Annotated in this window: 37 protein-coding genes and 1 rRNA gene (1 of these 38 cut by a window edge); 30 read left to right on the plus strand and 8 right to left on the minus strand. The window is 37.6% G+C overall.

Translation table 11 applies throughout. From position 1 onward, the window contains the following. The 3 genes from I580_RS16550 to I580_RS14390 all read left to right on the plus strand — a co-directional run. Positions 1–975: the 3' portion of an MSCRAMM family protein gene (locus I580_RS16550; RefSeq protein ID WP_010772246.1), read on the plus strand. It extends 3,231 nt beyond the left edge of the window; only the last 975 of its 4,206 coding nucleotides appear in the window; its start codon lies off the left edge, out of view; it ends in the stop codon at positions 973–975. A gap of 403 nt (positions 976–1,378) precedes the next feature. Beyond that, positions 1,379–1,942 carry an elongation factor P gene (efp, locus tag I580_RS14385; protein WP_010772247.1) on the plus strand — a complete coding sequence of 188 codons (564 nt, stop codon included), beginning with the start codon at positions 1,379–1,381 and terminating at the stop codon, positions 1,940–1,942. A 144-nt stretch (positions 1,943–2,086) separates the two neighbouring features. Then, positions 2,087–3,250 carry a cation:proton antiporter gene (locus I580_RS14390; RefSeq protein ID WP_010772248.1) on the plus strand — a complete coding sequence of 388 codons (1,164 nt, stop codon included), beginning with the start codon at positions 2,087–2,089 and terminating at the stop codon, positions 3,248–3,250. A gap of 56 nt (positions 3,251–3,306) precedes the next feature. Here the strand turns inward: I580_RS14390 and I580_RS14395 are convergent, their stop codons facing one another. Next, entirely contained in the window at positions 3,307–4,776 is a 1,470-nt protein-coding gene (locus tag I580_RS14395) for a peptide MFS transporter (RefSeq protein WP_010772249.1), read from the minus strand. 188 nt (positions 4,777–4,964) lie between these two features. Between I580_RS14395 and I580_RS14400 the strand changes: the two genes are divergently transcribed. The 7 genes from I580_RS14400 (at position 4,965) to I580_RS14430 (ending at position 12,424) form a co-directional block, all read left to right on the plus strand. Then, a complete protein-coding gene (locus I580_RS14400) occupies positions 4,965–5,360 on the plus strand; it encodes a YbgA family protein (RefSeq protein ID WP_010772250.1) in 396 nt (131 codons plus the stop codon). Positions 5,361–5,557: 197 nt separating this feature from the next. Further along, the gene (locus I580_RS14405; RefSeq protein ID WP_010772251.1) at positions 5,558–6,394 is read left to right on the plus strand and encodes an ABC transporter permease; all 837 of its coding nucleotides are present in this window, start codon (positions 5,558–5,560) and stop codon (positions 6,392–6,394) included. Continuing rightward, positions 6,387–7,166 (plus strand): ABC transporter permease, encoded by a 780-nt coding sequence (locus I580_RS14410; RefSeq protein WP_010772252.1) that lies wholly within the window; start codon positions 6,387–6,389, stop codon positions 7,164–7,166. The genes I580_RS14405 and I580_RS14410 overlap by 8 nt, the downstream gene beginning before the upstream one ends. Positions 7,167–7,224: 58 nt before the next feature. Continuing rightward, positions 7,225–8,265: an ABC transporter ATP-binding protein gene (locus tag I580_RS14415; RefSeq protein WP_010772253.1), complete on the plus strand. Its 1,041-nt coding sequence runs from the start codon at positions 7,225–7,227 to the stop codon at positions 8,263–8,265. Positions 8,266–8,292: 27 nt separating this feature from the next. Then, positions 8,293–9,357: an ABC transporter substrate-binding protein gene (locus tag I580_RS14420; RefSeq protein WP_010772254.1), complete on the plus strand. Its 1,065-nt coding sequence runs from the start codon at positions 8,293–8,295 to the stop codon at positions 9,355–9,357. A 21-nt stretch (positions 9,358–9,378) separates the two neighbouring features. Beyond that, a complete protein-coding gene (locus I580_RS14425; protein WP_010772255.1) occupies positions 9,379–11,118 on the plus strand; it encodes an adenine deaminase in 1,740 nt (579 codons plus the stop codon). Further along, positions 11,102–12,424, plus strand: a complete 1,323-nt coding sequence (locus I580_RS14430; RefSeq protein WP_010772256.1) for an amidohydrolase — start codon at positions 11,102–11,104, stop codon at positions 12,422–12,424. Before I580_RS14425 ends, I580_RS14430 begins: the two co-directional genes overlap by 17 nt. Positions 12,425–12,509: 85 nt before the next feature. Here I580_RS14430 and I580_RS14435 read toward each other — a convergent pair whose 3' ends face one another. Next, on the minus strand, positions 12,510–13,613 hold the full coding sequence (locus tag I580_RS14435; RefSeq protein WP_010772257.1) for an NAD(P)/FAD-dependent oxidoreductase: 1,104 nt from the start codon (positions 13,611–13,613) through the stop codon (positions 12,510–12,512). A 222-nt stretch (positions 13,614–13,835) separates the two neighbouring features. On the opposite strand from I580_RS14435, the gene I580_RS14440 reads away from it, so the two are divergent. Next, on the plus strand, positions 13,836–15,485 hold the full coding sequence (locus I580_RS14440; protein ID WP_010772258.1) for a peptide ABC transporter substrate-binding protein: 1,650 nt from the start codon (positions 13,836–13,838) through the stop codon (positions 15,483–15,485). Between the two features lie 27 nt (positions 15,486–15,512). Next, positions 15,513–16,574 carry a C45 family autoproteolytic acyltransferase/hydrolase gene (locus I580_RS14445; protein ID WP_010772259.1) on the plus strand — a complete coding sequence of 354 codons (1,062 nt, stop codon included), beginning with the start codon at positions 15,513–15,515 and terminating at the stop codon, positions 16,572–16,574. Positions 16,575–16,661: 87 nt separating this feature from the next. Here the strand turns inward: I580_RS14445 and I580_RS14450 are convergent, their stop codons facing one another. From I580_RS14450 to I580_RS14460, 3 genes are read right to left on the minus strand one after another with little or no spacing between them, the layout of a single operon-like run. After that, the gene (locus tag I580_RS14450) at positions 16,662–18,830 is read right to left on the minus strand and encodes a DUF4129 domain-containing transglutaminase family protein (protein WP_010772260.1); all 2,169 of its coding nucleotides are present in this window, start codon (positions 18,828–18,830) and stop codon (positions 16,662–16,664) included. After that, positions 18,820–19,896 carry a DUF58 domain-containing protein gene (locus I580_RS14455; protein WP_010772261.1) on the minus strand — a complete coding sequence of 359 codons (1,077 nt, stop codon included), beginning with the start codon at positions 19,894–19,896 and terminating at the stop codon, positions 18,820–18,822. The genes I580_RS14450 and I580_RS14455 overlap by 11 nt, the downstream gene beginning before the upstream one ends. A gap of 2 nt (positions 19,897–19,898) precedes the next feature. Further along, positions 19,899–20,840 (minus strand): AAA family ATPase, encoded by a 942-nt coding sequence (locus I580_RS14460; RefSeq protein ID WP_010772262.1) that lies wholly within the window; start codon positions 20,838–20,840, stop codon positions 19,899–19,901. Between the two features lie 222 nt (positions 20,841–21,062). On the opposite strand from I580_RS14460, the gene I580_RS14465 reads away from it, so the two are divergent. After that, positions 21,063–22,118: a zinc-binding alcohol dehydrogenase family protein gene (locus I580_RS14465; RefSeq protein ID WP_010772263.1), complete on the plus strand. Its 1,056-nt coding sequence runs from the start codon at positions 21,063–21,065 to the stop codon at positions 22,116–22,118. Between the two features lie 170 nt (positions 22,119–22,288). On the opposite strand, the gene I580_RS14470 is transcribed toward I580_RS14465, so the two are convergent. Then, complete coding sequence (locus tag I580_RS14470; RefSeq protein ID WP_010772264.1) at positions 22,289–24,235, minus strand: MucBP domain-containing protein; 1,947 nt, start codon at positions 24,233–24,235, stop codon at positions 22,289–22,291. 394 nt (positions 24,236–24,629) lie between these two features. On the opposite strand from I580_RS14470, the gene queG reads away from it, so the two are divergent. Further along, entirely contained in the window at positions 24,630–25,775 is a 1,146-nt protein-coding gene (gene queG / locus I580_RS14475; RefSeq protein WP_010772265.1) for a tRNA epoxyqueuosine(34) reductase QueG, read from the plus strand. 88 nt (positions 25,776–25,863) lie between these two features. Here the strand turns inward: queG and I580_RS14480 are convergent, their stop codons facing one another. Continuing rightward, complete coding sequence (locus tag I580_RS14480; protein ID WP_010762485.1) at positions 25,864–26,163, minus strand: hypothetical protein; 300 nt, start codon at positions 26,161–26,163, stop codon at positions 25,864–25,866. A gap of 228 nt (positions 26,164–26,391) precedes the next feature. On the opposite strand from I580_RS14480, the gene I580_RS14485 reads away from it, so the two are divergent. The 3 genes from I580_RS14485 to I580_RS14495 are packed head-to-tail and all read left to right on the plus strand — an operon-like array spanning position 26,392 to position 28,493. Beyond that, positions 26,392–27,108 carry an NAD-dependent protein deacylase gene (locus tag I580_RS14485; RefSeq protein ID WP_010772266.1) on the plus strand — a complete coding sequence of 239 codons (717 nt, stop codon included), beginning with the start codon at positions 26,392–26,394 and terminating at the stop codon, positions 27,106–27,108. 1 nt (position 27,109) lies between these two features. Further along, positions 27,110–27,952 (plus strand): chorismate mutase, encoded by an 843-nt coding sequence (locus tag I580_RS14490; RefSeq protein WP_010772267.1) that lies wholly within the window; start codon positions 27,110–27,112, stop codon positions 27,950–27,952. 22 nt (positions 27,953–27,974) lie between these two features. Beyond that, positions 27,975–28,493 carry a transcription repressor NadR gene (locus tag I580_RS14495; protein ID WP_010772268.1) on the plus strand — a complete coding sequence of 173 codons (519 nt, stop codon included), beginning with the start codon at positions 27,975–27,977 and terminating at the stop codon, positions 28,491–28,493. Between the two features lie 526 nt (positions 28,494–29,019). Here I580_RS14495 and I580_RS14500 read toward each other — a convergent pair. Next, on the minus strand, positions 29,020–30,000 hold the full coding sequence (locus I580_RS14500) for an L-lactate dehydrogenase (RefSeq protein WP_010772269.1): 981 nt from the start codon (positions 29,998–30,000) through the stop codon (positions 29,020–29,022). A 336-nt stretch (positions 30,001–30,336) separates the two neighbouring features. Here I580_RS14500 and pth point away from each other — a divergent pair, with 336 nt between their 5' ends. From pth to I580_RS14570, 13 genes are all read left to right on the plus strand, one after another. Beyond that, positions 30,337–30,903: an aminoacyl-tRNA hydrolase gene (pth, locus tag I580_RS14505; protein ID WP_010772270.1), complete on the plus strand. Its 567-nt coding sequence runs from the start codon at positions 30,337–30,339 to the stop codon at positions 30,901–30,903. 171 nt (positions 30,904–31,074) lie between these two features. Next, on the plus strand, positions 31,075–34,608 hold the full coding sequence (gene mfd / locus I580_RS14515; protein WP_010772271.1) for a transcription-repair coupling factor: 3,534 nt from the start codon (positions 31,075–31,077) through the stop codon (positions 34,606–34,608). A 127-nt stretch (positions 34,609–34,735) separates the two neighbouring features. After that, positions 34,736–36,319, plus strand: coding sequence for a putative polysaccharide biosynthesis protein (locus I580_RS14520; RefSeq protein WP_010772272.1), 1,584 nt, complete (start codon positions 34,736–34,738; stop codon positions 36,317–36,319). Between the two features lie 4 nt (positions 36,320–36,323). Next, complete coding sequence (locus tag I580_RS14525; RefSeq protein WP_010772273.1) at positions 36,324–36,599, plus strand: RNA-binding S4 domain-containing protein; 276 nt, start codon at positions 36,324–36,326, stop codon at positions 36,597–36,599. A gap of 63 nt (positions 36,600–36,662) precedes the next feature. Further along, positions 36,663–37,130 (plus strand): FtsB family cell division protein, encoded by a 468-nt coding sequence (locus I580_RS14530; RefSeq protein WP_010772274.1) that lies wholly within the window; start codon positions 36,663–36,665, stop codon positions 37,128–37,130. Between the two features lie 43 nt (positions 37,131–37,173). Further along, on the plus strand, positions 37,174–37,650 hold the full coding sequence (locus tag I580_RS14535) for a S1 domain-containing RNA-binding protein (protein ID WP_010772275.1): 477 nt from the start codon (positions 37,174–37,176) through the stop codon (positions 37,648–37,650). A 93-nt stretch (positions 37,651–37,743) separates the two neighbouring features. Further along, positions 37,744–39,126, plus strand: a complete 1,383-nt coding sequence (tilS, locus tag I580_RS14540; RefSeq protein ID WP_010772276.1) for a tRNA lysidine(34) synthetase TilS — start codon at positions 37,744–37,746, stop codon at positions 39,124–39,126. 205 nt (positions 39,127–39,331) lie between these two features. Further along, positions 39,332–39,877 carry a hypoxanthine phosphoribosyltransferase gene (gene hpt / locus I580_RS14545; RefSeq protein WP_010772277.1) on the plus strand — a complete coding sequence of 182 codons (546 nt, stop codon included), beginning with the start codon at positions 39,332–39,334 and terminating at the stop codon, positions 39,875–39,877. Positions 39,878–39,977: 100 nt separating this feature from the next. Beyond that, the gene (gene ftsH / locus I580_RS14550) at positions 39,978–42,140 is read left to right on the plus strand and encodes an ATP-dependent zinc metalloprotease FtsH (protein ID WP_010772278.1); all 2,163 of its coding nucleotides are present in this window, start codon (positions 39,978–39,980) and stop codon (positions 42,138–42,140) included. A gap of 132 nt (positions 42,141–42,272) precedes the next feature. Continuing rightward, positions 42,273–43,169, plus strand: a complete 897-nt coding sequence (gene hslO, locus I580_RS14555) for an Hsp33 family molecular chaperone HslO (protein ID WP_010772279.1) — start codon at positions 42,273–42,275, stop codon at positions 43,167–43,169. A 12-nt stretch (positions 43,170–43,181) separates the two neighbouring features. Further along, positions 43,182–44,186: a tRNA dihydrouridine synthase DusB gene (gene dusB / locus I580_RS14560; RefSeq protein ID WP_010772280.1), complete on the plus strand. Its 1,005-nt coding sequence runs from the start codon at positions 43,182–43,184 to the stop codon at positions 44,184–44,186. A gap of 94 nt (positions 44,187–44,280) precedes the next feature. Next, positions 44,281–45,777 carry a lysine--tRNA ligase gene (gene lysS / locus I580_RS14565; protein WP_010772281.1) on the plus strand — a complete coding sequence of 499 codons (1,497 nt, stop codon included), beginning with the start codon at positions 44,281–44,283 and terminating at the stop codon, positions 45,775–45,777. A gap of 719 nt (positions 45,778–46,496) precedes the next feature. Further along, a 16S ribosomal RNA gene (locus I580_RS14570) occupies positions 46,497–46,779 on the plus strand; the annotation flags it as partial.

Raw genomic sequence — 46,779 nt, forward strand, 5'->3', positions numbered from 1 at the left:
GAAGATGGCAGTATAATTGAAACAGAGCTGGTAACGGATGCAAAAGGTAAAATACTATTAGAAAATTTCCCATTAGGCAATTATCAGTTTGTAGAAACGAAAGCACCGCTAGGTTATGAATTAGATAATACCCCTGTCCCATTTGAATTAACAGATACAACAATCGTAAGAGTCACCAAGGAAAATACACCACTACTTGTTCCGCCAGTTATTGTAGGATCTATTGAACTGACAAAAGTAGACACAGTGACAAAACAAGTATTGGCAAATGCAATTTTCCAACTTGAAAAAGAAGATGGTACAGTCGTACAAAAATATTTAAAAACAAATACGGCAGGGAAATTCGTCGTAGAACATTTACCAGTAGGCAACTATCAGATCATAGAAATTGCGGCACCATCAGGGTATGTATTAGATCAAACACCGATAAAAGTTGAACTGGTGGATGCAACAAGAGTAAAGGTTACAAAAGAAAATCTAGCTATTACCGATTTGCCAACACTAGGATCAGTTGAATTAACGAAAGTTGATCGTATAACGAAGCAAACATTATCAGGAGCTGAATTCTGTTTAGAAAAAGCTGACGGAACGATTCTAAAAACAAAAATGATGACCGATTCAAACGGAAAAATAGCGACAAGTTTACCAGTGGGCAGCTATCGTTTTGTTGAAACAGCGGCACCAACTCACTATGAAATCGATACAACGCCAGTAACATTTGAGATTACAACAGCTCATGAAATTGTTCAGGTCACAAAAGAAAACAGTAAAAAAACTGAATTAAAGACAAATACACAAAACATGAGAGATAAAGAAGTTGGAAATCATACGACAAAAAGAAAATTACCTGCAACAGGTAGCCATGAAGTTATGAGGTTGTTTAATTTTGGTTACGCAATGCTCTTCTTGTTTTTACTATTGTTATTTTCAAAACAAGTCTATAGACGATACAATAATGATTCTCTGAAGTACTGAGGTAATTCAGAGATAACGAATTACGAAAGAGGCTAGGTCAGAAGTGTTTAACCCCGAGAGCCAAGTAGGTACTGTGCAACATCAACTTCAGCTTATTTCCGAAGGGGTTACTTCTGATCCCGCCGTTTATTCGGATTTAGAGCCTGGACAAAACTGATTTTTAGTTTTGTCCCAGGCTCTTTTGGTGATAAAAATCGATTTTTCTGTTACTTCAATAGAAAAAATGAGTCCAAACAGTAGGTATTCTCTAGAATATCGACTTGTAATCTGCTACAATGGGTGAGAAGAATTTTTTTAAGAAGTCTCTCTACTATAGAATCAATGTAATCTAGATATAGAGGCACTACACTAACGTTTCGACCAAGCGTTTCGGTCGGACCTTAAAGAAAGAGGAGAAAACAACATGATAGCAGTAAGCGATCTTAAAGCAGGTATGACTTTTGAACAAGACGGTAAATTAATCCGTGTAATGGATGCTAGTCACCACAAACCTGGTAAAGGAAATACCGTTATGCGTATGAAATTAAAAGATGTTCGTACAGGAACAACAACGGATACTACAATGCGTCCAGATGACAAAGTAAAAAAAGCGTTTATCGAAAATAAACCTGTACAATACCTATACAGCCAAGATGATACAGCCAATTTTATGGATCTAGAAACATATGAGCAATACGAAATCCCAACTTCTGTGATCGAAGAAGAACTAAAATATCTTCTAGAAAATATGGAAGTAAAAATTCAATTTTACGGATCAGAAGTAATCGGAATCACATTGCCAACAACGGTTGTCTTAAAAGTAAAAGAAACACAACCATCAATCAAAGGTGCAACAGTTTCTGGTTCTGGCAAGCCAGCAATCATGGAAACAGGCCTAGTAGTCAATGTTCCTGATTTTATTGAAGCGGATGAATCATTAGAAATCAATACACAAGAAGGTACGTATTTAAAACGTGCTTCAAAATAATTAAAGTGAATGAGCTGGCAGGTAGTAAACGACCTGTCAGTTTTTTTATTATGCTCATAGTATACGAATCTTTTGGTCGCTACTAAAACGAGTTACCGTGGTACAATGAGATATATGTTTTTTATAGTAGAAAGGGAGAGAAAGATGGGGTTTTTATTAACATTATGTCTAGTCTTGCTATTCACCAAACTTGCTGGACATTTTTGTAATCGAGTGGGCATTCCTTCTGTGATTGGAGAATTATTAGTCGGAATCTTAATTGGTCCAGCTATTCTAGGTTGGATCAAACCAGATGATTTTATGCATTATTTTTCTGAAATCGGCGTTATTATTTTAATGTTTATTGCAGGTTTGGAAAGTGATTTGGAGTTGTTGAAAAAATATTGGCGGCCAGCCTTGTCAGTCGCACTTTTGGGGATTATTTTTCCTGCTGCGATGGGGTTTGGTGTGGGGGAAGCTTTTCAGTTTTCCGTACAGAACTCCATTTTTCTAGGGGTGCTTTTTAGTGCAACCTCTGTGAGTATCTCTGTACAAGTATTAAAGGATCTAAAGAAGATAGACAGTGAAGAAGGTGCGACGATCCTAGGGGCAGCGGTTGTGGATGATATCGTGGTGGTTTTGATCTTAGGGGTCATGTTGAGTTTGATGAATCGCTCTACACCAGGTGGAAGTTTGCCGATGTGGGAAGTTTTACTGCTGAAGGTATTCTTCTTTATTGTAATCTTTGCAGCTAGCAAGTGGTTGGTCCCTTGGTTATTGAATTTGAGTAAAAAATTGATCGCGATTGAAGCTGTTTCAGCAGTCTCTTTAGTTATTTGTTTAGGCTTTGCTTATTTTGCAGAAATGCTGGATATGGGTGCGATCATCGGGGCATTTTTTGCAGGTGTAGCAATTGCACAGACAGATTATCGTAAGCGAGTAGATGAAAAATTAGAGACGATCGGGTATACCGTGTTTATTCCGATGTTTTTTGTTTCTATTGGTCTAAACATGACGTTTGCCGGTATGTCAAAGCATTTTTTGTTTATTATTGTTTTAACGATAGTTGCAGTTTTATCGAAATTGTTAGGCGGTGCTTTAGGTGCACGCGTAACGGGTTTCAAAGGTGTTTCTACGATGATCATTGGGTCAGGTATGGTTTCCAGAGGTGAAATGGCTTTGATCATCGCTCAAGTGGGCTTGACTTCAAGTTTCCTTTCAGAGGAATATTATTCTTCTGTGATCATTGTGATTATTGCGACAACGATCATTGCGCCGTTATTGCTAAAAGCAACGATCATGAAACAAGAAAAACAACTTAATTACTAGAATAAAAACAGTTCCCGCCAAAGCCTTATGAAACATGCTTTGACGGAAACTGTTTTTTAGTGGATAGATCCCATTAATTTTTTGATAGGATTTTTAGAAAGAATCAAGATAATACCGGCAATCACAGCTACGAATCCTACAATTCCAAAATACGCCGATTCAGTTTGAGGTGTATAAAAACGAGCGATTTGAGCATTGATTGCTTGTGAAGCAGCGTCAGCCAACAGCCAAATTGCGACAGTTTGCGATTCAAAAGCTTTAGGTGCAAGCTTTGTTGTAATCGACAACCCAACTGGAGAAATACACATCTCCCCTACGATCATAATGAAGAAACTAAAGAACAACCATAACGGACTAACTCTTGTATCAGTGCCATAAAGCAATCCTGACAGCATCAAAAGAACAAAAGACAGACCAGCAAAAACCAATCCCAATGAAAATTTGACCACTGTTGAAGGTTGCTTTTTCCCTAATCTTGTCCATAAAGTCACAAATACGGGAGTTAAAACAACAACAAAAATTGGATTTAACGATTGGAACCAACTAGGTGCAATGGAAAAACCGAATAAGGTATCATTTGTCCGTTCATTCGCAAATAATGCTAAAATTGAAGAACCTTGTTCTTCTAGTGACCAAAAAATGATTCCTGCTAAAAATAATGGAATGTAACCAAGTACTTTTGGTTTTTCTTCAGCGGTCACATTTTTTGAAGTCAACATCTTAATAAAATAATAGACAGGCAACAAAATTCCCAGCACACTAACACTATTAATAAAGAATCCAATCGTTAACTGTTCCAGAATAAAGGCACCGCCAAAAAGAACGATGACAAAAACAAGAGCAAGTAATAAAGAGCGTATGAACTTTTTCCGTTCTTCTGTACCGATTGGATTCGTTGGTTTTAAACCAATACCGTCTAGTGATTTCTTCCCTTGTAAATAATATTGTAACAAGCCGAAAAACATACCGAAAGCAGCTACTGAGAAACCAACATGATAGTTATACGTTTGACCTAATGTTCCAACGACAAACGGTGCCAGTAACGCACCAATATTGATTCCCATATAGAAAATAGAAAAACCAGCATCACGACGTGTGTCTGTTTTTGAATAAAGATGTCCGACCATGCCAGAGACATTAGGTTTTAGCATTCCTGTACCGATCACAATCAGAAGAATGGAGAGGAATAATGCAGCAATTCCAAACGGTGTCGCTAGAACAATGTGACCGACCATGATGAATACGCCGCCGAAGAAAACCGTTTTTCTAGCACCTAACACTCGGTCAGAGATCCAGCCACCAACGATACTGGACATAAAAACAAGCGATCCATAAATCGACATAATTGCCAAAGCTGTTTCTTTTGGTAAACCTAACCCACCATTTGCGACCGTATCATAAATATAATACAGTAAAATTGCCCTCATACCATAGTAACTAAATCTCTCCCACATCTCAGTAAAGAAGAGTGTAGACAATCCTTTGGGCTGTCCCAAAAACGACTTGTCTAACTGCTGATCGTCCATAAATAATAACCTCAATTCTTTTTAATATTCAGAAAATTCATTTAACCTAGTGTTTCTGAAAAAAGTACATAGAGTAATTGTAAACTGTTACTCTTTTAAATATCATAAATTTTCATGGATAAACTATAAGAATAATAGTGTTTTTATTCATTTTATTTTCATATAAAAAAGAGAAAGGAAGGGAAATTTTGAAAATAATAACGCAAAGACAGCAAGAATGGGCTTCGCTCAAGTATTTGGTTTTGTCAAAATCTCAACAAGATTATAGAGCGATAAGAAAGTTATTCGCAGATAATAAGTGGGATGAAGAAAAAGAACAAGTATTTCGAAGTTATCTACAGCATGCATTAACCGAGCCGCAAAAAAAAGGTGATTTGCTAAATGCTTATCAGCATGTTTGGGGGTATTTTAAAAACAAAGCAACAGAGACAGAGCGACAAAAATATGAAGAACTGATTGAAACATTTTCTATAGAGCAGGATGAATTACGCTCTTTTTTAAAAGAACTCACGTTAAAATACCAAGAGCCATATCTACTACAGTCAAAGCTCCTCTTTTCCACAATAGGACAAATAACTAAATAATCAGAAAAAAGTGATTCAAATGGCGAAATTCAATTTTAAGTTCGTTATAAATGTTCGGATTCGCTTTTTTTGTATGTATAAGTGTAATTATTTATCAATACACGAATATTTATTGTTTGAATTGAAAAAAACATATTGAAATCGTCTCGGAAAATGAGTATACTAAATCAGTGGAAAAACGAACGAGGAGTGTGTAGATGAACAAGAATGTTCCGTATTTTATCGTAGCACCTGGAATAATTTTATTATTATTTTTCTTAATGATTCCTTTAGCTACAAGTGTTTTACCAACTATTTTTTCAGATCAAGGGGTGACATTGAGTAACTACCTCGATTTTTTTAAAGACGAATATAATCTATCGATCTTTTGGCGCACAATTAAGGTTTCGCTGATTGTTACGCTCATTTCAATTTTATTAGGGATCCCAACGGCTTACTACATTGCGGGAGTCAGTAAAAAATGGCGTGGGGTTTTAATGGCAATGACCTTATTTCCGCTACTGACTAATTCAGTTATTCGAAGTTTTGCATGGATCAATATTTTAGGGAAAACAGGTGTAATCAATACGTTGTTGATGAAAACAGGTTTGATTGCTCAGCCACTAAATTTACTCTATACAGAATTTGCTATTATTATAGGCTCTGTTTATCTTTTTTTACCGACTATGATTATGACGCTTGTAGGCGTTATGGAAAATATCGAAGGAGAAATGCTGGAAGCCGCAGAAACGTTAGGTGCAAGTCCGTTCACAGCTTTTCGGAAAATTGTTTTGCCACTTTCTGTTCCTGGAACGATTGTTGGAAGTATTTTGGTTTTTACTGGAACACTGACCGCCTATACAACACCTCAATTGTTAGGTGGAAATCAGAAAATGATGATGTCGACCTTTTTATATCAAAAAGCCAACACATTAGGAGATTGGAAAGCTGCGAGTGTTTTAGCTTTGATCATGATCGTTGTAACATTGATCGTTATGAAGGGCTTAGATATAGTAGCTAAAAAAGTTGATAGGAGAGAAGCAAACAATGCGTAAACAAAAAGGGATGACGCTGATTGCGATCCTAGTATTCTTATTTTTATTCTTACCACTTTGCTTGATTGTTGTTACATCCTTTGGGACAGCTGCAGCGATCCAGTTTCCAATCAAAGGATTTACACTAGATTGGTATACAAAAGCGTTACAGTCAGATACGTTTATGAGCAGTTTTAAATTAAGTTTAATTATCGGTGTTTTAGCAACTGTTTTAGCTTTGGTTGTTGGGATTCCAGCATCTTATGCATTGGCACGGTATTCAGTAAAAGGCAGAAACTTTATTAAAAGCTTCTTCTTATCCCCAACTGTGATTCCAGGAATCGTTGTGGGCTATACATTATTTCAATACATTGTTATCAAATTAGGCTTGCCGATTTTTCAAGGATTATTGATAGGACATTTTTTAATCAGTTTACCGTATATTATTCGAGTAGTTGGCTCAAGTATGGAACAGTTGGATTATTCGATGGAAGAAGTTGCTTGGACTTTAGGTTGTACGAAAACGAGAGCCTTTATTCAAATAGTTTTACCCAACGTCTCTTCAGGGATATTTGCAGCCTTTATGTTGGCTTTTGTTAATTCTTTTAACAATGTTCCAGTGTCAATTTTTTTATCAGGACCAGGAGTGACCATGTTACCGACATCTTTACTTAGTTATATGGAATACAATTATGATCCAACGGTTTCGGCTATTTCCGTAATGTTGATGTTATTGACGATGGGATTAATGTTTTTGATCGAAAAAACACTAGGATTAGCTTCGATTGCGTAACTAAAAGGACGAGCAATCAAAGCGTTCGAATTTAAATAGGTAGAAAGAGGAGAAAATTTTGACTTTTGTTGATTTAAAAGAGGTACGTGTCAGCTATGATGGCAAACAAGATATATTAAAAGATTTAAGCATCTCAATGGAGAAAGGGGAATTGGTTTCACTTCTTGGTCCAAGTGGCTGTGGAAAAACAACAACGCTTCGAGTGATCGCAGGATTGATCAAACCAAACGACGGCTCTTTTAAAGTAGATGAAGAAGAGTTGACTAAAGTACCTGTGCATAAACGAAATTTTGGTATGGTATTTCAAAGTTATGCATTATTTCCACATTTGACGATTGCTGAAAATGTTGCGTTTGGACTGAAATTGAGAAAAGAATCAAAAGTTAGCACAAAAGAAAAAGTAGAAAAAATGCTTGAGGTCTGTGGACTAGAAAACCTTGGTGATCGTTATCCAAAGCAACTTTCTGGTGGACAAAGACAGCGTGTAGCCTTAGCACGTGCCTTGATCATTGAGCCTAAATTATTATTGTTAGATGAACCTTTAAGTAATCTAGATGCAAAATTAAGAGTGGCTATGCGAATCGAAATCAAACGAATTCAACAACAACTAGGTATAACAACAGTATTTGTAACCCACGACCAAGAAGAATGTTTCTCTATTTCAGATAAGGTCGCAATTATGAATAACGGCGTGATCGAGCAATATGATTCACCGGAAAGGATTTACCGTTTGCCAAAAACAAAATTCGTAGCACAATTTATCGGTTTTGAAAATTTCTTTACTGTGACGAAAAATGCTGAAGGGCAATATAAAAGTGAAAATGGTCAGCTGTTCACCACGACTAACCCGCAACCAATAGCTAATGAGACGGTTGCAACGATTCGCCCAGAAGACATTGACATTGTGTCAGCAACAACGCAAAATACAATCGAAGGAACGGTTCTGATTAGAACCTTCTTAGGGAAAAGTTATCAGTATGAAGTAATGACACCGCTTGGAAAATTATTAGTCAATGGAACGAGTGAACAGCTCTATGAAACAGGAGACACTATTCATGTGGTTTTTCCAGCAGATAAACTAGTTATTTTAGAAAAATAAACGATAAGATGAAGGGAACTAAATAGAATGAAAAAGAAACTAATGATCGGTGTTTTAGCGACAGCAACTTTACTAATGGCAGCTTGCGGTAATAGTGAGGCGAATACGAAAGCCGAAAATAAAAACGGCGGTAAAGCGTTGGTGGTTTCTACCTTTGGGTTAAGTGAGGATATTGTAAAAAAAGATATTATTGTCCCTTTTGAAAACACAAATGATGCGAAAGTAACATTAGAAGTTGGCAACAGTACAGATCGTTATACAAAATTATTGAATAATCCCAATGCTGGAATCGATGTGATTGAATTAGCGCAAGCCAATGCAACACAAGGTGATAAGGAAGGTCTTTTTGAAAAAATCACAGAAAAAGAAGTACCGAACATTAAAGATTTAACCGTTGGAGCAAAGGAAGTCTATGAAAGCGGAGCAGGTATCCCAATCGCAGTTAACAGTGTAGGGATCGTTTATAATAAAGAAAAAGTTGGTAAAGAAATCACGAGCTGGGAAGATTTATGGTCATCAAACCTAAAAGGAAAAATTTCTGTTCCAGACATTTCTACAACAGCCGGACCGTTGATGTTATACATTGCGAGTGACCATGCAGGTACTGATATTACTACCGATAAAGGCAAAGCAGCTTTTAATGCAATGAAAGAGCTAAAGCCGAATGTGGTTAAGACGTATTCAAAATCATCAGATCTTGCTAACATGTTCCAATCAGGTGAAATCGAAGTTGCGGTCGTGGCAGATTTTGCTGTTGATATCATTCAAGGCGCTTCTAAAGAGGCAACCTACATTGTTCCTGAAAGTGGGACGTATGCAAACTTTAATACAATCAACGTACCAAAAAACTCTAAAAATAAAGAGTTAGCCTATACATTTGTTAATGAACGAATCAGTGAAGCCTCGCAAAAAACAAAAGCCGTTTCATTAAATGAAGGACCAACCAACGATAAGGTGACACTTGATGAAAAACAAGCAGAAAACAAAACCTACGGTAAAGTAGCAGATCGAGCAAAAACAGTTGATTTTTCATTCATCAATGATAATTTATCCAATTGGGTCGACCAGTGGAACCGAACAATGAACCAATAAATAGCGAGAAAGGCGATAAGTATGAACGTAGATATGATCATTCAAGATGTTTGGGTTTTCCAAACAGCAACACAATCTTTTATCAAAAAAAATGTTTCTATTAAAGATGGGAAATTTTATTACATTAGTACCACAGAGATGAGTAACTTAACGCCTGAAACAATCATCAAAGCCGAGAATCAATATATGATTCCCGGCTTGATTGATGCCCATATGCACATTGAAAGTTCAATGACGACACCCACGATTTTTTCAAAAGCGGTATTACGTTATGGTGTAACAACGGTTGTGGCAGATGCTCATGAGATGGCAAATGTCTTTGGCTTAGAAGGGTTAGAGGAATTTATGAAGGCAGAAACAGAGCTGGATATCTTTCACGCGATTCCATCTTCTGTTCCTTCGACAACGCCGGAATTAGAAACAACAGGTGGGATCATCGGACTTGCTGAAGTAGCAGAATTATTGAAACAGCCTAAAATTGTATGTTTAGGTGAGGCGATGAACTTTAAAGGAATTGCCTATGAACCAGAGTCTTTGATTCGACAAATTATCGATTTATGCAAAAAAGAACGACCAACCATGCCTTTAGAAGGCCACTGTCCTAAAATTTACGATGAAGAGCTGGCGGCCTTTTTATTTAGCGGAATCACTTCGGATCATACACACCAATTTCCAGAATCCTTAAAAGAAAAAATTGAGGCAGGTGTTTTCATCCAATTTCAAAATAAATCGATCACACCTGAAAATATGCAGGTTATTGTAGAAAATCAGTTTTATGAATATGCCAGCATTATTACAGATGACGTGATGGCAGATGATTTGCTTCATGGACATTTGAACGAGAATTTGAAAAAGGCTGTAAAAGCAGGTTTGCCGATTGAAAAAGCCATCTACATGACAACTTATACGCCAGCAAGACGGATGGGATTTCATGATCGTGGAGAAATTGCACCTGGTCGTATGGCTGATTTCATTTTATTAAATGATTTGGAAGAGTTCACGTTTGAGGCTGTTTATAAATCTGGCAAAAAAGTTTATGAACAAGGAGCAGAAATTGACTATCCTACTGTGATTGAGTCATTTCCAGCAACGTACCAAAAATCCGTCAACTGTAAACCACTTACAGTGGCTGACTTAGTGATCAAAGTAGCAACGGACAAAGACAGTGTTCGTTGTAATGTGATTCAAAAACAGGAAGTAGGAACATTCACTGAGCGGATCACCAAAGAAATTCCAGTAAAAGAAGGCATTTTACAATGGCAAGAAGCAGATTGTGCTTTATTGATCGTGATGGAAAGATATGGCAAAAACGGTAATATTTCGATATCATTGATGGATAAGCCAATCAGTGAAAAAGGCGCAATCGCAACTACTTGGGCGCATGATCATCATAATGTAATGGTTATGGGCAATACGCTAGAGGATATCGTTCTAGCGCAAAATGAATTACTTGCGATTCAGGGCGGCTATATTGTCGTTTCAAATGGAGAAATCACAGGGAAATGTCCGTTGCCTATCGGTGGAATATTGTCCCAGGCTCCAATTGAAGAACTAGGCGGAGACTTGCAAAAAGTTCGAGCAAGCATGCAAGCGTTAGGGTACAAAAATATGAATGAAATCATGTCTTTTTCTACATTATCTCTTCCAGTCTCGCCTGCAATCAAGGTGACAGATATGGGAATGATGAACACGAAAACACAAGCGTTTTATCCATTGATTTTTCCGGAAGACGGAGTGTTGCTGAATGAAGACACTCATTAAAAATGTTCATGTTCTATCGATGGATGAACAGTTTTCAGAAGTGAAGGATGGCTTTGTATTGATTGAAGGAGAGAGAATTACAAAAATTGGTTCTAGCTCTGAACTTGCCTCACTAGCGATTCGTGGGGATAAAGAGATCGATGGAAAAAATGGCTTGCTGATTCCAGGTCTGATCAATACTCATACACATGCAGGAATGGTCCCATTTCGTTCTTTAGGAGATGATGTGCCAGATCGATTGCGTCGCTTTTTATTTCCTTTAGAACAGCATATGACAAAAGAGTTGGTAAGAGCGAGCAGTGATTATGCAATCGCAGAAATGTTGATGAGCGGTGTAACCATGTTTTGTGATATGTACTATTTTGAAGATGAAGTAGCAAAAAGTTGCAAGGAGATGAGGATCCGCGCACTTGTTGGTGAAACAATCATTGATATGCCGACCTGTGACAGTCCAAAACCATCTGGCGGATATGACTATTGCGAAGCCTTTTTAGAAAAATGGCAGAACAATCCATTAGTAACACCCATCATTGCGCCGCATGCACCCAATACAAATAATTTGGAAATGCTGGAGAAAATCGTGGTACTTAGTGAAAAATATAATGCGCCGATTACGATGCATGTGTCTGAAATGACCTATGAACTTGCCGATATTCAAGAAAAATACAATCAAACACCGATAGAACTTCTACAAACATTAGGGTATTTTGAACGTGAGTTTATTTTGGCTCATTGCATTTTGACAAGTGAAAATGATTTAAACATTATTGCAGAATCCAAAGGAAAAGCCCGTGTTGCGCATTGTATCGGTGCGAATACAAAGTCAGCAAAAGGGGTCGCACCTATCAAACAAATGCTCGAAAAAAATATTGTGGTAGGCTTAGGAACAGATGGGCCCAGTAGTGGGAATACTTTAGATTTATTTAGCCAAATGCGTCTGTTTGCTAATACCCATAAAACCTATAATCACGATCGTGCGCTTTTTCCTGCAAAAGAAATCGTTCGACTAGCAACAATGGGTGGTGCAAAAACATTAGGTTTAGCAGATCAAATAGGTTCGATTGAAATCGGAAAAAAGGCAGATTTAACCTTGATTGAAACGGAATCGGTGAATATGTTCCCCATTTTTGATCCATATTCAGCAATTGTTTACTCAGCTAACGCTAGTAATGTGGATTCAGTTTGGGTCAATGGGCGACAATTAGTCAGTGAGAAGAAAATGGTTGAACAAGAGTTGCAAGAAATTAAAGCAACACTGTATCATGAAATGGAAAACTTTGTCATAGAAGCGAAAAAATTATACTAAGCGAGGCTGGGTCAGAAGCGTTTATTCGGAATTTAGGGTGTGAAATAAAAGTGAAGTTTACTTTTGTTTCACACCCGTTTTGTATTTATTTTGATAAATAAGTCTCGATCGGCTTTTGATAGATTCCCCAATCACATTTACCTGCATTAAAATATTGTGCTAAAAGAAAACCAATATAAGGGCCAGTTGTTAGGCCAGAAGAACCTAAGCCGCTAGCCACAACTGCAGTGGGATTATCTGGTAAACAATTGAAAAAAGGCGCGAAGTCTGATGTGTAAGCACGTGTTCCTACACGGTAAGAAGCTGAGTAGTTTTCAAAAAAAGCTGACTCAGCAAGAAAAGGAGCCGTTTTTTGTTGTAGCAGCGAAAAAGCCTCCTTTGTTGGAGTTAAATCAAATCCCCCATCATTTTCATGTGTTGCGCCGACTAGAATTTGTCCGTCTTCAAACGGAATCAAATCACTTTCTCCATCCAACATTGCGACTGGCCAATCACCGCTGTTTTTAAACGGGGTTTCAAACGCTAATAGCTGCCCTTTTTGTGCTCTAATATCAGTTGTATAACCAAGAGATCCTAATAATGAAGGCAATCCTGGCCCAGCACATAGAGCAACTGCATCAAATTGTTCTGTTTCGTCAGCTGTTTGAACGAGCCATTGCTCGTGAATCCGACTAAGCTTGGCTGTACCAGTCTTTATGGTGATCATTTTGGTTAGTGCGCCTTGTCGTAATGTTTCTAAGTAACCAGCACCGTCTAATTTTCCACCCCCCGTGATAAATAAGGAAGATTGTGTTTTTAATAAAGGCAGTTTTTCTGTAACTTGTTCTGCAGACAATAATTGGATATCTCCAATCTCAGGTGCAGTCTGTTTTCTTGCTTCTGCTAGTTGCATAAGCGAATCAAGCTCACCATCTTTTCGAAGGATCAGAGTGCCTGTTTGCTGATAAACAGCCCTTGGTAGAGAGAAGTCTTGTACTAATTTAGGATAGAATGCTGCACCATCTTTGGCGAGCTGATACCATTTTTTGTTGCGGCGTTTTGAGAGCCAGGGAGAGATAATACCAGCGCTAGCTTTGGTTGCCTGTCCAATAGGATTGTCATATACAGTCACGTTATATTTTGTTAAATCAATGTAGTTGGCTAAGGTCAAACCAATGATCCCGCCACCTATGATTGCTAATTTTTCCATAAGTAACTCCTTATCAAATCAAGTAACTCATTTTTACATAAGTTTGTAGAGGATGCAAGAAATTTTATGATTTTCGACAGGAATAAAGCGGCTCTTTTAAGTTTTGGGAAAATGAAGTTTGATAAAAGGATAATAGGAATTCGATGAGAAAACACTTATTTTTTATGGTATGATAATGAGTGTTATATTTTTAAAAATATCGAGTATGTAGGAGGTTACTAAATGAGAAATACAACGTTAGGGTATTTACTAGTTGCTGCAAGCTGTATTATTTTACTTAGTGGATGCGGTTCTAGTAAAGAAAATACGGGTAAAACAGATCAAAAATCAACAAACAGTGAACAAACATTTTCGGTTGTTGCAAAACAAGAAATCCCATCGATCGATGCATCTGTTACAAACGATGTCGTCGGCTGGGGCGTACTAAAAAATACAGGGGAGGGGCTATTCCGTGCGGATAAAGTAGGAAAACTGATTCCAGCAGGCGCGGCGGAAATGCCAACAGTTAGTGAAGACGGATTAACTTATACATTTAAACTACGCAAAGAGGCTGTTTGGTCGAATGGCGATCCCATTGTTGCAGAGGATTATGTTTACGGCTGGCAACGAACAGTTGAGCCAAAGACTGCTTCAGAAGTTGCGTATTTATTTGAATCGATCAAAAATTATCAAGCAATCATGGATGGTAAGAAACCTGCAAGCGAATTAGGAATTAAAGCATTAGGTGAGGATGAATTAGAAGTGACACTGGAATCACCTGTTCCCTATATGGAATCCTTACTATCCTTACCACCATTTTTTCCACAAAATGAAAAAGTAATCAGCAAAAACGGGGAAAAATATGCTAGTTCAAGTGAGCATATGGTATATAATGGGCCATTTATATTAAGTGATTTTGAAGGAGCAGGAACAGATACTAAATGGGCTTATTTAAAAAATAAGAACTATTGGGATCAAGACAATGTGACAATGGAAAAAATTAATGTTGATGTCGTGAAGGAAGATGCGACGGCCTTGAACTTATTTCAAGATGGTCAAACAGATGATATCGTTGTAACAGGTGAATTGGCACAACAAATGGTAGATGATCCAGCATTTTTCTCACAAGATATGTCAAATGCGACATACGTAGAATATAATCAAACAAAAAAAGAATTTCAAAATGAAAATCTTAGAAAGGCAATATCATATGCTTTAGATCGTCAAACGTTAGTTGAACAAGTCTTAGGGGATGGATCGGTTGCAGCAACAGGCTTAGTACCGAAAAACATGTCCTTTAATCCTGAAACAGAAGTTGACTTTGTAAAAGATTCAGGTAATCATTTAAAATATGATTCTGAAAAAGCGAAAGAATATTGGGCTAAAGCGAAAGCAGAATTGGGAATCGACACGCTTAAAATCAATTTACTATCTTCAGATGCTGATTCTGCAAAAAAAGTGGTAGAATACATGCAAGGTGCAATTCAAGGAACTCTAAAAGGTGTGACAGTTGAGCTCTCTTCTGTACCACTTTCTGTTCGTTTGGAACGTGGTAATAAAGGTGATTTTGATATGATCCTAGTCGGTTGGGGCGCTGAATATGACGATCCAAGCGTATTCTTAGAATTATTTGCATCGGATAATATCAATAATAGCGGTAAATACAATAATAATGAATTTGATAAGTATTTGAAAGCATCTGCTACAACGAATGCGGGTGATCCAAAAGCTCGTTGGAATGACCTGATTGAAGCAGAAAATGTGTTAATGAACACGATGGGTGTTTGCCCAGTCTACCAAAAAGCTGAAGCGCATTTACGTAATCCAAAGATCAAAGGAATATTGCCATCTGGTCCAGAGTACGATTATAAATGGACTTCCATTGAGGAGTAATGAAAAGTAAAAAAAAGGAGGAATTAGATGATTCATCGCTACATTCAAGTAACAGGTTCAGCCTATGAACGTGGGGTCAAAATTGGCGAAGTGCTAAAAATGCAAATTGAGACAAACTTGTCTAGTCAAAAACTATTTTACAAAGATTCAACTGAGATCATTGCCAAATGGCTAGAAAAAGCACGGATGTATCTTGATTATACAGAAAAATTTGCACCCGATGTGGTTGCTGAAATGCGTGGTGTTGCAAAAGGCAGTAATCTGGATTTTGAAGAAATCCTCTATTTATATACAGTGTATGAACGATCATTTTTTGATGAATTGATCAGTGATAAATGTACATCATTTGCTGTTAAGGGAAACGCAACCGTTGATGGTTCCGTGATTTGTGGACAAACCAATGATGAGCGTCTGGATGAATATCGTTCTGAAGTGGATTGTGTTGTTCATCATCTTGATAATGAATCTGATTTTGAATCATTGATTTATAGCCATCCAGGGATTCCCGCATACATGGGGATGAATAATTACGGTTTAGCTGTGATGTGGACATACATTGATAACGGTCAGCGGAAAGAGGGGGTACCCACAGCTGGAATAATAAGGGAACTGCTCAATAAGAAAAGTTTAAAAGAAGCACGTGAATATCTTGAAAACATTCCACATGCGGTACCGAATCAATTTAGTTTATCTCATTCAACTGAAGGGATCGCAAGTTTTGAGTGTTTTCCGAATAAGATTTATGAACATGAGCCTGCTGATGTGATGATTCATGCCAATCATAATAGTATTGCGTTAAAAGAACCTGAAGAGGGAGGTTCTAAAACATCCCATTCTCGTTTTGAAGCAATGGAAGCAATCGTAAATGAAAATGTTGGTAGCATCGATGCGGAGTTAGGTAAACAATTTTTAGCCAATCATCGTAATTTTCCCAAAAGTATTTGCAATCACCCTTCTCCAGAACATCCATTATCCAAATCATTGGCTTCAATGGTCTTTGATTTAGGCAAAGGGGAAATGCATTTAGCGTTTGGAAATGCTTGTGAACAACCGTTTCATACGTATCGTTTCAAACAGTGGTTTGGATAAAAGTAGAGTGCTTGTTTCTCACCGTTTATTCGGATTGAAAGCCCAGAACAAAACTGTTTTTTAGTTTTGTTCTGGGCTTTCTTATTTTTACACCTTACTCCGCTTTAAATCTGTCAGCAAATACGCTGCATGCATTAATAATCCTACATAATCAGCTTCTTTAATTTTTCCAGCGCCGTATAAAGTCTGCTCGTACAACACTGTCAGTTGAATAAAACAACCATGAAATTGTATAAAATCATGTTCAAACCGCTGGGCGTAACGATCTAATGGTTCTTCTGTCTCCCTAGGCAAAACATGCTCTGCTTTGCGTAATAATAAAACATAAGCGTTTGCGAACTGTTTAGGGTGTATTTTGAGATACAGCCAACAACGAAGCCAGAAAAAGTATTTTTTCAAAAAGAAGCTACCCACCGCTAATACAATAATCAATACGCCAAGTCCGATGTTGCGTAAAACATTTAGCCATTGCTTCAGCCCAAAATCTTGGGACTCCTTTTTAGCTGATTGTTTTATAGTGCTAGAAGTAGTTTCTGTTGGATTTAGTGTGTCAGAAGACACACTAAAAGTAGATGAGTTTTTCTCCAGACTAGCTGTGCTAGAAGGACTAACCGCTGGAGGCTCACTGATTTCATTGATAAAACTAGGGGTTGGTTCAAAAGGGATCCAACCATACCCGTCAAAATAAACTTCTGGCCAAGAATGTGCATCACTATTTTTGATCGTATATTCTTGATATTCTGAATTGCTATTGTTAGTGATTACTCCAGGTGAAAAACCTTTTGCCCAACGACTGGAAATACCGATTGAACGAAGTAAGATCGTCATGGCGCTGGAGAAATTATTGCAGTAACCAACTTTCGATTCAAACAGAAAATGATCAACATAATCCTCATCTTGTGGAGTGAATGGTGTATCCGTTTTTGAATACCGAAAACCTCCCTCTTGTTTTAGATAGTGCTCAATTGCTTTGACCTTACCGTAAAGTGTCTCTTCATTTTTAGTAAGGGAAATCGCCAGTTCTGCGACCCGTTTCGGTGTGGTAAGAGGAATATGGGTATTTTTCGTATCTTGAGAAGGTTGATAAGGGATTTGCATCAGCGCCTCTTGTGTAAAGCTAGGTTTTTGCCAGGTAAACTGGAGTGAGTTAGGTTTCTCTAAAAGATTGATCCGTTGTTTATCTTTGATTTGTTCTGCTTGTCCGATCTCAGTGAAAGGGATCGAAATCGTGCCATAAGGATAAGGTAAATAATCATTCGGTGTGTTAAACGTTAACGTGATGGATGTTTCAGCCATTAAAGGTCCTTGATATTCAGGATTGGTTGAAAGAATCATGGGTTGTTCTACAGCAGTCGTAAGCAACTCAGAAGCGTTTTTCCAGCCTTTTCCTGTGTAATAATTTTTAGTTTCCACACGCCAATAATGTTTACTTGTCTGTTTTGCCGTAAAAAGAACGGTTTGATCATCGGATATTGGCCCCCCTAATTGGGCGTCATTCTCGCTAAAACCAGTTTTAGATACACCGTTTGTTCCATAGGCGTCAATTCGTTGATAAATTCCTTGTTGATTTACATAATGACGAATGTCGGCAGTTCGAGTAAATAAAAAATTCTGGGATTGAGGAAAGACGACTGGAAACCAATACGAACATCCAGCGAGCAAGAATAAAGCTGATGCACTTAAGACTAACAACACTTGTTTTTCCTTTTTAGCTAACGAATACGGCGTATGTTTCAATCCGTAAAAAAGAAGAGCGAAACTAGTGATCGAAATAACCTGAATCCCTAAGTTCAAATGATTAAAGACCGCTAATAGAAGCAAGTAGCCAATCAATGACATAGAGCCTAGTAACCAGCGTTCATAACGAATCAAAAGAACACTTAGCAGGAACAGTAAAAATAATACAATTGCTAAAGAAAAGAAATCAGGCAAATAATTGATTTCACCACTGATCATTTTCGGATATGTATCCAGAAGCTTTTGAACGAAAATACCTAGCCAAGAAAAACCAAATGGATGATGAAATGGAAAATAGTAATAAAGTGTGAATAAATAACTTAGAATGTAAAAGGGAAAAAGAATGCGCTGTTTTTTGACAAGTAAAGTCATAAAACAAATCAATGCCAACAGGCCAATAAAAAACATTGTTTTTTCCTGAGCTAGATTATAGACTTTTAAAAAAGGCAGACCAGCTGTTATTAGGATAAAAAAACTAAGCACGGCAAAGAGCCATTTTTCTTTTAACCTATTTTTCAAGAATATGACCTCCTTCTTTGATACGCTTGACATGATCGTGCCATTGTAGAGAAAGAGCTTCGCCCTCAAATGTAATGAAAAAGACTTCATTATTTCTAGTTAGGTCATGTAATTGTTGAACTAACTGATCCGATGTGTGTGGCGCAAAGATTACGACTTTTTTGTTTGTAAAAGCAGGTAGCTCACATATCCCTAATAACGGCGTTGCTGCTGCCATTGTCAATTCTTTAGGAGTAGCATGAGGGACTTCAGCCAAGATTGTTTGGTGAAAAGACAACTTGTTTTTAGTCAGATAAACAAATGAATAGTAAATAGAAAGTAATAGCTCAAATTTTTCGTGGGCCAAACCATAAAATACAAAATGAGTATCAGCTTCTGATTCATGTTCATATTCTTTAACGATCAATTCATTTCTTTTTCCAGATTGCTTCCAATCGACTAAATTGAACGAGTCACCTAGTTGATAGCGACGAAAATTTCGAATTGAAAATGTTTGGTTGCCAAAAGGCGTAGCAAAATCAGCGGATAAGGTCAGTAGTTGTTGGTAAAGCTGTTCTGCTAAACTTAGCTGTAGCGTAGGCATAATCACAAATGGTCCAGTTACCGTCGTCCTAAATTGCTTTGAAAATAGCCGAAACAAGTCGGTACTCACAAACTCAAATGAAAGTTCCTGAAAAATACCTCTTTTAGGAGGTTTCCACTCAAAGTTCAATTCTTTCTTTTGCCCTGAATACAATGCCAGATAGTGCATTCCAACTAAGTTATTTGCGCTGGAAAAAACCATTAAACATGGAATCGGCCAGAGTGTTGAACGAGAACAAAATACTTCTACTTGAACGTTACTAGTTTGCTCCATTCTATAGATTGGACGCTCTATTGAGCGAACTTGAATCTTTTTTAGCGATGGAAGCAGTGTCAAAACATCTAATGCTAAGAGAAATGTTAAGAAGAAAAACAACAGCCAACCTGTTGAATTGTTAAAAATAATCGTATATAGAAAAACGACACTATAAAAAGTAAGGATACCGATTGCACGTATAAGATTGTTGATTCTATATCGTTTCATGGCTATTTCCTAACCGGAACAGGAACCCGACGAACAATCTGTTCAAAAATTTCTTGTAATTGTTCTTGTGAGGCTACTTGTGTGCCTTTTAGTAATAGACGATGTCCGAAAGTGGCGGGCAAAATATACTGTAAATCGTTAGGTGCGACGTAACTTCTGCCTTCGGTCAAAGCAAATGCTTTAGCTGCTCGAATGAACGAAACGGAACCTCGTGGACTGACACCTAGGGCTATTTCGTCATGATTTCGAGTAGCCTGTACTAATTGAAGCGCATATTTAGCAACAATAGGATCGACATAAATATCGTCAACGATTCGTTTTAGCTGACTGATTTCAGAAGCATTCAATAGTTGCTGTACATGATTCAGTTCATTGCCTCTTTGCGTTAAAATCAAGTTTAATTCATCGTTAAATTCTGGATAGCCAATATGAAGCTTAAATAGAAAACGGTCCAGTTGCGCCTCAGGTAAAGGGTACGTCCCTTCATAATCTAATGGGTTTTGGGTTGCCAAAACAAAGAAATGCTCATCGAGCGGATAGGTATGATTATCAATCGTGACATGATTTTCAGACATAGATTCTAACAAAGCAGCCTGAGTTCTTGGAGTCGTGCGATTGATTTCGTCTGCCAATAAAACCGTTGAAAATACAGGTCCGTGATGAAATTCAAATAGTTGAGTTGCTGTATTATAAATAGAAACCCCTAAAATATCGCTAGGTAATAAATCGGGTGTAAATTGAATGCGATTGAATTTACCATGCGTAGCTTTTGCTAAGGTTTTAACCATCATCGTTTTTCCAACACCAGGTATGTCTTCAAGTAGAACATGGCCGCCAGCTAAGAAAGCGGTCACAGTTAATTGTAAGATGTCTCGTTTTCCTAAAATAACCTTTTCCATTTCATTAATCAATAACGTAATTTTTCTGTGTGCAGATTCAATCATATTGTGTAATCTCCTTATTGTAAAAGCCCCATAGACAAGTCTATACAGTGCGATAACATGTGTATTTATTTTATTGTATCGGTAACATTCGTCTAGTGCAAGAGCGTATAAGAGTTTCTTAAGATAGTCTCTAAAAGTTCAAATGAATGAAACAAATCAATGTCAATCCTGAACAATCAGGTTCATACTAATGAATAAAGAGCTAAACGGAGGGGAAAATCAATGGTTGAACTCAAACAAATGAAGGTAGTCGGTTTTTTCGAAGGGTTACCTATTACAAATGAAGTAAGCTTTATAGACAAACACAAACAGATTCCAGTTCCAGAACCCAAAGATATTCTTGTGAAAGTAAGAGCTGTTTCTGTCAATCCCATCGATGCAAAAGTAAGACAAACAGCAAAAAAACAAAAAGAGCTAACTATTTTGGGCTTTGATGGTGTTGGTGAGGTTGTTGCAACGGGGAAGGAGGTAAAAAAATTTTCTGTCGGTGATCGTGTTTATTATGCAGGAACGACTAAAAGAGCAGGAAGTAACCAAGAATATCAGTTAGTTCATGAAGGGATCGCAGCATTCGCTCCCGACACTCTAAACGATGTAGCAGCGGCAGCACTACCGCTCACGTCACTGACAGCCTATGAACTATTGTTTGAAAAATTCGGTTTGATCCCACAAGAAAATGCGAATCAAGGAAAAACGATTTTAGTAATCAACGGAGCAGGTGGGGTAGGATCGATACTAACGCAACTTGCTCATTGGGCTGGACTGACAGTGTATGCTACGGCTAGCCCTAAAAATTTCGACTGGTTAAAGGGTCATGGCGTGGCGCATCCACTTGACTACCATAAAGATCTAAAACAGAGTTTAGCGGAATTAGCAGTTCAAGATGTTGACTACATCGTTGTTTTGTTCGATATTATTCCTTATTTTAGTATCATTGCTGAATTGATCAAACCATTTGGGCATATTGGCACAATCGTTGGAGGAGAAAAAACTTTAGACATTAGTATTTTGAAGAATAAATCTGTGAGTTTTGATTGGGAGTATATGTTTGCTAAAACGGATTATGAGTATCAAATTGAAACACAAGGTGAAATACTGGCGTTAATTGCTAAACTTGCAAATGCTAGTAAGCTCCTCTCGACTGTAGGAAAAGTATATTCAAGCGGAATCAATGCAGCAAATTTGAAAAAAGCAACGGCAGATGTGGAAACAGGGCATATGCGCGGTAAAGTAATAGTCAGCGGACCGTTTAATGGGGAAACAGAAGAGATAGAATAAAGTAAGCTATTGATTGATAGCGTATTAGAACAGATAATTATCGCCATAACATTCGCCATCAAACCTTTAAAACAAGAAGAGTCGACGAAGTTTTCGGGACAAAAAAACAAGCAGGAACAAAAGGATGATTTCGCATCCGTTTCCGCTTGTTTTTTTCTGTTAGTTAAGATCTATTTCTTGTATCTAATTTTATTTAAAACGTACCGATAATTAACGAATCCAGTGAGAAATAAACCTAAGAATAGCCAAGTGTAGCTTGATTGTTCCCCTGTATCAGGGAGTTTCTTTTTGGCAAGGGTATTCGTTTTTGTGTCTGTTTTCGTTGATTGGTTGTTGCTGTTAGAAGGAGTGGTCTCTTGATTAGCGGAACCTTGTGCTCCTTTTTCAGTACTTGACGTTGTTGTTTCAGTTGTTTCGGAAGACTCAGTGGATGTAGTAGACTCTGTTTCATCTTTTGTATAAACATATGTTACTTCCTGATCTTCCTCAGTAAACAGACCTGTTGGAGTCCCTTTGATTTCTTTAAACGTAAACCCTTTAAGGTCGAGTTGCTCTGTTGTAAAGGGTTTTCCAACAGTATCAGTTTGAACTATTTTTTTAATTTCTTTACCAGTAGTATCTACATAATGAACGATCACTTTTCCTTCTATTTCAATGATCGGTGCAGAAATCTTTTGGTAGACAAAGGTCACAGTTTGTTCTTGGTTGGTAAAACTGCCGGAGTTATGGCCGATTGTTTCTTGTAGCTGATAGCCAGGAATCTCTTGTGCAGTAATATCAAATGATTGACCAAGTAAGCCTGAACGTGTTTCGCTTGGTAGTAGTTTTTCACCAGCTGTATCTTGATAGTGGATAGTGACAGGTTGACCATCATCTAGGACATCGAATTGGTGTAAATAAGTCCCAGATGATATAGCATAAAAGCTGAACCCATCTGGTTTAGCATATGAATCCGCTGGATTATTTAAACGAGCGTTGTATTCAAAACTAGTAATAGTTTTAAATTCAGTTTCTGTTACGTTTGAAACTGTGATCCCAAGATCAGTAATCTGTAGACGATTTGCAGGCAAACGTGTCCCATTGAAATCAAGATACGTATTGCTAGCGGAATTCGATGTTGTAAATGGTGGAACATAACCATCGAAGTTTGTCATACGGTTTGGCATCAGTGAGAATGGGATAAACAATGTTTCTTGATCAGAATCATAATGTAAAGCTGAGCGGCTAAGTGCTGTCGGTGGATCTGTCCGTCCAGTATTTTGTCCAAACGCCGATAAATAGCTAAGTGCTGGAAAATCATTGATTACAGTAAAATCTGTGATGCCACAAAATTGCACTGAAAGTGAATTTAAAACAGGAAGAGCTTTAAAAGGTTCAATGGTTGTGATATTTATATTTGAATCCATGTAAATGCGTGTTAACGATGTTAGTTGAGCAATTTTAGGCAAAACAGTATCATCAATATTAGTAGAAGCTAAACTAAGGTTTGTAAGTCCTGTATTTTTACTTAAATCCGGGAAATTTGCGCCAGTTAAACTTTTGGTTTGAAGCGTAAGATAAGTTAAGGAAGACAATTGTTCTAACGGACTAAAATCAGTTATGCTATTAGTTGTATTCATATAAATAGAGCCTAAATTTGTAGCGTGTTCCAATCCAGAAAGACTACTGATTTGAGACGAACTAAGATTAAGATCAGTTAGGCGATCCATATCTGCTTGCGTTAGTTCACTGCCGGTGGGCAAACCTAGGGTTGAAACGATTGCTTGTTTTAAAATTGGATCAGCAATCGTGATTGTATCAGTTTTTGGTGCAATCAGCATTGCACTAGTTTGGTTATCAATTGTAGCAGTTGTCGTTGAACTCGTTGTTTCACTTTCAGTGGACATCGTTGTTGTAGTGGCAGATTCTGTGGTGAAACTTGTTGTTGTTTCAGAAGAAGCAATGGTTGTATCTGCGGTTTCTTGTGACTGTGAAGAATTGACTTGCTCAGTTTCAGCTGTATTGTCTTCAGCAAAAACAAGAGATGGGGTGAGCAAAGTCGGAGTTAACAGAGCAAACAGCATGATTTTTTTCATAGATGTTTGCTTATGTATTGATGTGATGCGCCTGTTTTTCATATGTATTTCCTCCGTGTTTCATAATAAAGTGTGTGATGATAATAGAAAGCCATTATCACAAATCATTTTATCATAAAAATATTAAATATATATAATTATTTTTAAAATATTTATAATAAAATGATAAATTAAGATGGGGATGCTTTGTTTTATAGGGTTGTTAACGTTTTTTAGTTAAAAAAGATTTAAAAATAAGAAATAAGCAAAAAGGTGACAAGTTTCAAATAAGTGGATTATAATAAGGGGGAGTTGTTACTAGAAATTATCTAGCTTTACTGGCTGACGTCGATTAAAAAAATAAAAATGATTACGTCAAAAAACACTATCTTTCTTTTTCCACTTTTTTAGACGAGGCTTAACAAGCCCGTTCAGCTTTTAAATTAAGGAGTACTTCATGACATTAAAACAAAAAATCATAGCAGAAAGTAAACGATTAGGTATTGATAAAATTGGTTTTGCTTCGGCTGAGCCTTTCTATGAATTAGAAGACTCGCTAAAGGAGCAAAGAGAACGTGGGTTTAACTCCGGTTTTGAGCATCAGGTGATCGAAGAGCGGGTTTATCCAGAGAAAACATTTGAAAATCCGAAAACGATTATTTCAATTGCGTTAGCTTATCCAACTAAAATAGAAGGAAAAGTCCCGAGAGATGAAAAAAGAGGAATGTTTGCTCGAGCTTCGTGGGGGATTGATTATCATGATGTCTTACGAGATCGGTTAGCAAAATTGATCGAATTTATTCAATCACAAGCTCAAAGTCTTGAAGAAACTGAAGCATGGCGTTTTGCTCCTCAAGTGGATACTGGGGAATTGGTGGATGTAGCTGTTGCCCAGCGTGCTGGGTTAGGATTTATCGGCAGGAATGGATTATTGATCACTGAAGAGTTCGGCTCATTTGTTTATTTGGGAGAGATCGTGACAAACATTGATTTTGAAGTGGATAAACCAGTTCCATTTGGTTGTGGTGATTGTACAAGGTGTGTCACAGCCTGTCCTACGCAAGCACTTCTAGGAAATGGCAGTATGAATGCAAAAAAATGCTTATCCTATCAAACCCAAACCAAAGATATGATGCCAGAAGAATATCGAAAAAAAATGCATAATGTCATCTATGGTTGCGATATTTGTCAGCTTGTTTGTCCATATAATCGTGGCAAAGACTTTCATTTTCATCAAGAGATGGAACCAGAAGTCGACACAGTTTATCCTAAATTGAAGCCGATGCTTAGTATCTCCAATAAAGAATTTAAAGAAACCTTTGGGCATCTTTCAGGATCATGGCGAGGGAAAAAACCACTGCAAAGAAATGCCTTAATTGCATTAGCCAATTTAGGCGATCGCAGCGCATTGCCAGAGATTTACGTATGTGCAACTGAAGATGTGCGTCCTGTGATCAGAGGAACGGCTGCGTGGGCAATCGGAAAATTAGGAAATAAAGAAGCGGAAAAATGGCTAGGTGTTTTAAACGAATTGCTAAAAGTGGAGCCTGAAGAAGAGGTACTTGAAGAAATCAGAAATGCTATCAAACAATTAGAAAAATAACTATCAATTATGTAGAAATGAATCAAAGCTATATAAAAGCCCTGGAAAGAATTTCTTTCCAGGGCTTTTTAATGATCAACTTATAAAATTAAGCCTTTGCAGCTTCTTTTGGTTCGCGGCCTAAAATAGCTTGTAAGACTGTTAATACGCCATATGAAGCTAAAATTGTGTAAATCAAGCTTGAGTAAGTTAGGATATCGAAGTCCCACGTTTTGTAAATAACTAAAACAATTGCTAAAACAATACCTGCAAGAACGTTGAAGAATGCGAATGCCCATAGATTTCCATTTTCTTTACGTGAAAGATAATAGATCGAAAACCATAAACTTAATACGCCCCAAGCGATGCAGACCAAAATAGCTGCCCAATAAATAATAAATGCTACCACGAAGTTTCACCTCACTTTTATACATTAAGTATTCTATCACGTTCTCTTTTGTTTGTCATGAAAAGACAGTGAAAAAGCTAACATTCTTAACAGCTTCTCACTTGATTTTGGCTTCAAAATTTAGCCTTTTAGGTAGCGTAAAATGAATCAATTCTTTTTTAGTTATGCGAATATGTTTTCTCTCTAGTCCTTCTTTACGTTATAATAAAAATGTTAGGAGATGAATTGATGCAAACAATTGATGAAACAGACGCAACCAACCTAATCAAACAAGCTGCTGCTATCACGTTTCTAACGGGAGCAGGCATTTCAACGGCATCAGGTGTGCCAGATTATCGCTCGCTGTCCGGAGTTTATCTAGGAATCGAACGACCAGAATATTTACTAAGTCACACTTGCATGGTGGAAGAACCAGAAAAATTTTACTCATTTGTACAGACGTTGTATCATCCTAAAGCTGAACCAAATAGCATCCATTTAAAAATGGCAGAACTAGAAAATATAAAAGATATATGGATCATTTCTCAAAACATCGATGGCCTTCATGCCAAAGCGAAAACCCAGCAACTGGTCAATTTTCATGGAAACTTATATGATTGTTATTGTAGAAAATGTGGTCAATCCGTTTCGGCAGACACCTATTTAACTTCTGATCGCCATGAGCAATGCGGTGGTCAGATTCGACCGAATATCGTTTTATATGAAGAAGGATTAGATGAACAAGCAATAGCGGTATCGGTGGAGGCAATAGCCAAAGCAGATTTGATCGTAATCGTCGGTACTAGTTTTCAAGTACACCCATTTTGTGACTTGATTCATTACGCAAAAGCAACAGCTACTATTTTAGTGATCAATCAAACACCGATCCATTTAAATAGGGATGCTTATTTCTTAAAAGAAGATGCAATGAAGGTCTTTAAAAATAGAGTGACAGAGGAGCGTTAATATGGAAGAAATTAAATCAGAACGACAAAAGATGATCGACGGCGAACTGTATTTTGCAGGAGATCCTGAATTAGCAACAGCGCGAAAATTTGCTAGAGAACAAATGAAGCTGATCAATCGAGAAGAAGACACACAAATTCGCCGTCAATTAGTGGAAGAAACCTTTGGCTCGACTGGAACAGGTAGTTATATCGAACCATCGATTAGTTTTGACTATGGCTTTAACATTCATGTGGGGAAAAATTTTTATGCTAATTTCAATAGCATTTTCTTAGATATTTGCCCAATTACGATTGGAGATAACTGCATGTTTGGGCCAAACGCTCAATTATATGCAGCTACCCATCCGCTACATCCAGTCAAACGAAACAGTGGCTTAGAATACGGTAAACCGATCACGATCGGTGATAACGTGTGGCTTGGCGGTGGTGTAATCATCGCACCTGGCGTGACATTAGGGAATAATGTAGTAGTAGCAGCTGGGGCTGTTGTGACCAAATCATTTCCAGATAATTGTGTGATCGGCGGAAATCCCGCAAAAATCATCAAGGAAATCGACTTAGAAGAGAATAAACTGTCTCCTCTGATGATCCAACGAAATAAAATTGATACGCTAGATAAAAAAATCGTTGCCCTTTTAGAAGAACGTATGGAAGTTGTCGAAGCGATTATTGAAGTTAAAAAAAGCTCAGACAAACAAATTTTAGACACGACAAGAGAGCAAGAAGTTCTAAATAAAATTGCTGATTATATTGAAAATGATCAATATGAAGAAGTGATCAAAGAAACCTATCAAGGAATTATGGATGCCTCGAAACACTTCCAGCAAAAACGACTAGATTAAGAAGCAAAAAGGAGAGAAGTGAATGGATGGTGTGAAAAGACGAGAAGTAATTTTGCTTGAGTTAGAAACAGCAGAAAAACCGATCAGCGCGAGCCGATTTGCAAAAAAATTCAAGGTTAGCCGTCAAATCGTTGTTGGGGATGTTGCTCTTTTGCGAGCAGCGGGCTATGAGATTATCGCAACAGCTAGAGGATACTTGCTTGAAAGAGACAAAGACCGACAAGGCATTATTCGAAAAATTGCCTGTCAGCATTTACCAGAGCAAACAGCAGCCGAATTGAGGACGATTGTTTCGTTGGGCGGAGAAATCATTGATGTAGTGGTGGAACACCCTATATATGGTGAACTGACAGGAGGCCTGCATATTCGCACTGAAAAAGAAGTCGAAGAATTCGTAACAAACTATGAAAAAAGTAGTGCTTCATTATTATCAGAGTTGACTGCAGGGGTTCATTTGCATACGATACGATGTGAAAATGAGACAGCCTTCCAGAAAATCAAAGAAACACTTGCGTCAAAAGGGATTTTATATAAAGGATAAAACAAGAAAAACATGGCTTAGGTAGGACTATCTGAGCGTGTTTTTTTGTAATGAAATGGATATAACGATCTGAGTTAAGCTGAAAGTGTAGAAAAGAACTCCGGTGCAAAGATGAAAGGTTTACCAAGATAAGTACTAGTATTTACGGTTTGGCTATTTCATAACAAAAAAAACAAATGATCCATCAGGGGTATTTATTGCGGAATTCATTCTAAAATACTTCCTTCGTTTACAACTATTAAACTATCTTTCATTATTTCTTTATTTTCTACTTGACTAATCGTAGGAATGTGAGTGGAACAAAACGCTTCGAGTCATATTTCACTCTCGTGGAGTCCGGATAAACGATGGGAGCAGAAGCAATCCCTTCAGAAAAAAACTGAAATTCATAAAAATTTGAAGAACACTGATTAGGAATCATTCAACATCTGAATGAAAAATTCCGTGTTTCTTGGCATTTTCGTGAATTTCAGCTTTTTTCTTGGGATTAAGGATATCTATCCCAACTTCGATTTTTTTGACAATATTAATTATTTTCAGCTTCAAATTTTTCAAAAGCGGATTTAATAACTTCTTTCAACGCTTTTGCAGAAGCATTCATTCGATCCTTCTCTGAATCTGTCAAAGGAATTTCAATTACTTGTTTGATTCCTTGGCGATTGATTACAGCAGGTGCACCAATGTAGATATCATTTTGCCCATATTCGCCATCTAAGTAAACAGAAAGTGGGAAAACTGAATCTTCATCATCTAGAATTGCTTTCGTGATGCGTGCTAAAGCAGCCGCAATTCCATAGAATGTCGCCCCTTTTTTCTCGATGATTGAATACGCAGCATCTCTTACGTTAAAGAATAAGTTGACCATCGCTTCTTCATCAACATCGGGATTATTTTTGACCCATTCATAAATTTGTAACCCAGCAACATTCGCATGAGACCAAACTGGAAATTCAGTATCACCATGCTCACCTAGAATATAGGCATGGACATTACGAGCGTCTACATCCACCAATTCAGCAATCGCTTGGCGGAAACGAGCAGAATCAAGCGATGTTCCAGAACCGATAACACGTTCCTTTGGAAATCCTGAGAATTTCCATGTAGAATAAGTTAAAATATCAACTGGATTGGCAGCGACTAAGAAAATTCCGCTAAAACCAGAATCAACGATGGCTGTAACGATTTGTTTGTTTATTTTCAAGTTTTTATGAACTAAATCAATTCGTGTTTCACCAGGTTTTTGTGCGGCACCTGCTGTTAAAACGACTAGATCAGCATCATGACAATCATCATAAGTAGCAGCATAGATCTTTTTAGGAGAAGTAAAAGCTAATGCATGAGATAAATCAGCAGCATCTCCTTCGGTTTTTTTTGTATCTATATCAATAATACCAACTTCTTGAGCAATATTTTGAGTGACTAAGGCAAAAGCATAACTAGATCCGACAGCGCCATCTCCAACTAAAATTACTTTTTGGTGGTCTTTGTTCCCAACTGCTGCAGTCATGTGTATCATTCCTTTCAGATAATTGTTTTATCACAATGATAATACCACCGTTTGTGAGGTTTGTCACGTTTTTTGTTTATTAAAATAATACAGTTTTCAGGGGTGTTTCATAAGAAAACTCTTTCATGTGCGATCGTTCACTATTTGCGATTTTCAAAATGGTTGCTTAGGTTTAATAAAGCTTATAGCTTTTTTAATAATTTAAAAGATTCGGCAAACATTTATTTTATGGTATAATTGTAAAAAAACTGGGCAGAGGATTTTCCTGCTCGGGTATTTTGTGTTGGAGAATGAATACTTGGTGGTAAAAGCACCGTTGTTAAGGAGAATATATAGATGAAAATGATTGTTGGATTAGGCAATCCAGGAAGTAAGTACCAAGAAACGAAACATAATATCGGCTTTATCACTATTGATGAAATTGCTCACAGATATCATGCCACATTCAATAAAAGTCAATTTGAAGCGGATATTGCTGAATTTTTTATAGGAACAGAAAAGATCATGTTAGTCAAACCGTTAACATTTATGAATGAATCTGGTCGTTCAGTTGGACCATTGATGACCTATTACGGAGTTGAAGAGGAAGAGTTGATCGTGATTTATGATGACTTGGATTTAGACATCGGCAAAATTCGTTTACGGGAAAAAGGGAGTGCTGGAGGCCATAATGGAATCAAAAGTTTAATTGCTCATCTGGGAACAAACGTATTTCCGAGAATCAAAATTGGGATTGGTCGACCAATTGGCAGTAATACAGTTATTCATCATGTTTTGACTGGTTTTCCAAAAGAAAAACATGAAGAGATTTTGCTAGCCGTAAAAAATGCAGCCGATGCAGCGATTTATGCCTGTGAGGGACATACATTTGTTGATACGATGAATCAATTTAATGGAAAATAAGTTACAAGGTGAAGCGGATCGTAGTTATCGTATGATATCTAGTTGCATAGGTCAGTCTTTCGGAAACAAGCTAAAAAAGAATGCGGTAAAAAGCTCCTCAGTTGTTTCCTTCTATTTTCCAATTGGAGCTGAACAAACCCGCTATGCTTTTAAATTTAGGAGGAGTCAAACGTGAACATCATTGAACGAATTGGTGCAAGTGAATTAGCCCGAGATTGGCAGATGCAATTAACAGAAAATACCCGCCAATTGATTACAGGCTTAGCCGGCTCTGCCAAAACATTGGTCATGACCAGTGGGTTTAAAGAAAAAAATAAAAAAGTCGTTGTAGCTGTTCCAAATCTTTATTATGGAAACCAACTAGTTGAAGACTTTCGTAATATTTTATCAGATGAAGAAGTGTATATATTTCCAGTGGATGAAGTTTTATCTGCTGAGATGGCCTTTTCTTCGCCAGAAGCGCGAGCAGAAAGAGTGGCAGCGCTCAACTTTCTTTTGACAGATCAAGCAGGAATCGTAGTAGTCCCTGTAGCTGGTTTAAGGAAGTATTTACCGAGTAAACAAACGTGGGCGCAAGCTCAGCTTCATTGGGAGCTTGGTGGGGAAATCGAGTTGGATACTTTAGCGCAGCAGTTAGTTTTAATGGGCTATGAGCGTGAGTCTTTAGTTGGCAAGCCAGGTGATTTTAGCATTCGAGGAAGTATCGTCGATGTCTATCCGCTGAATTCTGAGTATCCAGTTCGTGCAGAACTGTTCGATATCGAGATCGATTCTTTACGCTATTTTGAAGCAGATACACAACGTTCGGTCGGAAACATTGAATCTGTGACGCTCTCTCCGATGACTGACCTAGTCTTTTCAAAAGAGGATTTAGTTCATGGTGAAAAACAGTTGGCAAATGCACTTGAAAAAAGAGTCGCAATCGCTAAGGATGCCACAGAAAAAGAATTTCTTCAAGATTATTTTGGTCAGTTAGCGACTTCATGGAGTCAAGGAATTCCAACGGATACAGCTCATTACTATACTGATTTACTTTATGAAACAAAAACGACATTACTTGATTATCTATCAGAGGACAGTTTGATCTTTGTGGATGATTATGCCCGTATTTTAGAAGCGGAACGTGAAATCATCCGTGAAGAAAATGAGTGGCAAGTCCTTAAATTAGAAGAAATGCGAGTTTTCCCTGAACAGACTTTTGGTTTAGAATTTCATGAACAAGTAAGAAAAATGACATTTGGAACAACCTTTTTTTCGTTATTCCAAAAAGGTATGGGAAATCTTCGTTTCCAAGCTGTATATAATTTTCAATATCGCTCGATGCAGCAATTTTTTGGTCAAATGCCATTATTAAAAACTGAAATGGATCGTTGGAAAAAACAAGATCAAACGGTTGTGGTGTTTGTGCCGACGAAAGAACGCAGTCAAAAAGTAGAAGAGCTGTTTCGTGATTTTGATATCTCAAGTGTAACAGCTTCAGCTGATAAATTAATAGAAGGAAAAATTCAAATTGTTGAAGGCTCCTTGCAATCAGGATTTGAATTACCTGTTGAAAAAATTGTTGCAATTACTGAAAAAGAAATTTTCCATACAACAACGAAAAAAAGAGCAAGACGTCAAACTGTTTCAAATGCAGAGCGTTTAAAAAGTTACAGCGATCTAAAAAATGGAGATTACGTTGTCCACGCAAATCATGGGATCGGTAAATATATTGGGATGCAGACGTTGGAAGTTGATGGTGTTCATCAGGACTACATCACGATTTTATACCAAAATGACGATAAACTATTTATTCCCGTTACTCAATTAAATTTGATTCAGAAGTTCGTTGCTTCTGAATCAAAATCGCCGAAAGTCAATAAATTAGGCGGTAGTGAGTGGAGCAAAACAAAACGTAAAGTAACGTCTAAAATCGAAGATATCGCAGACGATTTGATTCAGCTATATGCCTCAAGAGAATCAGAAAAAGGCTATGCTTTTCCACCTGATGATGCGTATCAGAAAGAATTTGAAGACGCTTTTCCATATAGTGAAACAGATGATCAACTACGCAGTACAGCCGAAATCAAGCATGATATGGAAAAAACGCGACCGATGGATCGGCTCTTGGTTGGGGATGTGGGGTACGGAAAAACTGAAGTTGCTTTACGTGCAGCATTTAAAGCAATCAATAATAATAAGCAAGTTGCTTTTTTAGTCCCTACCACGATTTTAGCCCAACAACATTATGAAACGATGTTAGATCGCTTTGAAGGATTTCCAGTAGAGGTGGGGTTGTTAAGCCGTTTTAGAACGAAAAAACAGCAAAGCGAAACCATTGAAAAAATTAAACACGGTCAAGTAGATATTGTTATAGGAACGCATCGATTACTTTCACAAGACGTGAATTTTAGCGATTTGGGCTTACTGGTGATTGATGAGGAACAACGTTTTGGGGTTAAACACAAAGAACGTTTAAAACAATTGCGAGCCCAAGTCGATGTGCTGACTTTGACTGCAACACCGATTCCAAGAACCTTGCATATGTCGATGCTTGGGGTACGTGACCTTTCAGTTATTGAAACCCCACCAGAAAATCGTTACCCGATCCAAACATATGTGATGGAAAACAATCCAGGCGCAATCAGAGAAGCAATCGAAAGAGAAATGGCACGAGATGGACAAGTCTTTTATTTGTATAATCGAGTGGATACGATCGAGCAAAAAGTAGAAGAGATCCAAGCGTTAGTACCCAGTGCTAGAATCGCGTATGCTCACGGTCAGATGACCGAAGTCCAACTGGAAAATACCTTATTTGATTTTATTGAAAGACAATACGATATACTAGTGACAACAACGATCATTGAAACGGGTGTTGATATTCCTAATGCCAACACTTTATTTGTAGAAAATGCCGATTATATGGGCTTATCTACATTGTATCAATTACGCGGCCGTGTTGGTCGGAGTAATCGTGTCGCATATGCTTATTTTATGTATGAACAGCAAAAGATTTTGAATGAAGTCAGCGAAAAACGTTTAGAAGCAATCAAAGACTTCACTGAATTAGGTTCTGGTTTTAAAATTGCGATGCGTGATTTATCCATTCGTGGTGCTGGAAATCTATTAGGCGCACAACAACATGGCTTTATCGACTCAGTCGGTTTTGATATGTATTCCCAAATGCTTTCAGAAGCAGTTGCTCGTAAACAAGGGAAAAATGTTCAAGATCAAAAAACTTCGGTTGAAATTGATTTGGGTATTGATGCTTATTTACCAACTAGTTATATTTCAGATGAACGTCAAAAAATTGAAATTTACAAACGAATCCGTCAGTTGGAAAATCTAGATATGTACGAGGAACTGGAAGCAGATCTGCTTGATCGTTTTGGGGAGTATCCAGATGAAGTGGCTCATTTGCTGACTACTGGACAAATCAAAATGGATGGCGATCGGGCATTGGTTGAAACTATTCGTAAGAGACAACAGGATATCACCTTTACCTTAAGTAAAATCGGTACAAAAACATATAATGTTGAACAAATCTTTGAAGCCTTGTCGCATACGCAATTAAAAGCGGATCTTGCTGTAGATAATGAAAAAATGTCTGTTCGTTTAAAAGTACCTAAAGGAATGAAAGAAGCAGCTTGGTTACAAGAGGTGGCTCTGTTCACTACTGCTTTAAGACAGGAAAAATATAAAACAGTAGCGGCTGAAATAGAATGAGTACTGTCTAGGTTCTCGGAAAAAAGGTGAAATTCGTATGCGACAGAAAACGTCGTCTTTGTGTTTTTCCTATTTTCCGGTCGAGCCTAATCGGGCTCATTACGCTTTTAAAATAGGAGGTCAACCGATGGCGCATAAGGAAATGCGGACAATGATGCAAGGTGCTGTTGTTTTAACGATTGCTTCATTTATTGCTAAAGTACTAAGTGCAGTTTATCGTGTGCCGTTTCAAAACTTAGTTGGTGATGAAGGGTTTTATGTTTATCAACAAGTCTATCCGATTTATGGTATTGCGATGACGTTAGCATTATCTGGACTACCACAGTTTATTTCCAAGGTTGTTGCAGAACAATCAGATATCAGCGGACAGAAAAAGATTTTACAACAGCTTTTTCCCTTTGTCTTTGTGATTGCTGGTTTGTGTTGGGGATTTTTCTTTTTAGGTAGTTATGAAATAGCCCTTATGATGGGAGATTCTCGACTAGCTCCTTTGATACAAATTGTTTCATTTACTTTCTTATTAGTGCCGATCCTCTCTTTTTATCGAGGAAATTTTCAAGGACACTTATTAATGATCCCAAGTGCAGTTTCTCAAGTGATGGAGCAAATCGTTCGCGTAGGTGTGATTTTGATTGCTGCTTATTCCTTCAGTCAGTTTGGTTGGTCAGTGTATCAAACTGGAACGGTTGCAATGGGTGGTGCGTTACTTGGTGGAGCAGTTGCTGCTGGAATCCTTTGGTACTATGATCGGAAAATCCGAGTAGGAAGCTCAGCGTATCTTACACAGTGGAAACTTGAGAAAGGTTCAGGGAAATTAGTTGGACGCTTAGTAGTTGAAGGTGGCATTGTTTCTATATACAGCGCATTTTTAATTCTATTTCAATTAATTGATTCATTTCTGGTCAAAAATTCTTTAGTTGCATCAGGAATCAGTGATTCAGCTGCAAAAATCGATAAGGGAATTTACGATCGTGGACAACCATTAGTGCAATTAGGTTTAGTCGTTGCATTGGCATTAAGCTCAAGCTTTTTACCAGCCCTAACAAAGTATTTCATGAGTCGTGAGCAAGGTCGTTTTTTACAAGCCGCAAAAATATTTTTACGCTTAACGACAACAATCGCAACAGCAGCATCGATTGGTTTAGCCTTATTGCTTCCTTATATGAATTTTGCTTTATTCAAAGACTATCAAGGCAACGGCGTTTTAGGCGTTTATGTTTGTTCGATTGCATTTATGGCTGTTATACAAGCGTATCAAAGTATTTTGCAAAGTAAAAATCAGTTCTTTTTTTCTATGCTATCTGCTGGAGTAGGTTTAATAGTCAAACTCTTTTTAACAGGTCCGTTGACTTATCTATGGGGCACGCTTGGAGCAAGTATGTCAACAATTATAGGATTAGTGGCGACATTAGTTCTATTGATCTTTTTTTCAAAAAAAGAAATCAATCGTTTTGCGGTAGAAAATCATTTTTTTAGAAAGTTAATAATCAGTTTAGGGTTAATGGGATTTGTGTTACTCTGTTACCAAGGTATTGTCGCGCTATTGCTAGGAGTGGTCAGTCATCGTGGTCAGGCCCTTCTTATTACGATAATTGGTGTTTTGGTCGGTGGAGGATCATTTCTGTATATCATTATTAAAATGAAACTATTTACGATTCGGGAATGGCTGACATTACCGTTTGGAGCAAAAATATTAAGAATGAAGAGGTAAAGGTATGCGTTTAGATAAATTTTTAAAAGTTTCACGTATTATCAAAAGAAGACCTGTTGCGAAAGAAGTTGCAGATAAAGGACGGATCCAGATTAATGGAATTCTAGCAAAATCATCAAGTAATGTGAAAATTGGTGACCAAGTTAAAATCCAATTTGGAAATAAAATTTTAGAAATAGAAGTCTTAGAACTTCATGATTCAACGAAAAAAGAAGATGCAGAAAAGATGTATCAGGTTATTTCAGAGAAAAGAGTCGAAAATAGTAACAATTTAGATTAGACAAGTTTCTTGGATGTTGGTATAATAAGGCAGACAAACCAAAAAACGAGTGGAGCGGAAAACATGGGCAAAAAGAAGAAAGACGTGGAAAAAGTTGCTGCCTTAGATAACGAGTATACTAAAGAACAGTATGCCGAGTTTCAAAAACAGCAAAAGCAGCTGATTTTCAGGCGCCGACGTCTGGCAGTTGTTTTTCTCGTGGCATTTGTGATCTTTATCGTTTCAGGTGTCCAGCTGATGAAAGACTATCAACAGTTGAATGCCTTCAAAAAACAACAGGTAGAAGCAGTAGCTGAATCAGCGGAAGCAGATAAGAAATTGAATCGTTTGGAACAAGATGTAGCGCTTTTAAGAGATGAAGATTATGTAGCAAAGCTTGCTCGAAGTCTTTTTTATGTTTCTAAAGAAGGCGAACAAATCTATAACATTCCAGAGTTAGGCGGAACGACTAGCTCTAGTAGTGACCAAAAGCAATCATCGCAAGAGAGTCAATCACAGTCTCATTCAACTGAAAAACAATCAGGGGAATAACTGCAGATATAATAGGGTAAATAATAGGAGGAACATTTTTTTTATGTCAATTGAAGTAGGAGCGAAGTTGCCAGGAAAAGTGTCTGGTATCACTAATTTTGGTGCTTTCATCGATCTAGGTGAAGGAAAAACAGGTTTGGTTCACATTAGTGAAGTGTCAAATGGATTCGTAAAAGATATCCATGATGTGTTGACCGTAGGGGATGAAGTAACAGTAAAAGTTACTTCAGTCGGTGATGATGGAAAAGTGGGCTTGTCGATTCGTAAAGCTCAAGAACAAGCTGCAGAACCAAAGCGTGAATATCAACGTCGTGAGAACAATGACTATCAAGGAAATCGTGATCGCGGAACGCGTCCAGCACCTAAGAAACAATTTACAAGAGCACAACCGATGAATAATTCAAAACAAGATTTTGATTCATTGATGAGCTCGTTTTTAAAAGACAGTGACGATCGTTTAACTTCTTTGAAGCGTAATACAGAAGGAAAACGTGGCGGACGCGGCGGACGTCGTAACTAATAAATAATTGAAGCTGAGCGAAAGCTCGGCTTTTGTGTTTTGGGCACTTTTTTATGAAGGTCTATCGACTGATGAAACAAAGAAGGTGAATAGATGTTTCAAGAATTTTATAATCATTGCAAAAAAAATGATTACTGGCAACCAAACCAGAAAATATTATTAGCGGTTTCTGGCGGCGTAGATTCGATGGTCTTATTGGAATTAATGCAAATTGCTGCTCGAAAAGACCAACTAAAATTGAGTGTTGCCCATGTTGATCACCAGCTACGTGCAGAATCGATGGCTGAATCGATCCATTTGAAAAACTATTGCCGAAAAAATTCAATTCCCTATTATAGTAGAATCTGGGATGAACAGGATAAAACAAAAAATACAGAAGCACGGGCCCGTAAATTTCGCTATGACTTTTTTACTGAAATTATGGACCAAGCTGAAATTCCTCTTCTTTTGACTGCTCATCATAGTGATGACCAAGCTGAAACAATTTTAATGAAGCTGACTAGAGGAAGTGCATTGCTGAACTTAGTTGGTATTAGAGCTAGACAGTCTTTTGGGCGAGGAGAACTGATTCGGCCTTTCTTAATTTTTTCCAAAGAAGAATTAGAACAGTTCGCAAAACAGTCAGGAATTGTGTATTTTGAAGATAGCTCAAATCAAACTACAGCTTATATGCGCAATCGTTTGAGACATCAAGTAGTTCCGCTTTTGAAAAAAGAAAATCCCAATTTTTTGCAGCATATGTCAGATTTTAGTGAACAAATCTCGTTTGCCGATGATATTATTCGATCCGTTATAGAGCCTAAGTATAGCCAATGGGTGGAAAAAACAACAGAAGGTTGGACGATTCAGCTATCTGAATTGAAGCAAGAGAAAAGAAGTGTTCAGACCTTTTTCATAATGATGCTGTTCCAAAAATCGATCGTACCTGAGGGTGTATCAATCAACCAATTGCAAATCCAACAACTTTTATTTTTACTTAATCAGTCAATGCCTCAGTTAGCTATGGACCTGGAACAAGGTTGGCAAATAATGAAAGAATATGACCTAGCATACCTAAGAAAAAAAAAGTTGTCTCATGATGAAAAGACGTTTTATTTAAATGAGGGGGAACAAATTTTTCTTTCTGAAACGGAATGGCTAAGTCTAGAAACAATAGAAACGAAAAGGGAACAACCACAAACAGTAAAGACATGGAAAGAACTTTCTTTGCTTATAAGTGGGGAAATACCGTTGCCATTAACGATTCGTCATCGCGAAAATGGGGATAGAATTTCACTTACACCAAACTTGACCAAAAGATTAAATCGATTTTTTATTGATCAAAAAATACCGAATTCAATTAGAGATCAAGCGTGGGTCGTTCTATCTGCTGAAGAGGAGATTATTTGGGTGCCTCAATTTGTAAATTCATATTTGAGTATTCCTAAAGAAACTGATAAAATACTCTACAGGCTCCTTTATAAAGTAAAAGAATAAAGACCAAAAATTACTTTTATTCAAAGAAGCAAACTAACATAAAATAATAGCAATTGAACCAAAAAGGAATAGTAGAGCCTGGCTCTTGCGAGTTTATTCTCCTAAAAGCAAAGGGGACACTACACTAACGATTCGATCAGATTCAATTCCAAGAACTAAATGACAAAGAGTTGAAGGTCGGACTTAAAAAGAAAGGGAGAGCAATATGTTAGAGAAAGATATTAAACAAGTTTTGATTACAAAGGAACAAATTCTTGAAAAATCAACTGAACTTGGTAAACAACTAACAGAAGATTACAAGGACAAAAATCCTTTAGTGATTGGTATTTTAAAAGGTGCTATACCTTTCATGGCGGATATCACACGTTGCATTGACACACATTTAGAAATGGATTTTATGGCTGTATCTAGTTACGGAAATGCAACTGTATCTTCTGGTGAAGTAAAAATCATCAAAGATTTGGATACGAATGTTGAAGGACGCGATATTTTGATTGTAGAAGATATCATTGATAGTGGCCGTACATTAGCTTATCTAGTGGATCTTTTTAAATACAGAAAAGCAGCCTCTGTGAAGATTGTCACTTTGTTAGACAAACCAGAAGGACGTGTTGTCGATATCGTCGCAGATTATGTTGGGTTCGATGTACCGAATGAATTTGTTGTAGGTTATGGATTAGATTATGCAGAAGCGTATCGAAATCTTCCTTACGTAGGCGTATTGAAACCTGAAATCTACGAATCAAATTAATATCTCTCTTAGATTTAGTTATGTTACAATGTAATGGTCAGAATTGATAAAAAATAAACCGTAAAATTAAATTACGCGCAGTAACCAAAGGAGGACAGGCATGAATAAAAAGAATAGCGGCATGAAAAATGGCCTTTATTATGTATTGCTGATTTTGGCGATGGTCATGGTTGTTTATTTCATTTTCGGAAATAACAATCCTCAATCACCAGATATCGAATACTCGACTTTCAGTACTCAATTAGAGAAAGGGAAAGTCAAAGAACTGACGATCCAACCAACCAATGGTGTATATAAGATCACAGGTCAGTACAAAGAAAAACAAGAAATCAAAAACACTGGCGGTCTTTCTTTATGGGGATCAACAGAAGTTTCTACAAAATCATTTACTACCATTGTCTTACCAAGTGATATCACATTATCAGGTATTCAAGAAATGGCTAAAGACAACAATGTAAAACTTACAGTCAAAGAACAATCATCAAGTGGTGCTTGGCTTTCTATCTTATTTAGTTTCTTACCAATCGTATTGTTCATCTTCTTGTTCTACATGATGATGGGACAACAAGGCGGCGGTGGCGGTGGTGGCGGCCGTGTCATGAACTTTGGTAAATCAAAAGCCAAAGAAGCGGATAAAAAAGCCAACCGCGTACGCTTCTCCGATGTAGCAGGAGCAGAAGAAGAAAAACAAGAACTAGTTGAAGTGGTTGAGTTCTTAAAAGATCCTCGCCGTTTCGTTGAATTAGGCGCAAGAATTCCTGCTGGTGTTCTATTAGAAGGACCTCCAGGAACTGGTAAAACATTACTTGCGAAAGCCGTTGCTGGTGAAGCAGGTGTACCTTTTTATTCTATCTCAGGTTCAGACTTCGTTGAAATGTTCGTTGGTGTCGGTGCGAGCCGTGTCCGTGACTTATTTGAAACAGCGAAGAAAAATGCACCAGCAATCATCTTCATCGATGAAATCGATGCAGTTGGTCGTCAACGTGGTGCTGGTATGGGTGGCGGACATGACGAACGTGAACAAACCCTTAACCAATTGCTAGTTGAAATGGATGGATTTGATGGCAACGAAGGTGTAATCGTTGTTGCCGCAACAAACCGTTCAGATGTGTTAGACCCAGCGTTATTACGTCCAGGCCGTTTTGACCGTCAAATTTTAGTTGGTCGTCCTGATGTTAAAGGACGTGAAGCAATCCTTAAAGTACATGCTCGCAACAAACCATTGGCTGACGATGTTGATTTAAAAGTTGTGGCGCAACAAACACCAGGTTTTGCTGGTGCTGATTTAGAAAACGTATTGAATGAAGCTGCATTAGTTGCTGCTCGTCGTAATAAAAAGAAAATTGATGCATCCGATGTGGATGAAGCAGAAGATCGTGTAATCGCAGGACCTGCGAAAAAAGATCGTGTGATCAATAAAAAAGAACGCGAAATGGTTGCTTATCATGAAGCTGGACATACAATTGTTGGTTTAGTCTTAAGCCGTGCTCGTATCGTTCATAAAGTAACGATCATCCCTCGTGGACGCGCTGGCGGTTATATGATTGCCTTGCCAAAAGAAGATCAATTCTTGATGACTAAAGAAGACATGTTTGAACAAATCGTTGGGTTACTTGGTGGACGTACGGCTGAAGAAATTATTTTCAATGTACAATCAACAGGTGCTTCTAATGACTTTGAACAAGCAACAGGTATTGCCCGCAGCATGGTAACTGAATATGGAATGAGCGACAAATTAGGTCCAGTTCAATATGAAGGAAACCACCAAGTTTTTGTTGGCCGTGATTACGGTCAAACAAAAGCCTACTCAGAACAAGTAGCATTCGAAATCGATCAAGAAGTACGTCGTATCTTGATGGAAGCACACGATAAAGCACGTGAAATCATCGAGTCACATCGTGCACAACACAAACTAATTGCAGAAAAACTGTTAGAGTATGAAACATTAGATGCTCGCAGCATCAAGTCATTGTTTGAAGAAGGCGTTATGCCCCAAGATGTTATCGACAGCCAATTCCCTAGTGAAAAAGCTCAAACATTTGAAGAGGCAAAACGTGCATTAGAAGAGAAAGATGCACAAAGACAAGCCGAAGAAAAACAAGACTTTGAAGATGCAAAAAAAGAACTACATGACGAAGCAGAAGAAGTAAAAGCGGACAGCGAAAAAACAGAAGAAAAAGTTCAATCAGAAACTAAATCGGATGATGAACACAAACATGATTCTGAATATGACCGTAATAACTTTGACGATCGTTACAAATAAAACATTTAGAGCATCCCTTTTACGGGGTGCTCTTTTCTTCAAGTTGAAATTATTTAGTTGAAAAAATAGCTAAATCCTAGTATTATCTGATAATGAGTCGAAAAACGAAGCAAGTGAGAAGAGGAAAATAAAATGGAAGATTACTTAGTAAAAGCATTATGTTATGAAGGATCAATTCGCGCTTATGCAGTTTGCGCAACAAATACAATATCAGAAGCACAAAAACGTCACGATACATGGAGTTCATCAACTGCAGCATTAGGCAGAACAATGGTTGGTGCGCTATTATTAGGTGCGACATTAAAAGGCGATGATAAGCTAACTGTAAAAGTTCAAGGTAACGGACCAGCAGGAGGAATCGTGGTAGATAGCGATGGTAGTGGGAATACTAAAGGATACATAAAAAATCCTCATGTTAGTTTAACGTTGAATGAAAGTGGTAAAATCGATGTTCGTGGAGCTGTTGGAACTGAAGGGATTTTCACTGTAATCAAAGATTTAGGCTTGAAAGAAACATTTTCAGGGCAAACACCAATCGTTTCTGGTGAAATCGGCGAAGATTTTACCTATTTTATGGCGGTTTCTGAACAAATCCCATCAGCTATTGGTTTGAGTGTTTTAGTTGATACAGATGAAAGTGTTAAAGCAGCTGGTGGATTTATGATCCAAGTGATGCCTGGAGCTGATGAAAAAACCATTGATTTTATCGAACAGCGTCTACAAGAAGTACCCATGATTTCCCGTTTGATTGATGAAGGAGAATCACCAGAAGGGATTTTAGAACGTCTGCTTGGTAAAGATGAAATCGAAATTTTAGAAAAAATGCCTGTTCAATTTAAATGTAACTGCTCAAAAGAAAAATTTGGTACGGCGATTATCGCTGTTGGATTAGACGAAATCAATGCGATGATCGAAGAAGACCATGGAGCAGAAGCCGTTTGTCAATTCTGCGGTAACAAATATCACTATAGTGAAGAGGATTTAATTGAACTACGAGATGAAGCAATCAAAAATACGCGTGAAAAGTAGGAGAGATGCACTATGTGGAAAATAGGAAATGTCGAAATTCCAAATCGCGTTGTAGTAGCCCCGATGGCGGGGATTAGCAATGCTGCTTTTCGTGTAACAGTCAAAGAATTTGGTGCAGGACTTGTTGTTTGTGAAATGATCAGTGACAAGGGAATCCAGCAAAGAAACAAAAAAACTTTGGATATGCTGTATATAGATGAGAAAGAATATCCATTAAGTGTACAAATTTTCGGTGGAGACAAAGAAAACTTGGTTGAAGCAGCAAAATTTGTAGAAGAAAATACGAAAGCGGCAATCATCGATATCAACATGGGCTGTCCTGTAAATAAAGTGATCAAAGCAGAAGCTGGCGCCAAATGGCTATTAGATCCGAATAAAGTTTATGAAATGGTAGATGCCGTTTCTTCTGCGATTGATTTGCCTGTTACGGTAAAAATGAGAACTGGCTGGGATGAAGATCACTTATTTGCAGTTGAAAACGCGTTAGCTGCTGAAAAAGCAGGTGCCTCAGCTATTGCAATGCATGGACGTACAAGAGTTCAAATGTATGAAGGGCAAGCAAATTGGGATGTTTTAAAAGAAGTGAAACAACATCTAACGATCCCTTTTATGGGAAATGGGGATGTACGTACACCAGAAGATGCCAAACGTATGTTGGAGTACGTAGGAGCGGATGGAGTTATGATTGGAAGGGCGGCTTTGGGCAATCCCTGGATGATCCAACGTACTAAAGAGTATCTTGAGACAGGTGTGTTAATGCCAGAGCCAACTCCACATGAGAAAATCAAAACAGCCAAAGTACATTTACAACGTTTAGTGGATTTAAAAGGAGAAAAAATCGCCACAAGAGAATTTCGTCAACATGCATCATACTATCTAAAAGGGATTCCACGTGCGGCTAAAGTAAAGGTTGCAATCAATCAAGCGGAGACTCAGCAAATGATGGTTGATTTACTAGATGCATTTGAAGAAAAAGCAGAAAAACATGCAGAAAAAGAAATAATCGAAATAATCTAATAAAAAAAGCAGGCCTAAACAAAAATACGGCTTGCTTTTTTTTGTTTTAATGTGGCATTATAGGGGTATGTGATTTCAGAATGGAGGAAGTAAAGTGGCAGATGAACAACAAGCGCACTTAGAGGATCTAAATGATCAAATGCTTGTGCGTCGTGAAAAAATGGAAAATTTACGTGAGGAAGGGATTGATCCTTTCGGCAAGCGTTTTGATCGTACACATAATTCAAAAGAACTACATGATCAATTTGATCCACACTCAAAAGAAGAATTAAGTGAAATGGACTTATCTGCAAGCGTTGCTGGTCGTATGATGACAAAGCGCGGTAAAGGAAAAGCTGGTTTTGCTCACTTGCAAGATCGTGAAGGGCAACTTCAGATCTATGTACGAAAAGATCAAGTTGGTGATGAAGCGTATGAACTATTTAAGCACGCTGACTTAGGTGATTTCTTCGGTGTCACAGGACAAATCATGAAAACTGATACAGGTGAAGTAACAGTTAAAGCCCAAACGATTGTTTTACTAACAAAAGCATTACGTCCTCTGCCAGATAAATATCATGGCTTGACCAATGTAGAACAACGTTACCGTCAACGCTATTTAGATTTAATTAGTAATAAAGACAGCTTCGACCGCTTTATGAAACGTAGCCAAATCATTAGTGAGATTCGCCGCTACCTTGACAGCAATGGCTATGTAGAAGTGGAAACTCCTGTTTTGCATAATGATGCTGGTGGTGCCGCAGCACGTCCGTTTATTACCCATCATAATGCATTGGATATGGACTTATATTTACGTATCGCTTTGGAATTGCATTTGAAACGCTTGATTGTCGGAGGAATGGAAAAAGTCTACGAAATCGGTCGAGTATTCCGAAATGAAGGAATCGATACAACACATAACCCTGAATTTACTATGCTAGAAGCTTATACTGCTTATACAGATTACAAAGATGTGATGGACCTAACAGAAGGAATCATCCGTAATGCTGCAGAAAAAGTTTTAGGAACAACAACGATCACGTATGATGGGCAAGAAGTTGACTTAGGCTCTGAATTTAGACGTGTACACATGGTTGACGCGATTAAAGAGCAAACAGGTGTTGATTTTTGGAAAGAAATGACTGTTGAGGAAGCTCGCTCTTTAGCAAAAGAACATAATGTAGAAATCAACGATAATATGTCAGTTGGGCACATTTTAAATGAATTCTTTGAAACATTTGTTGAAGAGACACTACAACAGCCAACCTTTGTCTATGGACATCCAGTAGAAGTTTCTCCTTTAGCGAAGAAAAATCCCGAAGATGGTCGTTTTACGGATCGTTTTGAACTATTTATAGTAGGAAAAGAATTTGCGAACGCATTTACTGAATTAAATGACCCGATCGATCAACGTGAACGTTTTGAAGGGCAAGAAAAAGAACGTGAACAAGGAAATGATGAAGCTCATGGTGTAGATGAAGATTTCATTGAAGCTTTAGAGTACGGATTACCGCCAACTGGTGGTCTAGGAATCGGAATCGATCGTTTAGTGATGCTTTTAACTGACGCTCAATCAATTCGTGATGTCCTATTATTCCCAACGATGAGATAAAATAGAGAAGGGTAGATTATTTAGTGATAATCTACCCTTTTTTATTTTCTTAAAAAAACAGAAAAAGAGAAACGAAAATAAGCTCTTGAGAGTGTAAAAACGAACGATAAAGAACAAAAGTGAAAAAACAATCGGTAACGAAAAAAACTTTAAAAAAAGTGCAAATTTTAGTTGACCTAAGCGTATAATCTTGGTATATTATATCTTGTCGCAAGGCACTGAAGCAACACGCCAAACGATCAGAATAATATAACAATCCAACAGTTGAAAAAACTTTGGAAATCAGGCGAAAAACTTGTTGACAAACAATGACTAACCTGATAAACTAGTGAAGTTGTCACAAGAAATAAAAGACAGCTAAGCGAAAATAGAATAACAATCAAGTTTGAAAAAAAACTTGAAAAATCAGGAAGAAAGTTGTTGACAAATAACAAACAACCTGATAAACTAATGAAGTTGTCGCGAAACATTCGATAACATCAAGCAGAAAAAAACTTTGAAACTTTTTAAAAAAGTGTTGACATCAAATCGAAGATTTGATATGATATAAAAGTTGCTGCGAGGTAACACAGTAGACCTTTGAAAACTGAACAAAGTAAGACGAACCAAATGTGTAGGTTGTTTTTACAACGGTAAAAACAAACAACAATTTTTAACAAAGCGAAGCAATATGCTAGCAAACAAATGAGCTTAACAATCGCAAGATTGTGTTCAACTTTTATTATGAGAGTTTGATCCTGGCTCAGGACGAACGCTGGCGGCGTGCCTAATACATGCAAGTCGAACGCTTCTTTTCTACCGAGTGCTTGCACTCATTTGAAAAGAGGAGTGGCGGACGGGTGAGTAACACGTGGGTAACCTACCCATCAGAGGGGGATAACACTTGGAAACAGGTGCTAATACCGCATAATAGTTGACACCGCATGGTGTTGATTTGAAAGACGCTTTCGGGTGTCACTGATGGATGGACCCGCGGTGCATTAGCTAGTTGGTGAGGTAACG

This window comes from Enterococcus caccae ATCC BAA-1240, from assembly GCF_000407145.1.
Lineage (GTDB): Bacteria > Bacillota > Bacilli > Lactobacillales > Enterococcaceae > Enterococcus_L > Enterococcus_L caccae.

Coding starts and splice junctions, on each gene's coding strand:
- I580_RS14470 (WP_010772264.1), bottom strand. CDS start 24,235: ATGAAAAACAGGCGCATCACATCAATACATAAGCAAACATCTATGAAA.
- efp (WP_010772247.1), top strand. CDS start 1,379: ATGATAGCAGTAAGCGATCTTAAAGCAGGTATGACTTTTGAACAAGAC.
- I580_RS14490 (WP_010772267.1), top strand. CDS start 27,110: ATGGAAGAAATTAAATCAGAACGACAAAAGATGATCGACGGCGAACTG.
- I580_RS14460 (WP_010772262.1), bottom strand. CDS start 20,840: ATGATTGAATCTGCACACAGAAAAATTACGTTATTGATTAATGAAATG.
- I580_RS14530 (WP_010772274.1), top strand. CDS start 36,663: ATGGGCAAAAAGAAGAAAGACGTGGAAAAAGTTGCTGCCTTAGATAAC.
- I580_RS14455 (WP_010772261.1), bottom strand. CDS start 19,896: ATGAAACGATATAGAATCAACAATCTTATACGTGCAATCGGTATCCTT.
- pth (WP_010772270.1), top strand. CDS start 30,337: ATGAAAATGATTGTTGGATTAGGCAATCCAGGAAGTAAGTACCAAGAA.
- I580_RS14435 (WP_010772257.1), bottom strand. CDS start 13,613: ATGGAAAAATTAGCAATCATAGGTGGCGGGATCATTGGTTTGACCTTA.
- I580_RS14500 (WP_010772269.1), bottom strand. CDS start 30,000: ATGACTGCAGCAGTTGGGAACAAAGACCACCAAAAAGTAATTTTAGTT.
- I580_RS14535 (WP_010772275.1), top strand. CDS start 37,174: ATGTCAATTGAAGTAGGAGCGAAGTTGCCAGGAAAAGTGTCTGGTATC.
- tilS (WP_010772276.1), top strand. CDS start 37,744: ATGTTTCAAGAATTTTATAATCATTGCAAAAAAAATGATTACTGGCAA.
- I580_RS14420 (WP_010772254.1), top strand. CDS start 8,293: ATGAAAAAGAAACTAATGATCGGTGTTTTAGCGACAGCAACTTTACTA.
- I580_RS14430 (WP_010772256.1), top strand. CDS start 11,102: ATGAAGACACTCATTAAAAATGTTCATGTTCTATCGATGGATGAACAG.
- hslO (WP_010772279.1), top strand. CDS start 42,273: ATGGAAGATTACTTAGTAAAAGCATTATGTTATGAAGGATCAATTCGC.
- I580_RS14495 (WP_010772268.1), top strand. CDS start 27,975: ATGGATGGTGTGAAAAGACGAGAAGTAATTTTGCTTGAGTTAGAAACA.
- I580_RS14525 (WP_010772273.1), top strand. CDS start 36,324: ATGCGTTTAGATAAATTTTTAAAAGTTTCACGTATTATCAAAAGAAGA.
- I580_RS14520 (WP_010772272.1), top strand. CDS start 34,736: ATGGCGCATAAGGAAATGCGGACAATGATGCAAGGTGCTGTTGTTTTA.
- hpt (WP_010772277.1), top strand. CDS start 39,332: ATGTTAGAGAAAGATATTAAACAAGTTTTGATTACAAAGGAACAAATT.
- I580_RS14410 (WP_010772252.1), top strand. CDS start 6,387: ATGCGTAAACAAAAAGGGATGACGCTGATTGCGATCCTAGTATTCTTA.
- ftsH (WP_010772278.1), top strand. CDS start 39,978: ATGAATAAAAAGAATAGCGGCATGAAAAATGGCCTTTATTATGTATTG.
- queG (WP_010772265.1), top strand. CDS start 24,630: ATGACATTAAAACAAAAAATCATAGCAGAAAGTAAACGATTAGGTATT.
- I580_RS14395 (WP_010772249.1), bottom strand. CDS start 4,776: ATGGACGATCAGCAGTTAGACAAGTCGTTTTTGGGACAGCCCAAAGGA.
- dusB (WP_010772280.1), top strand. CDS start 43,182: ATGTGGAAAATAGGAAATGTCGAAATTCCAAATCGCGTTGTAGTAGCC.
- I580_RS14390 (WP_010772248.1), top strand. CDS start 2,087: ATGGGGTTTTTATTAACATTATGTCTAGTCTTGCTATTCACCAAACTT.
- I580_RS14485 (WP_010772266.1), top strand. CDS start 26,392: ATGCAAACAATTGATGAAACAGACGCAACCAACCTAATCAAACAAGCT.
- I580_RS14445 (WP_010772259.1), top strand. CDS start 15,513: ATGATTCATCGCTACATTCAAGTAACAGGTTCAGCCTATGAACGTGGG.
- I580_RS14405 (WP_010772251.1), top strand. CDS start 5,558: ATGAACAAGAATGTTCCGTATTTTATCGTAGCACCTGGAATAATTTTA.
- I580_RS14440 (WP_010772258.1), top strand. CDS start 13,836: ATGAGAAATACAACGTTAGGGTATTTACTAGTTGCTGCAAGCTGTATT.
- I580_RS14425 (WP_010772255.1), top strand. CDS start 9,379: ATGAACGTAGATATGATCATTCAAGATGTTTGGGTTTTCCAAACAGCA.
- I580_RS14465 (WP_010772263.1), top strand. CDS start 21,063: ATGGTTGAACTCAAACAAATGAAGGTAGTCGGTTTTTTCGAAGGGTTA.